Raw genomic sequence first — 46217 nt, forward strand, 5'->3', positions numbered from 1 at the left:
GCTGGGCGCGCGGGCCGACTGGCGCCGCAGCACCGCGCGGTAGGCGTCCAGCGTCACCGGGGCCGGGCCCACGTAGCGGCAGCGCTTAAGATAGCCGTCGGCGCGCTCGCGGCCCTTGGCGGTCAGCTGGTACTGCACGTCGAGGTCGGTCTCGCCGCGCCAGGTCAGCTCGGCCAGCTGTTCGGCCACCAGGAATTCGATCACTTCGCGCAGCACGCCGATCGACAGGCGCAAGCGGGTGTTGAGCACCGGCAGGTGAGCCTTGCCGGCCAGGTAGATGGCCTTGGCGACCAGCTCCAGCAGCAGCTGGCTGTCCAGCCCCGTCTCGCGCACCGACTTGGCCTGGCGCGGCAGCAGCTGGCCAGCCTCCTCGTCCACCCGGGCCGCGGCGCCAGGCAGGTCCAGCAAAAGATCTTCGCTTTCCAGCATCGTGCCTCCACTCAGCTATTTCCGTGCGTCACCAGAACTGATTCTAGAAATCGCTCAGGCCGATCCTTTGAGGAAGAGCAAGGTTTGGACAAAGATCAAACCAGCGCGGGACGGAAAACCAACACCAGCAGCGTGCCGGCCGCGATCACGGGACCGTAGACCATGGTGCCGGCGGTGCTGCCGCGCCATTTGGACAGCAGCAGCGCGACCGCGCCGCCCAGCAGGCAGGTGGCCAGGCAGGCGCACAGCGCCAGCCAGGGGCCGGTGAAGGCGCCCACCGTCGCCATCAGCTTGACGTCGCCGCCGGCCATGCCGCGCTTGAGGTAGAACGGCAGCAGCGACAGCAGGCCGACCAGGAAGCCGGCCCCGCCCTGCTGCAGCAGCGCCATGGGCCCGCCGGCCACCAGCTGCAGCAGGGCGGCACAGGCCAGCCCTGCGGCGAGATAATTGTTGGGAATGCGCTGCTCCAGCAGATCGCGGGCGGCGACCGCGAGCAGCAGCACAGCCAGGCACAGATCGAACAGGAGCGGCACTGCCATACACACCTCCGGACGAAAAAAAAGCCCGCCGCGCTGGCCGGCACGGCGGACTTGAGGGCCCACTGAATCAGGTGGTTGCAGTTGCGATCTGATCCTTGATGTACTGCCACGCATCGTTCAGCCCGCCGGTGACCATGGCCAAGCCGGTGACCAGCGCGGAAGCGATCAGTGCTGCGATCAGGCCATACTCGATTGCGGTGACGCCTTCCTCGTCTTGAATGAAGGCCTTGACTGCGGCGTTGATAGTTTTCATCACAACCTCCTATGAGTGATTAATTGACCTGGACGGTCGGTCGCCCCGCGGGGCCCGGTGCCGGAGCCAGTGAGATCACTATACGGACGGGGACCGCCGCGAAATTGACGCACGGCAAGTTTGCCCATGGGAAATCTCAAGAGGCCACCTTTGGAGGGGTTTTTCTGTTCTGGGGCGCGCGCAAGAGAGCGCCGGACGGTTAGAATCGACCGGAAGACGCGGCAGTTGAGCAACGATAATTGCCGAACAAGCAAAAAAACATTATCCTGATCAGCTGTTCTCAGGAAATGCCGAACGGCGGCGTCTGAGTGTCAATCGTGGAGCTAGCCCAGCCACCGCGCCGCGCGGGTCGTCAGTCATTCTTGAGCGAGATGGATTCACTTCTGAAACACATGGTGGACATGACCGGCCACCGCGATCACACGATGCTCGACATCTCGGTGATCTCGGCGGTGCAGGAGCTGGCAGGCGCGCTGCGCAGCCGGGTGCTGTCCATCCACACGGTGCGTGGCGAAAAGTATGTGCGCGCCCGCGCCACCATCGAGGAAGGCCAGCCGGCCCGCATGGAAGACGGCGACGGCCGCGGCGAACCGCTGGCGGACTGTCCGGCCCTGGCCGGCTGCCTGGCGCGGCGCGAAGCGAGCGCGGAAGAAGTCAACGCCGACAATTGCCTGGTGCTATGGCTGCCGATCTGGATCGGCGACAAGGCCGACACCTGCCTCGAGATCGTCCACAAGACCAAGTACGGCCCCGATACCGAACAGGTCATCGCCGGCATCGTCAGCGTCTACCGCAATTTCCAGAACCTGCTCGACTACAGCGAGCGCGACTCGCTGACCGGCCTCCTGAACCGCAAGACTTTCGATGACCAGCTCGGCAAGATGCTGCAGGCCTCGGCCGAGGGGCCGCTGCTGCCGGGCCAGGAAGAGCGCCGCCAGCTGTGCGGCGAGGAAAAGCAGTGGCTGGCCGTGGTCGACGTGGACCACTTCAAGCTCGTCAACGACAAGTTCGGCCACCTGTACGGCGACGAGGTGCTGATCCTGATCGCCAACCTGCTGAGCTCGTCGTTCCGCTCGCAGGACCGCGTGTTCCGCTTTGGCGGCGAAGAATTCGTCGTGCTGCTGCGCTCAACCACGCTGGAAAACGCGCGCAAGATCATCGAACGCTTCCGCCGCAACGTGGAGGCGCACGTGTTCCCGCAGGTCGGCAAGGTGACGGTGAGCGTGGGCTTCGTGGCGATCAACGCGTATGAGGCCCCGGTCGTGATCCTGGGCCATGCGGACCAGGCGCTCTACTTCGCCAAGAGCAATGGCCGCAACCAGGCCTGCTACTACGACGAGCTGGTCGAGCGGGGCCAGCTGCAGGCGGTCTCGTCGAACGACACCGCCGAATTCTTCTAGGCCGTGGGGCAAGGGCGGGCGGTCAGCCCGCCACCACCAGGAACTTCATCGGGTCGACCTGCCATTTGGCGGCCGACTCGTGGCGCACGATCTTGTCGCCGCCGCCGAAGCCCAGCGCCTTGGACAGGTCCACCGTTTCCGGCTTGATGTAGACGTTTTTCTTGGTGTTGAAGAACACGTTGACCTTGGGGGCCAGCAGGTTGGTCTCGTGCGGCTCGACCACCACGCCCAGGCGGCCCGATTCCAGCATCACCAGGGTGCCGACCGGGTAGATGCCGACGCAGCGCATGAATTCCTGGGCGAACTGCGGGTTGAAGTGGAACTTGCTCCACTCGTAGATCTTGCGCAGCGCCTCGGCGGCGGACACACCCTTGTGATAGCAGCGATCCGCCGTGATCGCGTCATACACGTCGACAATCGCGGCCATCTGCGCCAGTTCGCTGATGGTGCCCTCGCCCTGCTTGTCCGGATAGCCGGAGCCATCGCGCCGCTCGTGATGGTGCAGCGTGATATCGAGCGGAATGGGGCCGATCTCCGGCGTTTTGAGCAGGATGTCGTAGCCATCTTTCGGGTGCTTCTTGATGATGGCGAACTCTTCGTCCGTCAGGGGGCCCGGTTTGTTCAGGATCTTGTCCGGCACCAGCGCCTTGCCGGTGTCGTGCAGCAGGCCGCCGAGACCGGCCTGGTAGGTCGTGTCCGGATCCATGCCGCGCGAGCGGCAGAACGCCACCAGCAGCGTGCATACCGACACCGAGTGCAGGAAGGTGTAGTCGTCCGCGGTCTTGATCCGCAGCAGGCCGACCAGCGCGCCCGGATTGCGCAGGATGGAGGCGGTGATGTTCTCCACCACCGGGGTCACCTGCTCCAGCTGCACCGCCTTGCCCAGGCGGGCGTCCTGCATCACGGTTCGGACCAGGCCCGATGCCTGATGGCGGATCATGGCGGCGCGCTTGAGCTCCTCGCCCAGCGGCACGCGCAGCGGGACCACCGGTTTGGTGGCCAGGGCGATCAGCTCTTCCTCCGTCTGAGCGGCAGCCTCCGCCACGGTAGGCGCATCCTGCACGTCCAGGCCGCGGGAGACGTCGATCACCACGTCATGGATGCCGGCGCTCCGAATTTTCCCGATTTCCTCGTCTTTCGTGATCAGAAACCGATTGCGCACGAACGGATGGGTCATCCAATCGCAGCTCAGGTCGTGGATGTACATCCCGACCTTCAGTTGACCCGAGTCGACTTTTTTCAACATTTTTTTTCGCGGGGAAATTTATTACCGACAGTATAGCCATGAACATGATTGAAGCAGATCAATTTTTGTTGGCTTTATAATGGAATTTTCCGATTCCGCGGCGGGTGTTGTCTTTCTGCCGTATTCCCATGGAACTGCGCCAGCTCCGCTATTTCGTCGCCATCGTCGACCACGGTTCGCTGTCCCGCGCGGCCGGCATCCTGCACGTGGCCCAGCCGGCGCTGACCCAGCAGCTGCGCCAGCTGGAAGACGAGCTTGGTGCCCAACTGTTGCACCGCTCCGCCACCGGCGTCACGGCGACCGACGCGGGCAAGGTGTTCTACGAGCACGCCCAGGCGATTCTCAAGCAGGTGACCGACGCCAAGTCGGCCGTGGTGCAATCAACCACCCGCCCCTCCGGCTCGGTCACGCTCGGCTTCCCCCACAGCATTTCCGGCGCGCTGGCCCTGCCGCTGCTGATGGCGGTCCGCGAACAATATCCCGAGATCACCCTCCAGCTGACCGAGGAAATCTCCGGCAACCTGACCGAGCAGCTGAAATCCGGCCGCATCAACCTGGCGGTGCTGTTCGACGACGGCCAGCTCTCGCACTTCGACACCACCACCCTGATCGAAGAGGACATGATGTTCATCTGCCGCGCCGGCTCGCCGCGGCGGCCGCGGCACGCTGACCTCACCTTGGCGCAGGCCTTGGACAGCACGCTCATCCTGCCCGCCCAGCAGCAGGGCGTCCGCCCGCGCATAGAAAACGTGGCTCGCGCGCAAGGCCTGCTGCTGCGCCACGTCATCGAAATCAATTCGATCGCCATCCTCAAGTCCGCCCTGCTGGCCGACATCGGCGCCACCATTCTGCCGCTGGCGCCGGTGCAGGCCGAAGTCGAGGCCGGGCAACTGCAGGCCTACCCCATCCACAGCCCCGCGATCTCGCGCACGGTGGCGCTGTGCTCGTCCCGCAACATCCCGCTGACCAACGCCGCTCAGGCCGTCCGCCAACTCGTCCACGCCGTCACCCGCCAGCTCTGCACCGACGGCCACTGGCGCGGCGCCCGCCTCTTGTAACTGCCGGTACGCCGGGGTACGTCCCCAGCGTACCGGAGGTAGTGAACAGCCATCGTTTTTTCTTATACCCCCATCCGCATTCCGTATCACGAAGTGAAACGGCCCCACGTAGAATGGCCGCCACTCAATAGCGCGCCCCTGGACGCCTGTTTCTGACCCGGAGACACGGCGCGCCCGGCGGCGCCATCCGAACGATCCTTTGGAGACCCGCATGCAGCACGACAGCCCGTCGCGCCTGGCCCCCGTGAGCCTGGACGACAAGTACACCGCCACTTCCGGCAACATCTTCCTCTCCGGTATCCAGGCGCTGGTGCGCCTGCCGATGATGCAGCACGAGCGCGACCGGGCGGCGGGCCTGAATACGGCGGGCTTCGTCTCCGGCTACCGCGGCTCCCCGCTCGGCGGCCTGGACGAGACGCTGTGGAAGGCCAAGGGCTTCCTGGAACAGCACGGCGTCAAGTTCGTCCCCGGCGTGAACGAGGACCTGGCCGCCACCGCCGTCTGGGGCACCCAGACCGTGGACCTGATCGGCCCGGCGAAGTACGACGGTGTGTTTGCCATGTGGTACGGCAAGGGCCCGGGCGTGGATCGCTGCGGCGACGTCTTCAAACACATGAACCACGCGGGCACCGCCAAGCACGGCGGCGTGCTGCTGGTCGCGGGCGACGACCACGGCGCCTACTCGTCCACCCTGCCCCACCAGTCCGACCACATCTTCTCGGCCTGCATGATCCCGGTGCTCTACCCCTGCAACGTGCAGGAGTATCTGGACCTGGGCGTGCACGGCTGGGCGATGTCCCGCTTTTCCGGTCTCGCGGTCGCCTTCAAGGCGCTGGCCGACACGGTCGAATCCTCCGCTTCGGTGGATGCCAACCCGCACCGCGTCGAGGTCAAACTGCCGACCGACTTCGTGATGCCCGAAGGCGGCCTGAATACCCGCCTGTCCTCCGATCCGCTCGGCCTGCAGGCGCGCAAGCAGGAAGCGCTGATGCAGGACTACAAAATCTATGCCGCCCTGGCCTACGCCCGCGCCAACAAGCTGAATCGCACCACCATCGAGGCGCCGGACGCCAAGCTGGGCATCATCGCCAGCGGCAAATCCTACCTGGACGTGCTGGAAGCGCTGGAAGAACTGGGCATCGACGAAGCCATGGCCGCGAAAGTCGGCCTGCGCGTCTTCAAGGTCGCCATGCCCTGGCCGCTGGAGCCGGACAGCGTGCGCGAGTTCGCGCAGGGCCTGGACGAGATCCTGGTGGTCGAGGAAAAGCGCCAGCTGGTCGAATACCAGCTCAAGGAACAGCTCTACAACTGGCGCGACGACGTGCGTCCGCACATCGTCGGCAAGTTCGATGACAAGGGCGAATGGGTCGCCCCGCGCGGCGAATGGCTGCTGCCGCCCAAGGCCGACTTCAGCGTCTCGCAGGTCGCGCGCGTGATCGCGGGCCGCCTGAAAAACTTCGTCAGCGACAGCCACGTGCTGGCGCAGATCGCCCAGCGCATTTCCTTCCTCGACGCGAAGGACGCCGTGCTGCAGAAGGCGATCTCCACGCCCTTCCGTCCCGCCTTCTACTGCTCCGGGTGCCCGCACAACACCTCGACCAAGGTACCGGAAGGGTCGTTCGCGCTGGCCGGCATCGGCTGCCACGTGATGGCCACGTCGATCTACCCCGAGATGAACAAGCTGACCACCCACATGGGCGGCGAAGGCACGCCGTGGATTGGCCAGGCTGCGTTCTCGAAGGTGCCGCACGTCTTCCAGAACCTGGGCGACGGCACCTATTTCCACTCGGGCTACCTCGCGATCCGCGCGGCGGTGGCGGCCAACGTCAACATCACCTACAAGATCCTCTACAACGACGCAGTCGCGATGACCGGTGGCCAGCCGGTGGACGGCACCACCTCCGTGCCGATGATCGCGCAGCAGATGGCGGCCGAAGGCATCAAGCGCATCGCCCTGGTCACCGAGGACCTCTCGCGCTACGAAGACCCGAGCGCCCTGCCCTCGATCGTCACCCTGCACGACCGCAAGGAGATGGACGCCATCCAGCGCGAGCTGCGTGAGCTGCCCGGCGTCACCGTCATCATCTACGACCAGACCTGCGCCGCCGAAAAGCGCCGCCGCCGGAAGAAAGGCGAATTCGCCGACCCGCAGAAGCGCATGGTCATCAACGAAGCCGTCTGCGAAGGCTGCGGCGACTGCGGCATCCAGTCCAACTGCGTCTCGATCCTGCCGAAGGAAACCGACTGGGGCCGCAAGCGCACCATCGACCAGAGCTCCTGCAACAAGGACTACTCCTGCGTGAAGGGCTTCTGCCCGTCCTTCGTGACCGTGGAAGGCGGCTCGCTCAAGAAATCGAAGACCGGCGCGGGCAAGGCCAATAACGACGACGGCTGGGGCGAGCTGGCGGCACCTGTGCTGCCGTCGATCGCGCAGCCGTACAACATCCTGATCAACGGCATCGGCGGCACCGGCGTGATCACCGTTGGCGCCCTGATGGGCATGGCCGCGCACCTGGAAGGCAAAGGCGCCTCGGTGCTGGACATGACCGGCATGTCGCAAAAAAATGGCTCGGTCACCTCGCACGTGAAGATCGCGCAGTCGCCATCCCACCTGCGCGCCCAGCGCATCGCCACCGGTGAGGCGGACCTGGTCCTCGGCTGCGACATGCTAACCACCGGCGCCGCCGATGCCGTCTCCAAGATGGCACCGGGCCGCACCGCCGTCGTGGTCAACCTGCACGAGCAGCCAACCGGCACCTTCGCGCAGCAGCGCGACTGGGAGTTCCCGGCCGCCGATGTGAAGTCCCTGATCACCGAATCCGTGGGCGGCGCCGAGGCTGCGGACTTCATCGACGCCACCAAACTGGCCACCGCGCTGATGGGCGACTCGATCGCCGCGAATCTCTTCATGATGGGCTACGCGTGGCAGAAGGGCCGCATCCCGCTGTCGGAAGCCGCCCTGCTGCGCGCCATCGAACTCAATGGCGTGGCTGTGGAGGCCAACAAGCGCGCCTTCCAGTGGGGCCGCCGCGCCGCCGTGGATCTCAAGCGCGTCGAAAAAGTCGCGCTGCCCACGCAGGCCATCGTGGTGCAGATGCCGCAGTCGCTCGATGCGCTGATCAACAAGCGCACCGAGTTCCTGACCGCGTACCAGGACGCTGCCTACGCCGCCCGCTTCACGGCGCTGGTCGACCAGGTCCGTGCCGCCGAAGGCTCGCTGCATGCTGGGACCAGGCTGGCGATGGCCGTCGCCAAGTCCTACTCCAAGCTGCTGGCGTACAAGGACGAATACGAAGTCGCGCGCCTGTACACCGATGGCCGCTTTGTCGAGCAGCTGAAGACCCAGTTCGACGGCAGCTTCTCGCTCAAGTTCAATCTGGCGCCCCCGCTGTTCGCCAAGAAGGACGCCGCGGGCAAGCTGGTGAAGGTGGAATACGGCTCCTGGATGTTCGGCGCTTTCAAGCTGCTGGCCAAGCTGAAAGGCCTGCGCGGCGGGGCGCTGGACGTTTTCGGCTACACCGCTGAACGCAAGATGGAGCGCCAGCTGATCGAGGAGTATCGTGTGCTGATCGAGTCGATCCTGCCCAAGCTGACCGCGGACAACCTGCCATTGGCCGTGGAGCTGGCCGCGCTGCCGGATCAGATTCGCGGCTTCGGCCACGTGAAGGAGAAGGCAGTCGAGCAGTTCCGCGCCCGCAAGGCCGAGCTGCTGGCGCAGTTCGACGCGCCCGCCCGCAGCGCGGCCGCATAAATCGTCAATATCATCGCCGTTCGCGCGCGGGCCACAGCGGCCCAGCGCGGACCACGGAATCGAGTGACGTTAACGTAAACGTCATATAATCGGAGACTTCATCCGCACCCACCGGATACGCTCACCATGAACGACATCACGAATGCCGCCAAACTGGCGACCCCGGACCAGAAGGTCACCACCAACAAGGTCCGTTTCGTCACCGCCGCCTCGCTGTTCGACGGCCATGACGCTTCCATCAACATCATGCGCCGCATCCTGCAGTCGCAGGGCGTGGAGGTGATCCACCTCGGCCACAACCGCTCGGTCGACGACGTGGTCACCGCGGCCCTGGCCGAAGACGTGCAAGGCATTGCCATCTCCAGCTACCAGGGCGGCCACGTCGAATACTTCAAGTACATGATCGACCTGCTGCGCGAGCGCGGCGGCGCGCATATCAAGGTGTTCGGCGGCGGCGGCGGCGTGATCGTCCCGGCCGAAATCGAAGAGCTGCATGCCTATGGCGTGACCCGCATCTTCAGCCCGGAAGACGGCCAGAAGATGGGCCTCGTCGGCATGATCCAGTCGATGGTGCAGGCCTGCGACGTCGACCTGACGCCATACGCGCCCACCACCCTTGACCCGCTGCGCGACGGCGAGGTTGCGGCCCATCATCGCCCGCTGGCCCAGCTGATCACCGCCCTCGAAAACGGCAAAGCCGACGCGGACCTGGTTAAGCAGCTCCACACCATCGCCGACGGCCTGAATGTGCCGACGCTGGGCATTACCGGCACCGGCGGCGCGGGCAAGTCCTCGCTGACGGATGAACTGATCCGCCGCATCCGCCTGGACCAGGGCGATGCGCTGAACATCGCGGTCATCTCCATCGACCCGTCCCGCCGCAAGTCCGGCGGCGCCCTGCTGGGTGACCGCATCCGCATGAATGCCATCAACCCGTGGGCGGGCCAGGCGCGCGTGTACATGCGCTCCCTCGCCACCCGCGAAGCCGGTTCCGAGATCTCGCAGGCGCTGCCCGACGTGATCGCGGCCTGCAAGGTGGCAGGCTTCGACCTGGTGATCGTCGAGACCTCCGGCATCGGCCAGGGCGATGCGGCCATCGTCCCGCACGTGGACGTGTCGATGTACGTGATGACGCCGGAATTCGGCGCCGCCTCGCAGCTGGAGAAGATCGACATGATCGACTTCGCCGACTTCATCGCCATCAACAAATTCGACCGCAAGGGCGCGCAGGACGCGCTGCGCGACGTGGCCAAGCAGTACCAGCGCAACCGCGAACTGTGGACCAAGAAGTCCGAGGACATGCCAGTCTACGGCACCCAGGCTTCCCGCTTCAACGACGATGGCGTGACCGCGCTGTACCAGGGTATCCTGCCGCGCCTCGCGGAGTTCGGCCTGAAGACCACCAAGGGCAAGCTGCCCCGCGTCGACGCGCGCCACTCCAGCGGCAAGAACGTGATCGTGCCACCGGCCCGCGCGCGCTACCTCGCCGAGATCTCGGACACCGTCCGCGGCTACCACAAGAACACCTACAGGCAGGTCAAGCTGGCGCGTGAACGCCAGCAGCTGACGGAGGCCAAGCGCATGCTGGCTGCCGCCTCGAAACCGGCGGACTTCGATGACCTGATCACCGAGCGCGATCACGCCATGGAAGCGGGCGCCAAGAAGCTGCTGCAGATGTGGCCCGCCATGCAGGCCGCCTACTCGGGCGACGACTATGTCGTGAAAATCCGCGACAAGGAAATCCGCACGCGCCTCGTCCAGCAGACGCTGTCGGGCACCCGCATCCGCAAGGTCTCGCTGCCCAAGTTCGAGGACCACGGCGAAGTCCTGCGCTGGCTGATGCTGGAGAACGTCCCCGGCTCGTTCCCCTATACCGCTGGCGTGTTCGCGTTCAAGCGCGAAGGCGAAGACCCGACCCGCATGTTCGCGGGCGAAGGCGACGCGTTCCGCACCAACCGCCGTTTCAAGCTGGTCTCGGAGGGCATGGACGCCAAGCGCCTCTCCACCGCGTTTGACTCGGTCACGCTGTACGGTGCCGACCCCGCGCTGCGTCCCGACATCTACGGCAAGGTCGGCAACTCCGGGGTTTCGATTGCGACGCTGGACGACATGAAGGTCCTGTACGACGGCTTTGACCTCTGCAACCCGAGCACCTCGGTCTCGATGACCATCAACGGCCCGGCGCCGACCATCCTGGCGATGTTCATGAATACCGCCATCGACCAGCAAATGGCCAAGTTCGAGCAGGACAACGGCCGCCAGCCGACCGACGACGAAGCCGCGAAGATCCGCGCCTGGGTGCTGCAGAACGTGCGCGGCACCGTGCAGGCGGACATCCTCAAGGAAGACCAGGGCCAGAACACCTGCATCTTCTCGACCGAGTTCTCGCTCAAGGTGATGGGCGACATCCAGGAGTACTTCGTGCACCACCAGGTGCGCAACTTCTACTCGGTGTCGATCTCCGGCTACCACATCGCCGAAGCGGGTGCGAACCCGATCTCGCAGCTGGCGTTCACGCTGTCGAATGGCTTCACCTTCGTGGAAGCCTACCTGGCGCGCGGCATGCACATCGACGACTTCGCGCCCAACCTCTCGTTCTTCTTCTCGAACGGGATGGACCCGGAGTACACGGTGCTGGGCCGCGTGGCGCGCCGCATCTGGGCCGTGGCGATGCGCGACAAGTACGGCGCCAACGAGCGTTCGCAGAAGCTCAAGTACCACATCCAGACTTCCGGCCGCTCGCTGCACGCGCAGGAGATCGACTTCAACGACATCCGCACCACGCTGCAGGCGCTGATCGCGATCTACGACAACTGCAACTCGCTGCACACCAACGCGTACGATGAGGCGATCACCACGCCGACCGACGAATCGGTGCGCCGTGCGCTGGCCATCCAGCTGATCATCAATCGCGAGTGGGGCCTGGCCAAGAACGAGAACCCGAACCAGGGCTCGTTCATCATCGAAGAGCTGACCGACCTGGTGGAAGAAGCGGTGCTGCAGGAGTTCGAGCGTATCGCCGAACGTGGCGGCGTGCTCGGTGCGATGGAAACCGGCTACCAGCGCGGCAAGATCCAGGAGGAGTCGCTGCTGTATGAGCACAAGAAGCACGACGGCTCGCTGCCCATCATCGGCGTGAACACCTTCCGCAATCCGCACGGCGACGCGACCCCGCAGACCATCGAGCTGGCCCGGTCCACCGACGATGAAAAGCAGTCGCAGCTCAAGCGCCTGGAGGACTTCCACCAGCGGAATGCCGACCGCTCGGCGCAGATGCTGGCCGAGCTGCAGCGCGCCGCCATCGACAACGAGAACGTATTCGCCAAGCTGATGGACGCGGTGCGCGTCTGCTCGCTGGGACAGATCACCACCGCGCTGTTCGAGGTGGGCGGCCAATACCGCCGCAACATGTAACGTGTAATACTGCGCGCCAAGCGCTGTCGAATCAGGACGGCGTGGTTCGTCGTGGTCCCGCGGGGCCATGCGAGCCACGCCGTTTTTTCATTCCACCTTGGAGACCGCAATGCAATACATGCTGCTGATTTATTCGAGCGAAGCCGAATGGGATGCCTTGACTGAGGCCGAGCGCCAGGCCATCTACGCGCGCTACGCCGCCGTGGAGCAGGAGATGATCCAGGCAGGCGTTTGCCGGGGCGGCGCGGAGCTGGCGCCCTCCCGCACCGCGTCCTCGATCCGCGTCCGCCATGGCAAGCCGCAGCGCACGGATGGGCCGTTCACCGAGACCAAGGAGATGCTGGGCGGGTACTTCCTGATCGACGTGCCGGGCCTGGAGCAGGCCGAATACTGGGCCGCCCGGCTGCCGACGGCGGAAAACGGCACCATTGAAGTGCGCGCCCTGACCGCCAACCAGATTTGAATCAGCGTTTGAAAATCATTAGTCGAATCGGCGCCGCGCGGCCCGTCGTGGCAGCAGGCAGGCCGCTTTGGCCGCGCCGGACAACCCATCGAAAGGACTGACCATGCAATACATGCTGCTGATTTACGCCGACGAGAACATGTGGGACGCCATGCCTGCGGACGAACGTGCACGCGTCTCGGATGGCTTTACGGAGGTGACGAAAAAGATGGCCGCTGCCGGTATCCTGAAGGGCGGCGCCCAGCTGCAGAGAGCTCGCACTGCTGCGACGGTGCGCGTGCGCCAGGGCCGCCACAAGATCGTCGACGGCCCCTTCGCCGAGACCAAGGAGCACCTGGGCGGCTACTACCTCATCGACGTGCCTTCGCTGGAAGAGGCCACGCAATGGGCCGCCCAGCTCCCCGCCGCCGCCATGGGCAGCGTGGAGGTGCGCGGCCTGACAGAGCGGCAGTCCGAGACGATCGTCAACGAATGAGGGGACGCCGGCCCGCGGTGACGCGCGGCCGGCAGCACGGTCAGCGCGGCGCGGGGCCGGTGGTGGTGCCGGGGCGGAGGATGGGCTGCCAGAGGACTTGCAGCTCGGCGGCCGCGGTGCCGTCGCGCAGGGCGGCGAGCATCTCGACCATCTTGCGGCCCGCCTCCGCGAGGCCGGGCTGGTCGATCACGGTCACGTGGGGCACCAGGGTGTCCTCCATCGGGCCCCACACGATGACCGACATCTCTTCGCCGATCTTGATGCCGGCATCGAGCAGCGCGCGCACGGCGCCGATGCCGGACAGGTGGTTGTCCACCACAATGGCGGTCGGGCGCGGCGAACAGGCCAGCAGGCGCTGGACGGCCTGGTAGCCCGAGCGCCGGTCATGCGCGCGGTCGACCAGGTAGCGCGGGTCGACCGGGAAGCCTGCCGCGTGCATCGCGTTGAGGAAGGCTTCGCGCCGCTGCTGCGCAAAGTTCAGCTCCAGCTGCGCGGAGATCATCGCGATACGCTCGTGCCCCAGCCCGACCAGGTACTCGATCGCCTGCGCGACCCCGGCATCGTGATCGTAATCGAACCATGCATAGGGCTGCCCGAGCACCGTGCGCCCATGCGCCACGAAAGGGAAATTCTGCTTGGCGAGGTACTCGATGCGCTGGTCATACACCAGTGTGCGCGCCACCACCAGGCCATCCACGCGGCGCCCGCGCAGCATCTGGTCATAGGCGCGCATCTCGTTTTCCGGCGACACGGGCGCGACGATCATGTTCATCCCGCGTTCCTCGGTGGCCGCGGCCATCGCGCCCACCACATTCAGGAACATGGGATCGCCGAGGTCCGTTTGCGCGAGCGGATAGATGATGCCGAAGATGTTGGTCCGACCCAGTGCCAGGCTGCGCGCCACCGGGTTGGCCTGGTAGCCCAGCGCCTGCGCCGCCGCCAGCACCTTCTCACGCGTGTTGGCGTTGACCTCCGGGTAGCCGTTCAGGGCGCGGCTCACCGTGGTTTTGGACATGCCCAGGGCCAGGGCGAGGCTTTTGAGATTCGTTGTCATGATTGCCGCAATGTCTAGACATCAGCCGGCGATTATAACCATGTCACCCTGCATTCCGGTCCACATGCCGCTTGAAGAAGAACAAACTCGCCAGCATCAGCCCAATCGGCACCAGCGTGAGGTAGAAGGCAAAGTGACCGTTGAAGCGCCCGAACACATAGCCTGTGATCAGCGAGCCAGTGGTCCCGCCCAACGCCGAGAAGATCACCAGCAGCCCGGTCATCGGTGCGTGCTGGTGCTTGGGCAGGGAGCTGAGCATGACCGAGTTGATGCCGGGGTAGATCGGCGCCATGAACAGGCCGATGAACGGGAACAGGAAGGCCGCCACCGGCGCCGTGGACCAGCTCACGTTCGGGTCCAGCGCCACGTTCTGCGTGAGCGGAAGCGCCAGCAGGACCATCGCGCCCATCGCCAGCACGCAGATGTTCATCACCGGGTACCAGTTCATGCGGCGCATGACATAGCCGGCGGACAGGCGGCCGACGGCCAGACAGAAGGCGTAGATGCTGGTCACTTGCACGCTCATGGCTGCGGGGAGCTTGAGGATCTCGTTGTTAAAGGTCGGCAGCCAGCTGCCCAGCGCCTGCTCCACCAGCACGTACAGGAAGGCGGTGAGCACGAACACGCACACCAGAGGACGCGCCATCAGGCCAAGCATCTCGAAGAAGTCGCGCACCGGGCCACTGCTGTCCGGCGGCGCCGCCTCGTGCTCGTCGAAGCTCGTGAACAGCACCAGCACGAACGTGAAAATGCACAGGGCGGACAAGAGCCAGTAGACATTCAGCCAGCTGTGCGACTGCGGATGGTCCGAATCGATGAAGTAGCCGAAGACCCAGTAGGCACTCAGCACGCCGATCATGAAGAAGCCTTCCAGCGTGTTGGTGATACCGGCGTGCTGCTTGCGGTCCGCCGCCACCAGGCCGATGGTGGAGTACACCGAGACCTTCACCAGCGCGAACGAAATGCCCACGCACAGGAATAGCAGCTTGGCCGTGCCGAACGCCGGGTACAGCGGCATGGCCAGCGTGGCGCATGCCACGATGGCGAGTGCGATCAGCATCGCCTTCTTGTACCCGAGCCGCGGCAGCCAGGAGGCGACCAGGAAGGACACGATGGCGATCGGCAGGTCCTTGAAACCTTCCAGCACGCTGGCCGAGGACTTGCTGATGCCGTAGTTGTTGATGACCTGGAGGATCACCGTGCCCACGGAGTTGAGCAGGATGGCAAAGACGAAGTAGATCAGAAATAGTGCGAGCAGAATCCGCTTTTTGTTCACGCTGTCTCCCTTATTGGTTTTTATGCGCGTTTGTTTCGGTACTCAGTAGTCTTGCAGACTGAATTTCTGCAGGGACGGTATCACACGGTCGGCCCGCGTCAGCACCTCCGGGCTGCCCACGCCAACGGCGTACATGCCCGCATCCTTGATCGATGCGACACCTGCGACGGCATCTTCGACGCCGAGGCAGTCCCCGGGTGCCACGCCGAGGTTCTGCGCCGCCGTCAGGAAGATCTCCGGGTGCGGCTTGCTGTTGGCGATGCGTGCCGCGTCCACCACATAGTCGAAGCGGTCGCGGATGCCCAGGCGGTCCAGCACCGTGAAGGCGTTCTTGCTGACGGAGGCGAGACCGGTCTTCAGGCCTGCCGCACGCACCTCTTCCAGCGCGCGCAGGGCGCCGGGCAGCAGGTCATCCGGCGTCATGGTCGCGATCAGCTGCTGGTAGTGGCGGTTCTTGGTATCCGCCAGCGCCAGCTTCTCGTCCTGCGTGTACGAGCGGGACCCGCGCGCGAGAATCAGGTCCAGGGAGCCCATGCGGTCCACGCCCTTCAGGTGTTCGTTGAAGGCTTCGTCGAACGGCACGCCTTCCGATTCGGCGAGGCGCTTCCACGCGAGATAGTGATAGTGGGCGGTGTCGGTGATGACGCCATCCAGGTCAAAGATCACGGCTTTGAAACGGCTCATGCTGCGTCTCCCATGCGTTGCGCGGGCTGGGTTTTCGAAAGCTTGACCTCGCGGCCATGGTGGGTGAATGCCAGCTCGTCCCCCTCCGCCAGCGTGTACATGGCGCCATGCGCGTCCACCACCACATCGAGCAGTGCGCCGCGCACGTGGACCTTGAAGCGGTAGCGCTGCCACTGCGCGGGCAGCGTCGGCGCAAAGCGCAGGGTGCCGTTCGAGAGGCGCATGCCTGCGAACCCATAGGCGACGCCCAGCCAGGTGCCCGCCATCGCCGCCGTATGCACGCCGTATTCAGTGTTGGCGTGGGTGTTATCCAGGTCCAGCCGCGCGGTCTCCATGAAGTATTCGTAGGCCTTGTCGCGATAGCCCACTTCCGCCGCGATGATGCTGAAGATGCAGGACGACAGCGACGAGTCGTGCGTCGTCACCCGTTCGTAGAAGTCGAAGTCGCGCTTCTTGTCGTCCAGCGTGAATTCATCGGAGAGCAGCAGCAGCGCCAGCACCACGTCGGCCTGCTTGCAAACCTGGTGGCGGTAGATCACCAGCGGGTGGAAATGCAGCAGCAACGGGTACTTGTCCTTCGGCGTATTCGCGAAGTCCCACGGCTTCTTGGACAGGAAGCTGTCGTCCTGCGCGTGGATGCCCAGCGTGTCGTCGTACGGCAGACGCATGCTGTCGCAGGCTGCGGTTAAGGCGGCCAGTTCGTCACCCCGCAGGTCGATCGCGGCGGCCACGCGGGCGTAATCGGCCGGGCGCTCGGCGCGCAGCCGCTCCGCCACCTGCACCGCAAAGCGCATATGCATGCGCGCCATGGCATTGGTGTAGTAGTTGTTGTTGACGATGGCCGTGTACTCGTCCGGCCCCGTCACGGCATTGAGGCAGAAGCGGCCCTGCATGTCGTAGCTGCCGATGCCGAGCCAGATACGCGCCGTCTCGAGCACGATCTCCGCGCCATATTGCGCGATGAAGTCGAAGTCCCCGGTCGCTTCCAGGTACAGGCGCACCGAGTAGGCCACGTCCGCATTGATGTGGTACTGCGCCGTCCCGGCCGGGAAGTAGGCCGAACATTCCTCGCCCGCGATGGTGCGCCACGGGTACAGCGCGCCCTGCTCGTGCGACATCGCGCGGGCGCGCTCGCGGGCCTTGGGCAGGCCGTGGTAGCGGTACTGCAGCAGCGCGCGGGCGATCTCGGGCTTGGTGAAGAGCAGGAACGGGAAGATGTAGATCTCGGTGTCCCAGAAGTAGTGGCCTTCGTAGCCTTCTCCGGTCACACCCTTGGCCGCGATATTGGTCTTGCCGTCCCGGCCCGCCGATTGCAGCAGGTGGTACTGGTTGAAGCGCACGCCCTGCTGCAAGGCGTCGTCGCCCACGATTTCCACGTCGGCCTGGCGCCAGAAGTCGGCCAGGTACGCGGACTGCTCGGCGGCCAGCGCGGCAAACATGGCGCTCGATGCATGCTTTAGCTCGTTCAATGCATGGGACGCCACATCATCTTCAGCCACGTCGCGCGAAGACACGTAAGCGATGACCTTACACAGCGTGACCGTGGCACCTTGTGCCAGCTGCGCCTCGAACGCCTGCCCCTCCCCTCGCCGCTCGACAAAAGCGCCCCCAACAACCGTCGTGTGCGTCGCCGTGGCCAGCAAAAAGCCACTGTTGCGCGTACGCTGCAGGACCAGGACCTGCGCATCATCGACGTCCCGCTGCACCACTTCCAGCGACGGCCCGGTCACCGCGGAGCCGACACGCGGATCGTCGCCCGCCAGCAGATTGGTCACGGCGCTGTCGACAAAGGACTCGATCCGCACCTGACCGCTGAAGTTCAGCGCCGTCACCGCATACTCCACCGCCGCCACATGCTTGCGCGCGAACGACACCAGCCTGCGCGACACGATGCGTACCTGCTTGCCACTGGCGGACTCCCAGTCGATGCGCCGCTCCAGCACCCCGGTGCGCACATCCAGCACCCGCTCATACGCCAGCATGCGCCCTGCCGCAGGATCGAAGGCCTCGCCCTCGACGAACAAGGCCACCCGCTTCGCATTCGGCACATTGAGCATGAACTCATTGGTGCGCGCCAGCCCGTAGGCGTTCTCGGGATAGTGAATCGGCTCGTTCTCGTAGAACCCGTTCAGGTAAGTGCCTTCCAGCGTCCCATCGGCCACCGTGCCGAAGTCCTCGTGCGTGCCGCGCATGCCGATGTAGCCATTCCCGAGCGCGAACAGCGTCTCGTGCAAAAACGCGCGGGCCGGGTCGAGCGCCTGCTCGCGGATGCACCAGGGTTCCGCCGGGAGGGCGCCTATGTTATCGATAACATTGTTCACTTCAGTGGTCCTGTTCGGGCTAATCGTTATGAGTGAAAGGGGGTCAGGTCTGCCGGACGATGAGGGTCGTCGGCAGGGTCTCGGAATGGACGGACTGGCCGTCGATCAGCGCCAGCATCTTCTTCGCCAGCAGCACCCCGCCATCGCGCAGGTACTGGTGCACGCTGGTCAGCGGCGGGACAAAGCTGGCCGCGCTGGGGGTGTCGTCGTAGCCGATCACGGAAATCGCATCGGGCACGCGCAGCCCCGCCTCGGTGAGTGCACGGATGGCGCCCATGGCCAGGTGGTCGCTGGCGGCAAGCAGGCCGTCGAAGGCCGCGCCCTTCTTCTTGAGCAGTGACGAGACGCTGTCGAAGCCCGCCTCGAAGGTGAAGGCCTTGGGGCGGATGATGTGCACCGTCGCACGCCCGGCCATGTGATCGATCAGGCCCGCGCAGCGCTCCTGCACCTCGGCGTGGTCCACGTCGCCCAGGAATACCAGCTTGCGCCGGCCCAGCTCCAGGAAGCGCTCCGCCGCCGACTGGCCGCCCTTGCGGTTGTCCGAACCCACCGTGACGTGCGTGGTATCGCCGTCCGGCGCACCCCACACCACCAGCGGCAGGCGGATGCCATCGAGTGCCTTGACCGCCTCGCCGTGCGAACCCTGGCCCAGCAGGATCACGCCATCGGCGCCCTGCACCGGCGCCGTGTCCAGCAGGTGCTTGGAGGTCAGCACCACGCTGTACCCGGCGGTGGTCAGCTCCTGCGTGATCCCGCCCAGCAGTTCGAGCGGATACGGATCCGACATCGGCCGCGCCTTCACCGGCGCCATCTCCACCACCACCGCCACCGAATACGAGCGTCGCATGCGCAGGTTGCGGGCGCTGATGTTCAAGCGGTAGCCCTGCTCGGCGGCGAGCTTCTGGATCTTCTCACGCGTCTTTTCGGTGACCAGGTCGCTCCCCCGCAGCGCGCGCGATACGGTGATCGTGGAGACGCCCGCCAGCTTGGCGAGATCTTCCATCGTCAGTCCGTTGTCGCTTTTTTGCGACGCATTCTTGGGGGCGGGCATAGGGATGTATTGCTGGGAAGTTACCGGTTTGAACGCATTATGACAGAAATTGTTTGCCCGTCGAGAAAAATGTTATCGATAACATTTTCGTTGACATCGATAACATTTCTTGTTTCAATGGCCCCACTTTGTGTTGACGGAAGACCATGACCAGCACGAAGACCGGCCGGAGACGCCGCCGCAGGCATACCAACAAGAGAGCACACACATGAAAACGCAAGCCTTTCCCCAGCTGTCGGCCATCGCCCTGGCCGTGCTGGCCCTGACCCAGCAAGCCCACGCCCAAACCACCGACGCCCAGGCCACCGCCCCTGCCGCCGGCGAGCAGAAAGCGGTCGCCCAGGAGATGCAGCAGGTCGTGGTAACCGGTTCCGCCACCAACGGCGTGCGCAAGCTGGACGCCACCTACTCCATCACCACCGCCAGCGAAGCCCAGATCAAGGAAGCCGCCGCCTCCAGCACGGCCGACCTGCTGAAGATCGTCCCCGGCGTGTTCGCCGAGTCCACGGGCGGCAACGCGGGCGCCAACATCGAGGTGCGCGGCTTCCCCTCGGGCGGCGACGCGCCGTTCGTGACGGTCCAGCTGAACGGCAATCCGCTGTACCCGGCGCCGACCCTGTCCTTCCTCGAGAACTCCTCCCTCTTCCGCATCGACGACACGGTCGATCACGTCGAGGTGCTGCGCGGCGGTCCGTCCACCGTGTTCTCCAACGGCCAGCCCGGCGCCACCATGAACTTCATCCTGAAGAAAGGCGGCGACGATCCCGAAGGGTCGGTGCGCTTCACCACCGGCACCGGCAACCAGCGCCGGGTCGATGCGGTCTACAGCGGCAAGCTGGCTGACAACTGGTACGGCATGATCGGCGGCTTCCACCGCACCTCGCAGGGCGTGCGCGACGCGCAGTTCCCGGCCGACGACGGCGGCCAGGTGAGCGCCAGCCTGACGCGCCGCCTGCAGGACGGCGAAGTGACCTTCTGGACCCGCGTCACCAACGACAAGAACGCCTTCTACACCGGCGTGCCGCTGGTCGCTGCCGCCAATTCCGGCGACCAGCCCAGCGCCTTCCCCGGCTTCGACCCGCTGACCGGCACCCTGGGCTCGAATGAACTGCGCAACGTGCGCCTCGAAGTGGGCCCCAACGGCCAGACCCTCAACAAGGACCTGGCCGATGGCCGCGGCCTGCACACCACCGTCGCGGGCATGGACTTCCAGCAGCGCATCAACGGCTGGAACGTGACCAACAAGGCGAGCTACCTGTCCGGCACCGCGCCGACCCTGGCCATCTTCACCGGCGACGCGCCGATGACCGCATCGGCCTACATTGCCAAGGCCGTGGCCTCGGCCAACGCGAATGCGGCCGTGGTGGCCGCAGCGGGCGGCCGCCTCGCGACCGGCGGCACCGCCACCTACAGCAACGGCGGCGGCGCGGTCGCGGGCAGCCAGCAGATCCTCTCGGCCGGCATCTGGTCGGTGGACAAGGACCTGAAATCCTTCACCGACGAACTGCGCGTGAACAAGGAGATCGCCCCAGGCCACACCCTGACCGCGGGCCTGTACTTCGCCGACTTCTCCACCCAGGACGAGTGGTACCTCGGGAACGGCACCCTGATGACCGCGCAGAACAACGCGCGCCCGGTCGACGTCAAGCTCGATAACGGCGTGGTGGTCTCCGGTGCCGGCCACGATGGCGCCTCCTTCTTCACCCTGGACGAGCGCTGGAACGGCCATAACACCGCCGGCTACCTGGCCGACGAGTGGAAGGTCAACGACCGCCTGAGCGTGGACGCGGGCGTGCGCTACGAGCAGCAGCGCGTGGACGGCACCATGTCCGTGCCCAAGTCGGTGGACCTGGATAACAACCCGCTCACCGTGTACAACAACAACGCCTCGGTGCTCTCGGGCGGGAACACCTCGATCCACCGCACCGACAAGGAGTGGTCGTATACCATCGGCGGCGGCTACAAGCTGGCCAAGGACATGAACCTGTTCGCCCGCATCAACTCCGGCGTGGCCTTCCCGCAGTTCGACACCCTGCGCGATTCCGCCGGCACCGCACCGGTGGTGAAGATCAAGCAGTACGAGGTCGGCTTCAAGACCGTCGGCACCCTGTACAGCGCCTACGTGACCGCGTTCCATACCGACTTCAAGGGCCTGCCGTTCAGCCAGATCCTGTCGGACGGCCGCCAGGTCAATGACATCGCCGGCTCCAGCGGCAACGGCGTCGAGTTCGAACTGGCCGTGCGCCCGATCCAGAACCTGCAGGTGTCCTTCACCGGCGACTGGCAGGACTCGACCTACAAGGACTTCCCGGCCGGTTCCGCCGCGGGCACCAACGGCAACCGCGTCCAGCGCCAGCCGAAGTTCCAGGCGCGCCTGACTCCGAGCTACCGCATCCCGATGGACTGGGGCTCGGTCAAGCTGCACGCCACCTGGACCACCATCGGCGACCGCTGGTCCGACACCCAGAACCTGCAGCTGCTGCCGGGGTATAAGACGCTCGACGCGGGCGTGCTGGTTTCGGTAGGCGATCGCGTGGACGTGCGCCTCACCGGTACCAACCTGACCAATGAGTTTGGCCTCACCGAAGGCAATGCCCGCATCATCGGCAGCGGCACTGGCGGCGTGGTGTTCGGGCGCCCGATCTTCGGGCGTGCGTGGGAAGCCTCGCTGACCTACCGCTTCTGATTTGTAGATCTTTCTGACCGTTCCCTCCTGGTCTTACCGGACAGGCTATGCTCATGGCCTGTCCGGTTTTTTATTTGAGTGACCGATGAAATTCCTTGCGCTCCTGCTGCTGCCCCTCGGCGTCCATGCCGCCGACGATCCGTGGTCGGTGGCCGCCACCCGGATCGATCCCGCCAAATATCACGGCGTCACCGTCGCCAACGGTGTCCTCGGCCTGGTCTCCTCCCCCGAACCGATGAAGGTGGCCGACGTGGTGCTGGCTGGTGCCTATGACACCTACGGCCGCGGGCGCGTGGACAACATCCTCAAGGGCTTCAATTTCATGAACATGACGCTGGACGTGAACGGCCAGCCCGTGAACGGCAGCACGGTGAACAACTTCACCCAGCGCCTGGACATGAAGAGCGCCCAGCTCGTGACGGACTTCGAGGTGCCGGGCAAGCTGCACGTGAAGCACACCCTGGCCGCCTTGCGCCAGCTGCCCTACTCCGCGCTGGCCGTGGTGGAGCTGACCGCACAGGCGGACGTGGACGTGACTCCCGCCAGCGTAATCGAGTCGCCCGACGTGCTGCGCGAGGTGAAGAACCTGTACGCGCTGATCGACCGGCCGCACGCCAGCATCGGCCTCACCACCTCCGTCGGCAAGAGCCCGTCCGGCCGCCACACCGTGGCTGCATCGACGGCCTTCATCTTCGAGAACGGCGAACGCGCCGCGTTGATTCACGAAGACTGGGACTACAACCGCCACTGGACCAAATTCACGCGCCACCTGACGAAGGGCGAGCGCTATACCTTCGCGGTCGCCGGTTCCATGCTCGCCTCCAGCCAGGTGGCCGACCCGCACAACGAAGCCGAACGCCTGACCATCTACGCCGCGCTGGAAGGCCGCGCGCGTTTGCTGGCCGCGCACCAGCGCGCGTGGGACCAGCTGTGGCGCAGCGATATCGTCATCGACGGCGACCCGGCCATCCAGCGCGACGTGCGCTTCATGCTCTACCACCTGTACTCGTTTGCGCGCGAGGGCACCAGCGACAGCCTCTCGCCGATGGGACTCTCGGGGCTCGGTTACAACGGCCACGTGTTCTGGGACGCCGAGCTGTGGATGTATCCACCCCTGCTGGTACTGCACCCGGAGCTGGCCAGGTCCATGCTCGAATACCGCTACCAGCGCCTGGACGCGGCGCGGCGCAACGCCTTCGCGCATGGCTACAAGGGCGCGATGTTCCCGTGGGAGTCCGCCAGCGAAGGCCAGGAGGCCACGCCCGTATGGGCGCTCACGGGGCCCTTCCAGCAGCACATCACCGGCTGCGTGGGCTGGGCCTTCTGGAAGTACTACCAGGCCACGCATGACAAAACGTGGCTGCGCGAGCGCGGCTACCCGGTGCTGAAGGAAGTGGCGGACTTCTGGGCCAGCCGCGTGGAGCGGCATGGGCCGGGCCACTACGACATCAATAACGTCATCGGCGCCAACGAGTGGCAGGAGAACATCGACAACAACGCTTTCACCAACGGCATGGCGATCACCGTGCTGCGCTACGCCGCGCAGGCAGCGCGTGAACTCGGTCTGGCGCCCAACCCGGACTGGGAACATGTAGCGGACAACATCCCGGTGCTCACCTTCCCCGACGGGACGACACGCGAGAACCGTACCTACGACGGAGTGCCGATCAAGCAGGCGGACGCGAATTTGCTGGCCTACCCTTTGAACATCGTCGTTGGCCGCGAGCGCATCGCGCGCGACCTGGCGTACTACGAAAAGCGCATGTCGCCCGAGGGCCCGGCCATGGGCTGGTCCACGCTGGCGACGCTGTACGCGCGCCAGGGCGATCCGGCCAAGGCGTACGCCATGTTCCAGCGCAGCTACCAGCCGAACAAGGTCGGCCCGTTCGGCGTGCTGGCCGAAACGGCGGGCGGCAGCAACCCGTATTTCGCCACCGGCGCGGGCGGGACGCTGCAGACCATGATCTTCGGCTTCGGCGGGGTCGACCTCACCGATGCAGGCGTGGTGCAGCGCCCGGCCGTGCTGCCGACGGGCTGGAAAGGTGTGCGCGTCGTGCGGGATGGCGCCGCGCCGTGACAAAAAAGTTGAATTATTGCCACTTTTGTCCTACGCTGAGGGCTGTCGCAACGATAACAACCGGTCGTGGCCACAACCCTCACCCTTTCCAGCCTCACCAGTCTCCAGGCGCAGCTCGTGCAGGCGCAGCGCGTCGTCGCGCGTGACCAGGCGCAGGTGGACGCTGACCAGTCCGCGCTGGAACAAAGCCAGCGCCAGCTGGCGCGCGACGCCCGCTCGCTGGACTCCCTGTACGACCGCCGCCGCGAAGCCGTCGGCCCGCCCTCGGCACCTGCCATCGACACCGTCCTCCGTTCGCAGTCCAGCGCCGCCACCGGCACCCTGCGCAGCTCCGTCAACAGCGAAGGCCAGCCCCTCGGCCGCCTGATCAACATCGCGGCCTGACCCGCTGTACTGGCGCGCGGCCTTGCGTGCCGCGTCTCGACCTGTTTGCCTTTGCGGTGAAGGCTCGGGAGCTATCCGACCCTGTATAGTCCTTTTTTCCCCGCTCCTCCTTAGCCCCACTCTTTTGCACTCTTTTCTCCTCTAACGAGTGCAGGCAGCACTCTTTTGAACGCTTTTGCGACTCATCGGTCTAAAAAAGAGTGTGAACAAGATCTCTTTGAGTGCGAAAGCGTCTGTTCAACAACTAAAAAGAGTGCAGATGAGGAGAAAAAGATGACGAACAAGATCTACACGTCTCCCGTGGCCGCGTACGTCGAATTCGACACTTACCGGGCCCTGGAGACCTACCTTCTCGATGTCCGCCACCCGAGCAATATTCACGTCGTGATCACGCTGGCCGTGCGCGAATGGCTGGCCAACGCCCGCCGTCGCGCCGCCGACGCACCGAGCACGAACGTGCGGGGCTATCTTTGGAAGAACCTGTTCCTGCCCGACGGCACCCGCCTGCGCACCGAGGTGGCCGGTACGGTCTGGTACGCCACCGTGCAGGGAGACCGCCTCATTTGCGACAACGAACCCACCTCGCCACACCGCTTCGCCAATCGTTTCGGCCAGGCCGGGCGCAATGCATGGAAGACGATCAGCTTGCTCTTCCCCTACGAAACACAGTGGCGTCCGGCCGCATCTTGCCGGGCTCAACAACCGAACGGCCTCTACGGATAGGCGCATCTTGAACGCACTCGGTTGCGCCGCGTTCAAACTCTTTTGTCGGGATAAACGCACTCAAAGGCACTCCTGCGCATCTCAAACGCACTCAGAACTTTTCAGAAGCGTCTCGTTTGCGCGCGAAAGAGTGCGGCTTGATCTCGAAAGAGTGCGAAAGAGTGCAAAAGAGTGCGGCCGAGGAGGAAACCGTTGTTTTCAAGGTGTCCCCCCCGCCCGGTCCCCCGAGCGGCCCGGCCGCATCACGATCGCGTGGCAGCGCGGGCCGAAATCTGGCTATGATGGCCTCACCGCCACTTCCGGAGCCGCCATGCCGATCCAGCCCCAGCAACTCGCCAAGCTGATGCACGAGGTGGAACTCGAAGACCCGATCGATTTCGCCGACCTCCCCTTCCCCGAGCAGGAGCTGCGCGAGCTGGTGGCCACGCACCTGTGCGAGATGGCCGCGTCGATGGAGAGCTTCAGCACCGAAGACAAGCTCATGACCCTGCTGGCCGTCTCCGCCAAGCTGGTGCTGGAAAACATGGTGCTAAACGTGCAGCTGCTGCGCCGCCACGGCCAGCCCGTCAGCGACAGCGTCGAGGCCCTGCTCAGCCGCCTGCGCCGCCCCGGCGAACCGCCGCCCTCAGCCTGAGCTGCCCCCTGCCGGGGGGCGTTACCCCGGTTTGTATGCATGCTAGACTCGCGCCCAGTCTCAACTTGCATACAGGAAATATCATGATTGCGTGGACCCGGCTGCTCGCCGCGCTGACCTTCGCGCTCACTGCCACCCTCGCCCACGCGGGCGACCCGAACGACGTGCCGGGCACCGCCGATCACCCGCAGGTGACGCGCTTCCCCAACTTCCATCTCGACACCAGCGCCCAGAGCGACTACAACGAATTCGCTTTTCCGGTGAAGGGCAACCAAACCACCACCAAAGGCGGCAAGCACTGGGTGATCGACTACGTGCTGAACGAAGGCGCGCGCGCGCCGAGCCAGGCGGAGCTGGTCAAGAACTACGAGAACGCCTTCAAGAAAGTCGGCGGCGCGCTGGTGTTTCGCGGCCCCTATGGCAACGAGGCGACCTACCGCCAGCCCATGGACGGCGGCGGCGAGCGCTGGATGCTGCTGCACGTGACCAGTGACTTCCGCTATACGGTGACCATCGTCGACGTCGCGCCGATGGAGCAGAAGCTGGAGTTCGACGCGGGCCAGATGGCCGAGGCAATCAAGAAGAATGGCTTCGTCGCGCTGAACGGCATCCTGTTCGACACCGGCAAGGCGACCATCCAAGGCGAATCGCAGCCGCTGATCGCCGAGATGGTGACGCTGCTGAAGAACGACCCGTCGCTCAAGCTCACCGTGGTCGGCCACACCGACAACGTGGGCGACAAGAAGGCCAACCTGGACCTGTCGAAGAAGCGCGCGGACAGCGTGATGAGGGCGCTGGTGGCCGGCGGCATCGACGCCAAGCGCCTCAAGGCCGACGGTAAGGGCGACACCCAGCCCTCGTCCGACAACCGCACCGAGGAAGGCCGCGCGAAGAACCGCCGCGTGGAACTGGTCAAAGCCTGATCGTTATTTTTCCGAGAACCCACATGATTATCTGGACCAAATGGCTGGCCGCGCTCCTGCTGGCTTTCGTTTCCGCTTTCGCGCTGGCCGGCGACCCGGCCGACAACGAAGGCACCGTGGAGCACCCGGACATCGCGCGCTTCCCGAACTTCTTCATCGATAACAGCCAGCACAATGACTTCAACGAAGTCGCGTTCCCCGTCAAGACGGGCACCGTGACCAAGGGCGGCAAGTTCTGGTTCGTCGACTACATCCTCAAGGAAGGTGCGCGCCAGCCGAGCACCGTGGAACTGGCCCGCAACTACGAGAATGCCTTCAAGAAGGCCGGTGGCAGCCTTCTGTTTCGCAACGCGGACGGCGACATGACCTTCCGCCAGCCGCTGCCCGGTGGCGGCGAGCGCTGGATGCTGATGCAGGTGCAAAACGACGGCTTCCGCTACCAGCTCACCATCGTCGACGTGGCGGCCATGGAGCAGAAGCTGGAGTTCACTTCGACGCAGATGGCCGATGCGATCAGGAAGGATGGCTTCGTGGCGCTGAACGGCATCCTGTTCGACACCGGCAAGGCGACCATCCAGGCGGAATCGCAGGCGTTGATCGCTGAGGTGGTGGCCCTGCTGAAGAACGACTCGTCCCTCAAGCTGACGGTGGTCGGCCACACGGATAACGTGGGCGACAAGAAGGCCAACCTGGACCTGTCGAAGAAGCGTGCGGACGCGGTGCTGAAGGCACTTGCGGCCGGCGGCATCGATGCCAGGCGCCTGAAGGCCGACGGCAAGGGCGACACGCAGCCGGTGGCGGACAACCGCACCGAAGATGGCCGCGCGAAGAACCGCCGCGTGGAGCTGGTCAAGTCCTGACGTGACAAGGGCCGCGCGCAGGCGGCCCTTTGCTGTACGAGGATCAGGCCGCGCGCCGCGGCCTCCTGATCAAACCCGTTCGGCCTCGAACGACAGGTTGCGCGCCAGCCGCGCCATGAAGCGCAGGCGGTCGCGGTCCCAGGGCGTGAAGCGCGGCAGCTGGAACAGGTCCGTGTTGTCGCTGCGGCCCCAGGCTGTGGACACGGCAGCCTCGAACCCGAGTTCGCGCGCGAGCGCCACGTGTTCGGGCAGGTAGTCTTGCCGTGGCTTGCCGTTCGGGTAGGCGAACAGGCGCAGGGGCTGGCCGATCATCGTTTCCAGTTCCGCCTTGCCGGTCGCGATTTCGCGCCGCGCCGCATCGAGCGGCAAGCGGGCCAGGATCGGGTGGTTGACCGTGTGGCCGCCGATCTCCATGCCGCCCTCGTGCAGCTCGCGCACCTGGGCGGTGGTCATCATCAGATCATCCGGCAGGGCCAGGCCGGTGGATTGCACCAGCCGATTGACCTGCTCCAGCCGCTCTTCCATCGGCACATACTTCAGTTGCATGATCAGCGCTGGAACGGCCGCACGCTTCTCTTCGATGGTGCGGGTGGCATGCACGGGGTAGCCGAGCGCACTCGCATCGATCTGGTCCGGCGCCGCGCGCACCATTTCGATGATGGTGTCGTTCCACATGCGGCCCCCGTTGAGGAAGCCGGTGGCGACAAAAAAGGTCGCATGCAGGCCGAGGCGGCGCAGGATGGGCAACGCGTTGGTGGCGTTGTCCGCATAGCCATCATCGAAGGTGATGCACGCCGCGCGCGGCGGCAGCGTGCCGGCCCGTGCGCGTGCCACGGCCTCCGGCAGCGGCAGCACATTGCAGCAGGCTTTCACCAGCTGCATCTGGCGCTCGAACTCCACGCAGTCCACCTCACCGGGGAACAGCGGGTCCGGCTGCGGCAGCACGCGGTGGTAGATCAGGATCGACAGCCCGCGCCGCCCGCCGGGGGACATCAGGCGCATGGCCGCGCGGCCGAGCAGGTTGAAATCGAACTGGGTCATGAGTGGGCTCTCTTCGGTACGCGGGCCGGTTCCAGCTCCGCCTGCACCGCATCGGGCGGCAGGGGGAGGTCCGCGCCGAGGGCTGCCGCCTTTGCTGCTGCGGACTTGGCCGCCTTCTCGGCTGCCGCTTTTGCCGCCAGCTCCTTCTTGACCACCTGCTGGGTCGCCACCAGCGCGCACATGATGTAATACGGGACATCGAAGTACACGAGGCTCAGGAACGCACCCCCGACCGCAAAGCCGAGCAGCCCGACCTGGCTCATGGTCGACAAATGCACCGCCCATTTGAGGTCCGGATAGGGCTTGGCGTGCTTGATGTTCCAGCTACCCGTGCGCCAGGTGAAGAACCCGAGCAGCAGGTAGAGACCCAGGCCGACGAAGCCATGCTCGCCCAGTGCCTGGAAATAAATCGAATGCGCCGCGTGGATGTCCTTGGGCTCCGGCGCGTACATCGCAAACACGTCCGGCGTGTAGACCTCGAAGCCACCGCCCAGCGGCCGGTCCAGCGCCAGGTTGGTCGCCATCTTCCACGCGTTGATGCGGCCCATGGCGGAAGCATCTTCCTCGTAGGTCTTGACGGTGTCGACCCGCTCGAACCATTTACTCGGCATGAACATCAGCATGGCCGGCGCCAGCACCAGGATGGCCAAGCCGGTCTTGCCCTTGTTGGAGCTCTTCAGCCACAGGAACAAACACATGGCCGCCAGCGCGATGGCCGCACCGCGCGAATATGAGCCGAGGGCGGACAGCGCGCACAGCGCGGTTGACAGCGCGATGCCGCGCTTGGCCCACTTGTTCTGCACCAGCGAGATACAGTAGATCATCAGCGGGATGATCATGATGAGCGCCAGCGCGATCTCGTTGTTCCCTTCGATGAAGGTGCCCGCCGGGCCCCAGACCCGATCCCCGCCGCCGCTGCGGATGGTGAAGATGCCGCCCTTGACGCCGTAGTAGGCCAGCGAGAACACCGTGCAGCCGATCACCGCGTTGATGTGCTCTTTTTCCTTCATGAGCATCAGCACCACCAGCGTCATGCCGAAAATCTTCATGACCTTGACCCACTGGTCGTAGCCCGCCTCCGGGTGGATCGCCGCGATGGCGGTGATGCACATCCACAGCATGAAGGCGAGGAAGGTGCCGGTGACGGGCGTGAGCGGCAGCTTCTTGGGCCCCTTGTGGGTGACCAGGGCCAGCACCGCGACCCCGCTGATGATGGCCGCGAAGGGGAACGAGCGCGCCCAGCCCCAGCCCTGCGAGTGCAGGTTCATCACGCTAATCCACACCCACATCACCGCACCGAAGTACGGCTTCTTGAAGATATACGGCAGCGACCCGAAGACCAGCAGCGCGACGAGTATGTCCCTCATGCCCGGCTATCCACCTTGCTGATCACGTAGCGGAACTTGCCTGACTTCTCGGGCAGGATCTCCGGCACCTGCTCGACCTCGATCTCCACTTCGGCACCAAGGCGGGCGCGGAAGCCCTTGACGATCTGCGCGCGGATGGCGTCGTCCAGTGGCTGTTCCAGCACCACCTGCACCCGCGTCAGGTCCAGCGACTCCTGCACGATCTTGAAGGACTTCACGACCGGCATGTCGCGCAGGATGTACACCAGCGCCAGGCCATGCATCACCGTGCCGTCGCGCGCGACCAGGAAGTCGGTGCTGCGGCCCTGGATCTCCTTCAGCAGCGGCAGCCCGCGGCCACAGGCGCACTGCTCGGAACCCAACACCCCGATGTCGCCGGTGCGGTAGCGGATGAAGGGGAAGTCGCCGGTGGCCAGGTGGGTCACCACGATCTCGCCCGCCTCGCCGGGCGCCACGGGCTGGCCCTGCTGGTCGAGCGTCTCGACGATGATGTCTTCCGCCGTGATGTGCATGCTCCCGGCCGGGCATTGGTGGGCGATGAAGCCCGCATCGCGCCCGCCGTAGCCGTTGGCCACCGGGCAGCCGAAGGTGCGTTCGATCTGGGCGCGCTGCTCGTCGTACAGCTTTTCGGAGGTGACGAAGGCCACGCGGATACCCAGGTCGTCCATGCGCTGGCCGCGCGCCTCGGCATGCCGCGCGATGTGGGACAGCGCGGACGGATAGCCGAACAGCATGCGGGGCTTGCGCTCGCGGATGCGGGCCACGAAAGAATCCAGCTTCGCTTCCGACATCTCGAAGGCAGGGAGCAGCTCGGTGCGCAGCAGCGTGTCGCGCACGGCGCGCATGCGGTCCTGCGCACCCAGTTCGATGGGCGAGCCCCAGACCACGATCTCGCGGTCGCCGATGTCCACATCCCACCAGCGGGTGGCGCGCCACTTGGCCGCCACGTCATGGCTGACGCGCTCCTTGCCGATGTAGAAGATCAGCGGCTCGCCGCTGGAGCCGCCGGTGTTGAAGCGCGCCAGCGTGCCTGCGTCTTCGGCGCGGATGCCGTCGCTGTGGGCGCGGATCGTGGGCTTGTCCAGCAGCGGCAGGCGCTCCAGGTCCTTGAGCGAGGTGATGGCCGCCGGGTCGAAGCCGATGCGCTGGAAGGTATCGCGGTAGTACGGCGACTTGGACCCGGCCCGCACCAGCAGCGCGCGCAGGCGTTCCAGCTGCAGGGCGCGCAGGCGTTCGGGGGACCAGTACTGGGTCTCCTCCATGCGCTTGCGCACCGCCACCGTGCGGTGCTTCTTGAGCAGTTCGTGGACCGGGAACAGCAGCCCGGAAATCAGGGCGGTGTAGGGTCCAGGGGTCAGGTTCTTCGTCATGGGGTGGTGGCTGCTTTGGCCGCGCGCGGCCGGATCACGCTATGGTACACGCCGAGCAGGCGCGGTTTCACATTCGTCCAGGTGAATTGTTGTACGTGCCGCAGTCCGTTCTCGCGCAGGCGCGCGGCCAAAGCCCGGTCCTGGGCCACGCGGACAATGGCGTCGGCCATGGCGCGCGGGTCCTGCGGCGGCACCAGGAGGGCCGTTTCGCCGTCCTGCACGATGTACGGGACGCCGCCCACGCGGGTGCTCACCACCGGCACGCCGCAGGCCAGCGACTCCAGCACCGAGTTGGGCGTGTTGTCGATCAGGGTCGGGTTGACCATCACGTCGGCGGCCTGGTACAGGGCGGCCATGCCGGCGTTGTCCACGCGGCCGGTGAAAGTCACCACGTCCTTGAGCCCCAGCTCCGCCGCCAGCTGCTCCAGCTCCGCGCGCAGCGGGCCGCTGCCCGCCACCGTCATGCGCGCCTGCGGGCAGCGTTCGCGCACCAGCGGCAGCGCGCGAATCGCGGTGGCGTTGTCGTAGATCGGCTCCAGGTTGCGGGCGATGAGGATGTGGGGCTCGATTGCGCCTGCGCGCAGCGGAACAGGATTGAAGCGTTCCAGGTTGACGATGTTGGGGACGATCTCGCACACAAAGCCGAAGCGGCCGAACACATCCTGCAGGAAGCCGGAGGGCACGATGGTGCGGTCCACGCGCTTGAGCGAGAAGCCCACTACCTTCTGCGCCTTGCGGAAGAAGCTCTCCGCCTCGCCGCCCCGGTAGTTGACCACCACCGGCGTGCCGCGCAGGTGGCCGATCCAGATCGCCGGTGCCGCGAACAAATGCCAGGACCAGCCGGAATTGGCCATCACGTGGAACACGTCCACGCGGCCCGCGGCGGACCACAGGTGCGCGAGGTAGGGCACGAGGCGGAACAGCGCGCGCACGCCCTTGATGCGGCCCGCCCATTCCGGCTTGTAGGGCGCGTTCATGCGCACCATCTCGACCTCCACCCCTTCATTGCGGAGCAGGACTTGCAGCTGGAGGGTCTGGTTGGGCATCCCGCCCGAGGGCGGCGGCAGCGGGCCAACGAGGCCCAGGCGCAGCGCGCCCGGGCCGGAGCTCTGGCCGCTGCCATCCATCTCAGGCTTCCTTCCGAACGAGCGCGCCGTAGACACGCTTGTAGCGCGCCACGCTGGCAGCCCAGTTGCGTTCATTTTCGACGAAGGCCCGGCCCTGCACGCGCAGCGCGGGCCAGCTGCCCGGGTCGGCCAGCAGCGCGGAGACCTTGTCCGCCAGCGCGGCCGGGTCGGAGGCGCGGAACAGCACCCCGGTCTTGCCGTCTTCAATCAGTTCATGGTGGCCGCCCACGTCGGACGCGGCCAGGATGCGGCCCTGTGCCATCGCTTCCAGAGGCTTGAGGGGCGTGACCAGGTCGGTCAGGCGCATCTTCAGGCGCGGGTAGACCAGCACGTCCACCAGGTCGTAGTAGCGCTGCACTTCGCTGTGCGGCACGCGGCCAGTGAAGATCACCTTGTCGGCGATGCCGAGGTCCTTGGCCTGCTGCTTCAGGTTCGCGTCCTGCACCCCGCCGCCGACCAGCAGCAGGCGCACGTCCGGCTGTTTCTTCAGGATCGCGGGCAGCGCGTCCAGCAGCACGTTCAGGCCCTCGTAGGCGTAAAAGGAGCCGATGAAACCCAGCACTTGCTTGCCCTCAAGGCCCAGCTGGCGCGCCAGCGCTTCATCGCGCACGCCGCCGACCGTGAAGTCCTCGACGTCCACCGCATTCGGAATCACCGTGACCTTGTCCGCCGGGATGCCGCGGGTGGCGACGATCTCGCCGCGCAGCCCTTCGCAGATCGTGGTGACCGCATTCGCGCGGCGCACCGCATGCGTCTCCAGCGCTCGCGTGATGCGGTAGCGCAGGCCCCACTCCTTGCTGGTGCCGTGGTCCACGGCCGCGTCTTCCCAGAAGGCGCGGATCTCGTACACCACCGGGATGCCCAGCTTGCGGCCGACGCGCAGCGCGGCGATCGCGTTCAGGGCGGGCGAGTGGGCGTGGATGATGTCCGGCTTGACCTCCTGCGCCACTTCCAGCAGGCGCGCGGCCAGCGCATCGATCACCGCCAGCTGGTTCAGCACCGGCAGCTTGCTCTTCCAGCTGGTGGAGGCGGGCGTGCGGTAGAAGCACAGGCCGTCCACCGTTTCGTGCGCGTCCTTGGACGCTCCCTGCTTGGTGCTGGTGATGTGGAAGGTTTCCCAGCCCAGCGCGCGCTGCTGGCGCAGGATCGCGCGCGTGCGGAAGGTGTAGCCGCTGTGCAGCGGGATCGAGTGGTCCAGCACGTGCAGCACGCGCAGCGGGGCGGGATTGTTGGAGTTGGAGTTGGAGTCGCGCATATTCATCACTCGCCTGGCCTTAACCGTTCATTTCCTTGCGCAGGAAGGCTTCGAACATCAGGGTGGTCCAGATCGGGGCCGAGTAGTCGCGGCGGCCCGACTGGTGCATCTCCACCATCTCATGCAGGAACTTCTTGTTGAAGATGCCGGTGTCGGCCAGCAGGGGGCCGAGCAGCGCTTCGCGCACGCGCTCCTTGAGCGGGCCGCGGAACCAGCTCTCCAGCGGCACTGCGAAGCCCTGCTTGCGGCGGTACAGGATGTCGTGCGGCAGATGCTTTTCCAGTGCCTTCTTGAAGATGTACTTGCCCTCGCCGCCGCGCAGCTTCATGTCCGGAGGCAGGCTGGAGATCCACTCGACCAGCTTGTGGTCCAGCAGCGGCACGCGCACTTCCAGCGCATGCGCCATCGAGGCGCGGTCCACCTTGGTCAGGATGTCGCCCGGCAGGTAGGTCTTCATGTCCAGGTACTGGATCAGCGAGAGCGGGTCGTCAGTGGGCGCCTGCTGCTCATGGCGGCGCATCACGTCGATGGCCTTGTAGCCCTGGAGCTGGGTGCGGAAGCCGTCCGAGAACAGCTGCTGGCGCATGGCGTCCGTCATGATCGAGACGCCGTGGAAGTAGCCCTCCACCAGGTCGCGCGACAGGGCTTCGAAGGTGCTCTTGGCACGGAACACGCGCGGCGCCCAATCGGCCTTGGGGTACAGGCGGCCCAGGGTGCCGAAGACGGGCTTGCGCAGCGCGCTCGGGATGCGGCCGCGCACACTGTGCTCGGCCATCGCGAAGCGGTAGCGGCGGTAGCCGGCCAGGTTCTCGTCGCCGCCGTCGCCGGACAGGGCCACCGTCACGCGCTTGCGCGCCAGCTGGCACACGCGGTAGGTCGGGATGGCGGAGCTGTCGGCATACGGCTCGTCATACAGGTGCGAGAGCGTGTCCAGCAGCGCGTAGTCGTCGGTGTCGACGGTCTCGGTGTAGTGGTCGGTCTGGTACTGGCGCGCGACCTGCTGGGCGTATTCCGATTCGTCGTACTTCTTGTCGTTGAAGGCGATCGAGCAGGTGTTCACCGGGCCGTCGGCCAGGCCGGCCATCATCGCCACCACGGCGCTGGAATCCACGCCGCCGGACAGGAAGGCGCCCAGCGGCACCTCGGCCACCAGGCGGATCTTGACCGCTTCGCGCAGGCGGGTGATCAGCTCTTCCTCCGCATCCTGCATGGTGATGGCGGTATCGAGCTTGAAGGGCACGTCCCAGAACTGCTCCGGCTGCGCCAGCGGCTGGCCCACGTTCTGCAGCAGGCGGAAGCCCGGCGACAGCTTGTAGGCGCTCTTGTAGATGGTGCGCGGCTCAGGGATGTAGCCGTAGGCGAAGTACTCTTCCACGGCACAGGGGTCGATCGCGCGCGGGAGATTCGGCAGCGCGCGCAGCGACTTAAGCTCCGAGCCGAAGGCCAGGAAGCCATCCGGCAGCAGCGTGTAGAACATCGGCTTCACGCCCAGGCGGTCGCGCGCGAGGAACAGCTGGCGGCGGTTGCGGTCGAACAGGCCGAAGGCGAACATGCCGCGGAAGTGGTGCACGCAGTCGACGCCCCACTCTTCCCAGGCGTGCACGATCACTTCGGTGTCCGACTTGGTCTTGAAGGTATGGCCCAGTTCCTTGAGCTGCGCGGTGAGCTCGCGGTAGTTGTAGATCTCGCCGTTGTAGCAGACCGTGATGCTGCCGTCCTCGTTGGACAGCGGCTGCTGGCCGGCCGCGATGTCGATCACGGACAGGCGGGTGTGGCCGAACGCCATGCCCGGCTCGGTGTAGACATCGTCTTCGTCCGGGCCGCGGTGGCGCTGGGTCGCGTTCATGCGGCGCACCAGCGCCGGGTCGATGTCGCGCTGGCCGCGCGTATCAAAAATACCGACTATTCCACACATGATTTGGCGGGCTTTCTCAATGGGGTTTTGCGTTCGCAGAGCGTGTCGTAGAGCGACTGGTAAGCCGCCACCATCGCGCCCATGCTGTACTTGCGCAGGACGCGTTCGCGCCCTGCGGTGCCGACCCGCGCTGCATGCGCGGCGTCCAGCACAAAGGGTTCCAGGGCCGCGGCCAGCGCCGCGGGATCGGACGGCGGCACCAGCGTGCCGGTCACGCCGTCCTCGATGACTTCCGGGATGCCGCCCACGCGGGTGCCGACCACCGGCAGCGCGGTGGCCATCGCTTCCAGCGCTGCTCCGGGCGTGCCCTCGGCGATGGAGGACATGGCAAACACACGGAAGGTGCGCAGGATGTCGGCGACATCGGTGCGGGTGCCGGGCAGCCAGACGGCGTCCGCCACGCCCGCATCGGCGGCGCGGGCGCGCAGCTGGTTCAGCACCGGGCCGTCGCCGATGATGGCCAGGCGCAGGCGCTCGCGCAGCTGCGGCTGGCGTTCACGCAGCAGCAGGAAGGCGTCCAGCAGCGCGGCGTGGTTCTTGACCTGCTCCACCCGGCCCACGGTGCCGATCACGATGGGTGCGCCCTCCTCGTCCGGACCGTCCTTGGCGCGGAAGCGGTCGGCGTCGATGCCGTTGGAGAGCAGGCAGCTCTTCTCGTCCGAGACCTTGATGGTGGCGCGCAGCCAGTCCAGCATGGCGCCGGAATTGGCGTAGCAGCAGTCGTAGAACGGCACCATCGCGCGGCGCAGCGCGTTGTGTTTGGGGTTCAGGCCATGCGGATCGGCGGCGTCGCGGCCGTGCGAGCCGTGCACGCGCACCGGCACGCCCGCCAGCAGGGCCACCGGGCCGTACTCGACGGCGGCCAGGTTATAGGCATGCAGCACCGTGGGGCGCAAGCGGCGCAGCGCGCGGTACAGGGCCGCGTGCGTCGACAGCGCCAGCCCGGCGGGCTTGTGCAGCTCGACGATCTGCACGCCTTCGCGCCGGATCTTGCGCGCGAAGTCGGGGTTCGACCGGGTCAGGCAGATGACGGCGTGGCGGTAGGCGCCGGCCGGCATGCGGTTGATGCGTTCGACCAGCAGCGACTCCAGCCCACCGAACGACAATGCGTGGGTGAGGTGGACGACGAGCGGCGGCTGGTCCATGGCGTCGCTCACGGCCGGCCCTGCGCCAGCTGGGCGTCGAGCGTGGCCTCGATCGCCGGCAGGCTGGCGGCGGCGAAGGCGTGCAGCGTGGCGCGCGCGGGCTCCGGCTTGTCGTCGAAGGGCGCGTACAGCAGCACCGCGGCGCCGTCGTCGCGGCCATGCAGCAGTTTCTCGCGCACCTGCAGCAGCTTGCCCTTGGCGTCGCTGGTGGTGGTGGCGCCGCCGACCCAGTACCAGGACCACACCAGCAGGCGGCGCGTGCCGTCCGAGAGCACGGTCTCGCGCACCTGCAGCGCGCGGCCGCCGATGTTTTCGGTGCGGACGGCCTGGCGCACCTGGGTGTAGCTGCCCTTGTCGCGCGCCAGCACGTTGACCGAGGAGACCAGCTTGGACCCGGTCTGCTGCTGGTTGCGGTAGTAGTAGACCAGCACGCCCGCCTGCTCGGTGCCGGCGCGGTAGCTGCGCGCCACCTCGGCGCTCGGCGCCACGAATTGCGGGGTCCAGTCAGTGAAGGTGGGGACAGTCTGCCAGCTGGACAGCGCCAGCGCTGAGAGGTCCGGCTTGGCGGGATTGAACTGGCTGGTCTCGGCATGCTTCGCCCACGCGGGCCACAGGCCGATGACGACGGCCACGCTGGCCAGCATGGCCAGCACGGGCTTGGTCAGCACCGTGCGGTCCGCGCGTTCCGGCACCGCGGGCGGCGTGGGCTTGCCCGGCGTGCGGTCCTCGCGCCAGTAGCTGCCGATCCAGAACAGCAGGAACATCACGAGGCCAAAGAACACCCAGCCATAGATGATGTGGTCCACGCCCACCGCCAGCGTCATGCCGGACAGGTGGCCGATGATGACGATCATGTAGGCGCGCAGGCCGTTGGCGAGAATCGGCACCACCACGGACAGGCCGATGAACACCGCCTGGCGCAGGCGCGAACGGAAGCTCAGGTAGGCGTACAGGCAGCCCAGCGTGACCGAGGAAATCAGGTAGCGCACCCCGGAACAGGCTTCCACCACCGACCAGTTCCCGGTCGGGATGGTGAAGGAATTCCCTTCGCGCAGGACGGGGATGCCGGTGGCGACCAGCGCATCGACCGTGAAGTTGGCGGTGATCTGGATCAGCGGCGGCACGAACACTTCGCCGAACGGCACGCCGAACAGAATGAAGACCAGTGGGAACAGCAGGGCGCGCGCAATCTGGCGGCCCAGCACCGCCAGCACCGTCAGCGGCAGCATGGCCGCGAACATGTACTGGCGCGCGACGGCGACTTCGCCGAGGTCCGCGATCAGCCAGCCCGCCCCGCACAGGGCCAGCGCGGCCAGCGCGGGCCAGAACGGCTTGACCGGCAGCTGGCGCAGCGTGTCGCGGCGCTGCCAGATGAGCCAGAGGCTGATCGGCATGATCACCCAGCCGTGCGCGAAGGTCTCGGAGCGGTCCCACACCGACACGATGGACGCGGCGGTGCTGAAGTAGACCAGCACCGGCACCAGCAGCGCGCCGATGAGCAGGAGGAAGGCCGGCACGCCGCTGTCGGCACCGGCCGCGCGCGCAGGCGCAGGCGGCGGCGTTTCAAGGAGGGTCTGGTCAGCCTGCAGCATGGGATTCGGACTCCAGCAGGGTTTGCACGCGCGCGAGGTGGCTGCTCCAGCCATAGCGCGTTTCGACGGTGTCGCGGGCCGCGTGGCCGATGGCGGCATCCGGCGCGTCCAGCGCGGCAATGACCTGGGCGGCAAAGCTGCCCGCGTCCTCGGCCAGCAGCACTTCGCGGCCGGGTGCGGCCTCGATGCCTTCCAGCGCCTGCGGCGATACCACCACGGTCTTGGCCATGGCCATCGCTTCCAGCACCTTGTTCTGGATGCCGCGCGCGATGCGCAGCGGGGCCACCGACAGCGCGGCGTGGGCGACGTAGGGGCGCACGTCCGGCACGGTGCCGGTCACCTTCACGCCCGGCAGGGAGGCCAGGGCCTGCACGTCCGCCGCTGGACGGGCGCCGACGATATAGAAGCTCGCCTGCGGATGGCGCGCGCGCACGGCGGGCAGGATCTCGTTGGCGAACCATTGCACCGCGTCGACGTTGGGCCAGTAGTCCATCGCGCCGCAGAACACCAGCGCCTGTTCGCCCTCGGCGTACGGGTTGGCGTAGGTGCGCGCGGGCGAGAAGAACTCGGTGTCGACGCCGTTACTGAAGTGGCCCGTCTTGGCGGCGCTTTCCGGCGCCAGGCTGCGGAACAGCTCCGCCTCCGGTGCGGACACGAACAGCGAGGCGTCGCACGTCTGCGCGATGTGGCGCTCATAGGCCAGCAGGTGCTTCGCCTCGTGGCGGTACAACCAGCTCATGGGCCAGGACTTCTTGTCCGCGTACTGGCGCCACTTGTCCGAGTCCACATCGCAGAAGTCGACCACGCGGCGCGTGTTCACCAGCGGTTCGGCGTACTGCGCCATCGGCGAGGAGAACACCACCACCCGGCTGATCGGCTGGCGCGCCATTACCTCGCGCACCCAGTTGTGCATCTGGGTGTCGTTGTAATAGTCGAGGGAGAGCGAGCGCTTGCCGAACAGCGCTTTCAAACTGCGGATGCGGGCCTTGGTCGGATTGAGGGCGCCGAAGTACGACAGCGTGCACATGGCCTGCACATGCGGCACGTACTGCCAGTCATCCGGGTCGTCGACGAAGGTCGCCAGGAAGATGTTGTAGTGCTGCGCCAGGTGCCGGAGCAGATGGTACGAGCGGATCTTGTCGCCCTTGTTCGGCGGGTAGGGGATCCGGTGGATCAGGAGCAGCAGGTTGTCCACGGCGTCAGCCCAGGTCCTTGACGATGAAAGGTCCGAGGAAGTTCGCCACCGGCAGCGGAAGCTTCTTCCACATCTTGATGAACAGCTGGTACTTGGGGTTGAGCGGATTGTTATCCGGAAGCTCGGTCCCCTTGATCAACTTGTACTCGTAGGGCAGCGGCGCGGCGGTAAAGCCCCAGTTCTTCTTGAAGTCGAAAGCGCCGGTGCCGGCCTTGCTGCGGCCGAAGTCGAACATGCGGCAGCCCTTGTTGGCGGCGTACTCCATCAGGTTCCAGTACATGAAGTCATTGCCCGCCACCTGGCGCGCGAGGTCCATGCCGCCGCCGTAGTACGGAATCACTTCGTCGCGGAAGTAGAACGACAGGACGGCCGCCACCAGCTGGCCGTCGGCCGTGGTGATCACGCGCACTTCGCACTGCTCGCCAAAGACCTCCTTCAGCAGCGCGAAGTACTTCTTCGGGAACACCGGGGTTCCGAGGCGGTGCACGCTGGTCGCGTATGCGGTGAACAGGCGGTCGACGTGGTCGTCGATGTGGCCCTGGAGACCCAGCTTGATGCCCTTGCGGACCATCGCGCGCTGCTTGCGCGGGATGGCGTTCATGTTGGCCTCGTGGTCCGCCGTGATCTCCTTGCGGAAGGTGTAGTACAGGTCCTTCACATGGAACGAGGGATCGTTCGGGTGCGCGGGCGTCATCACGCGGTATTCGAGGTGGCCGGCGCCCAGGTCGTGGGCGAGCTTCTCGGCGGCCGCTTCCAGCGTGGCGCGCGCGGCGTCGGTACTGGCGGCGACGCCGCCGTACACGCAGAACGGCAGGGCGCCCAGGAAGTGGCCGAACAAACGGCTCTTGATTTCGCCGAGCGGCAGCACGCCGGTGATGGCGCCGTTCTGCTCGACGTAGTAGAACCAGGTCTTGTGGCCAAAGGATTCCTCGACCACGCGCTGCCAGCCGGCCTTGTGGAAGAAGTTGGCCTGCGGGCAGGCGTCCACGAACGCGTCCCAGCGGGCGTGGTCGCCCGGCTGCAGCAGCTTGAGGACGGGCTTGGCCGCTTCGGCCGCCGCGGCGAGATCGACGGCGCGCTTTTCCGCCGCCGCTTCGATGATGGAGCTCATTTGCCAGCTCCGTTCAGGAAAATATTGTCCATGCGGTCCCACGCGAAGTCGCGCGTCAGGGCGCGAATGCGGTCTTCCATGCGGCCGATGTTGACGTAATGGCGGAAGCGCGTCTTCAGGCCCAGGCCTGCGGGGCGCGGCTGCTCCGTGTCGATCTCCCACGGGTGGAAGTAGAACACGGCGGCCTGGCCATCCTGCTGGTTCACGCGGTTCATCATCCAGCGCGAGAGCGGGTAAGGCAGCAGGCGGAAATAGCCGCCGCCCGCCGCGGGCAGGTTCTTCTGGCCGACGCGGATGGTAGTCACCGGCACCTCCAGCAGGCCATCCGGCCCATTCGGGCGGAAAGCGAAGCGCGGGGCTTCCGGCATGCCGTAGTGATCATGCGCGATCGGGTAGATCGAGGAGCTGTACTTGTAGCCGGCTTCCTGCAGCGCATCGAGGGCCCACAGGTTCTGCGCGCCGATCGAGAACGACGGGGCGCGGTAGCCCAGCACCTGCTGGCCGCTCAAATCTTCCAGCAGCGCCTTGCTGCTCTTGATGTCCTGGTCGAATTCCGCGCGGTCCTGGTCGGAGGCGCGCAGGTGGCCGTAGCCGTGGCTGGCCAGTTCGTGCCCGCCCGCGGCGATGCGGCGCACCACCTGCGGGTAGCGCTCCGCGATCCAGCCGAGCGTGAAGAACGTGGCCTTCACATTCGCGGCATCCAGGATGCCGAGAATGCGGTCCATGTTGCGCTCGACGCGGCACTCGCGCTCGGGCCAGCTGTCGCGCGAAATGTGCGGCGCGAAGGCCGAGACCTGGAAGTAGTCTTCCACGTCGCAGGTCATCGCATTCCGGATGCGCACCTTCATGTCCATGACGGGGACTCCGTTCAGGCAGCGGCGATGGTGCAGCCGCGCTGCATCCACGCCAGCACTTCGGCGGCGATGCGCTCGGAGGCGCGGCCATCCCAGAACTGCGGCACGCGGCCGGCCTTGCCGCCGTTGGCCATGACATCCTCGTACGCGGCCATGATCTTTTGCGGATCCTGGCCGGCGATGGTGTTGGTGCCTTCGTCCACCGTGATCGGGCGCTCGGTGTTGTTGCGCAGGGTGATGCAGGGCGTGCCCAGCGCGGTGGTCTCTTCCTGGATGCCGCCGGAGTCGGTCAGCACGACGCGCGCGTCCTTCATCAGGCCGAGCATCTCCAGGTAGCCCATCGGCGGCAGCAGCAGTACATCGGAACGGTCGACCAGGTGCGACAGGCCGAACTTGTCGATCATGCCGCGGGTACGCGGGTGCACCGGGAAGATGATCGGCGTGCGCTCGGCGATTTTCGCGGCCGTTTCCAGCAGCGCCTTGAGCACGGCCGGGTCGTCGACGTTGGACGGGCGGTGCAGCGTGAGCACGGCGTAGCCAGCCTTCCCCTTCAGGAAATCGGGGCGTCCATGGTCCGCACAGATCTGCGTCGTCGGCACCGCGCGCTCCAGGTTGCGGCGCAGGGTGTCGATCATTACGTTGCCGACGAAGTGGATACGGCCATCCGCGATCCCTTCGCGCAGCAGGTTGGCCTTACCCGATTCCTCGGTGGTGAACAGCAGGTCCGAGATCTGGTCGGTCAGCACGCGGTTGATCTCTTCCGGCATGGCGCGGTCGCCGCTGCGCAGGCCTGCTTCCACGTGGATGACGGGCACGCCCTTCTTGGTCGCGACCAGCGCGCAGGCGATGGTGGAATTCACGTCGCCGACCACCAGCACGGCGGTCGGCTGGACCTCGTCCAGCGCCGGTTCGAACTTCTTCATCACGTCCGCGGTCTGCACGGCGTGCGAGCCGGAGCCCACTTCCAGGTTGATGTCCGGGTCGGGAATGCCGAGGGCCTGGAAGTACTGGTGGTTCATGGCCACGTCGTAGTGCTGGCCAGTGTGGACCAGCTTCACGTCCACCTTCGGCTGCAGGGCGGAGAAGGCGGCCATGATCGGCGCCATCTTCATGAAGTTCGGGCGTGCGCCGACGACGCACAGGAGGCTGAAATTGTTCTCGTTATTCATGATGGTCGTGCGGGATGTTCGAGTTCGGGTTGGTGCCGACGATTTTTTTCAGGATGGCGAGCACGGAGACAATCGACTTCTCCAGGCGCACCATGCGCTCGTCCATGACGGTGGGTTCGGGCGCTGCCTGCAGGGCCGCCAGTTCGTGCGGTTCCAGCGCAGCCACCTGCAGGGTCGGCGCGGCCTCGGCGGCATCCTTGCCGGGCACCACGTACTCCTGCTCGATGTCGCGGATCACGTCGGCGACCTGCTCCTCGCTGAAAGCGTGCAGCTCTTCCAGGTAGCCATTGAGCAGCAAGCGGTCGCACAGCGTATTGACCTTGCGCGGGATGCCGCCCGTGTATTCGTGTATGGCGTCGTAGGCGCCCTGGGTGAAGGACGGGTCGCCCTTCCAGCCCACGGTGCTCAAACGGTGCTCGATGTAGGCGCGGGTTTCGCCCGCATCCATCGGGCCCAGATGGTAGGTCGCGATCACGCGCTGGCGCAGCTGCGCCATGCTGGCACTGTGCAGGGTGCCGCGGAACTCGGGCTGGCCCAGCAGGAAGGTCTGGAGCAGCGACTTGTCGTCGGTCTGGAAGTTGGACAGCATGCGCAGTTCCTCGACCGCGCGCGGGGTCAGATTCTGCGCTTCGTCCACCACCAGCAGGGCGCGCTTGCCCTGCTGGTCGCAGGAGCGCAGGAACTGCTCCAGACGGGTCAGCAGCGCGGTCTTGCTGGCGTCTTCGTACGGCAGGCCGAAGGCGGCGACCACGGTGCGCAGCGTGTCCTCGGAGTTGAGGTGGGTGTTGACCACGTGCGCGGCCACGATCTGCTCGGACTCCAGCTGCTTGAACAGGTTGCGCACCAGGGTGGTCTTGCCCGCGCCGACTTCACCGGTGATGACGATGAAGCCCTCGCCCTGCGACAGGCCGTACTCCAGGTAGGCCATGGCGCGCTTGTGGCCCTTGGACCCGAAGAAGAAGTTGGGATCGGGCCTCAGCCGGAAAGGCTTGGCGCTGAGACCATAATAGGTTTCGTACATCGTCGTATTCCTGAAGCGTCCTGGAGGTCGTCAGAGCTGCAGCGAGAGCGCTGCCGCTACGGCGTTTTCGGTGTAGTCGCGGGCGCCGCCGCCGAGGGTGCCGATCACGTGGCGCACCTCGACCGATCCGCGCAGCTTGGGTTTGAACTGGCTGGACATCCCGAGGCGCACGGCGCGGTTCTTGTCGTCGCGTTCCACGGTGAGGGACTTGGTGCGGCTGGCGGTCAGGCCCAGGTTGACGGCGCTACGGGCGTTGAGCTGCCAGTTCCACATGCCGGTCAAGCCCTGCATGCGGGTGTCGTCATTGGTGTTGTCGCGCACGGAACCGAGCAGCGCGCTGTCCGATTCGATCGCGGACAGCGCGTGGCGGCGGGTATCGACCGCGGTCACCACCACGCTGGAACGGGCCGCACGCCAGGCCGCCGAGGCCTGAAATTCCTTCTGCAGGATGTAGCGGTTGGACAGGTAGCTGATGCTGTCGGTGAGCGAGGGAGGCAGGCCGGTGGCCTTGATGTAGGCCTGCACGGCGGCGGCGCGCTGCGCGGCATCCGGAATCTGGGAGCGGAACAGGTTGTCCAGCAGCGCGGCGGTGTCGAAGGCAGCGGGCAGCGTCATCTGCGAGCGCATGGTCGTCACTTCTTCCGAGTAGCCGATGTTCCACGAGGTCTGGCGGCTGCGGTGCAGGGCCGAGAGCTCGTAGGTCTTGCCGAAGAAGCGGTGGCCGAAGCTGGCCTTGACCGCGGTGCGGGTGCTCGGCACCCAGCTGAAGCCGGTGCTCCAGAAGGCGCCGGTGGTGTCGCCGCCAGGCCCCGCGAAGCTGTACTTGTCGTAGCCGCCGGAGCCGGTCAGGCTGAAGGTGCGGCTGGCGGACCAGCTGAGGTTCACGCTCTCGGTGGTGCTGCTGCTCTTGCCGGCCTTGTCGTCGTCGATGACCTGGCGCGAGCCCTGCGCGCTCCAGCCGAAGCGGGTGAAACTGGGGCCGCTGGCCAGCGAGAAGGAGGCGGTGTCGCCGCCGCTCTGGCCGAAGCCGACCTGGCGCCCGCCGCCCACGTGGTCGTGCACGTAGCGCAGCTGGCCGGTGGCGAAGGCGCCGAAGCGGTGCACCACGTAGGGCGACAGGCGCCAGGTGCGGATCTCGGTGCGGTTGGCGGAGGCGTAGGGATTGTCGTTGATCTGCTGGCCGAACGGCGACACAGCCTGCTGGCCGATGGTGCCGCCGGCGTCGAAGAACAGCAGGTCGTCCACCAGGATGCTGTGCAGGTCCGCGTTGAGCTGGTTGGAGTGGTTCTGCACCCCGTCATGCTCGTCGCTGGACTTGAAGTAGCGGTAGGCATATTCGGCGCGCATCTTCAGGCGCCGGCTGTTGCTGTACAGGCCGATGCTGGGCGCGATCTCGGTGACCCAGGCGGAGCGCCGGGCGTCATCGTTTTGCAAGGAGACGTTGTCGGTCCAGGTCTCGCGCACTTCGACCGAGGGCAGCACCTTGACTTCCGCGCGGGCGGCCGGCGCGAGCGCGCACAGCGCCAGCACCGCCAGGGCGATGGGCGCGCGCTGCAGCCTCGCGGACGCCGGTCCGCGCGAATCAGCCATAGTGGTAGTCATAGGTTTCGGTACCGGGGAACTCGCGCGTCTTGTTGTAGATGAGGTTGACGTTGGCGAGGCCCTCGAGCTGGCGCAGCGAGTCCTTGACGGCGTGCTGGGTGGTGCGTTCGGCTTCCACCACCACGCAGATCTGGCCCATGTGGGCGGCCAGCACGTGCGCTTCGGAGGTCAGCAGCAGCGGCGGCGAATCGAAGATCACGATCCGGTCCGGGTAACGGTTGGCGATCTCGTACACCAGGTGGCTCATGGCCTGGGAGGCCAGCAGTTCGGTGGCGCGCGGGTTGCTGGTGCCGGCGGGCAGCAGGGTCAAGGTGTTGACGTTGGTGCGCAGCATGACATCCGCCATGTCCAGCTTGTCGTCGAGCAGGATATCCATCAGGCCGCGCTGGGCCGGCAGGCCGAGGGTGCGCAGCACGGACGGGCGGGCCACGTCGGCGTCGACCAGCAGCACGCGGGTGTCCAGTTCCATGGCGATGCTCATGGCCAGGTTGATCGCGCAGAAGGTCTTGCCTTCCCCTGGCAGCGAGCTGGTCACCATGATCAGGTTGGCCGGCGGATTCTTCGGGTCACGCGCGGCCTGGGCGCGCTTGAGCAGCGGGCGCTTGATGATGCGGAAGTCCTCGACCAGCGGGGTCCGGCCGCCGGCGGCGGTGACCAGGCCCATCTCCTGCATGCGGACCAGGTCGAGCTCGACCGAGCGGGTGGTAATGCGGGCGGCCGGGACCGGCGCGGTGGCCGGCGCAGCCACAGCC

General features: G+C 66.0%; 36 protein-coding genes and 1 pseudogene. 13 read left to right on the top strand and 24 right to left on the bottom strand.

Annotated elements, in window-relative coordinates; translation table 11 throughout:
- The 3 genes and pseudogenes from E4L96_RS01170 to E4L96_RS01180 all read right to left on the bottom strand — a co-directional run.
- Positions 1 to 429, bottom strand: a pseudogene (locus tag E4L96_RS01170) (ATP-binding protein); the annotation flags it as partial.
- A 95-nt stretch (positions 430 to 524) separates the two neighbouring features.
- Entirely contained in the window at positions 525 to 968 is a 444-nt protein-coding gene (locus E4L96_RS01175; RefSeq protein ID WP_135205412.1) for a prepilin peptidase, read from the bottom strand.
- Between the two features lie 67 nt (positions 969 to 1035).
- A complete protein-coding gene (locus tag E4L96_RS01180; RefSeq protein WP_135205413.1) occupies positions 1036 to 1221 on the bottom strand; it encodes a Flp family type IVb pilin in 186 nt (61 codons plus the stop codon).
- 371 nt (positions 1222 to 1592) lie between these two features.
- Here E4L96_RS01180 and E4L96_RS01185 point away from each other — a divergent pair, with 371 nt between their 5' ends.
- The gene (locus tag E4L96_RS01185; protein WP_135205414.1) at positions 1593 to 2621 is read left to right on the top strand and encodes a GGDEF domain-containing protein; all 1029 of its coding nucleotides are present in this window, start codon (positions 1593 to 1595) and stop codon (positions 2619 to 2621) included.
- A gap of 22 nt (positions 2622 to 2643) precedes the next feature.
- Here E4L96_RS01185 and E4L96_RS01190 read toward each other — a convergent pair whose 3' ends face one another.
- Positions 2644 to 3867 carry an HD-GYP domain-containing protein gene (locus E4L96_RS01190; RefSeq protein ID WP_135205415.1) on the bottom strand — a complete coding sequence of 408 codons (1224 nt, stop codon included), beginning with the start codon at positions 3865 to 3867 and terminating at the stop codon, positions 2644 to 2646.
- Positions 3868 to 3995: 128 nt separating this feature from the next.
- On the opposite strand from E4L96_RS01190, the gene E4L96_RS01195 reads away from it, so the two are divergent.
- From E4L96_RS01195 to E4L96_RS01215, 5 genes are all read left to right on the top strand, one after another.
- Positions 3996 to 4925: a LysR substrate-binding domain-containing protein gene (locus E4L96_RS01195; RefSeq protein ID WP_135205416.1), complete on the top strand. Its 930-nt coding sequence runs from the start codon at positions 3996 to 3998 to the stop codon at positions 4923 to 4925.
- A 211-nt stretch (positions 4926 to 5136) separates the two neighbouring features.
- A complete protein-coding gene (locus tag E4L96_RS01200) occupies positions 5137 to 8676 on the top strand; it encodes an indolepyruvate ferredoxin oxidoreductase family protein (protein WP_135205417.1) in 3540 nt (1179 codons plus the stop codon).
- A 126-nt stretch (positions 8677 to 8802) separates the two neighbouring features.
- Entirely contained in the window at positions 8803 to 12090 is a 3288-nt protein-coding gene (gene icmF / locus E4L96_RS01205; protein ID WP_135205418.1) for a fused isobutyryl-CoA mutase/GTPase IcmF, read from the top strand.
- A gap of 109 nt (positions 12091 to 12199) precedes the next feature.
- Entirely contained in the window at positions 12200 to 12553 is a 354-nt protein-coding gene (locus E4L96_RS01210) for a YciI family protein (protein ID WP_167758561.1), read from the top strand.
- 103 nt (positions 12554 to 12656) lie between these two features.
- Complete coding sequence (locus tag E4L96_RS01215; RefSeq protein ID WP_135205420.1) at positions 12657 to 13028, top strand: YciI family protein; 372 nt, start codon at positions 12657 to 12659, stop codon at positions 13026 to 13028.
- Positions 13029 to 13068: 40 nt separating this feature from the next.
- Here the strand turns inward: E4L96_RS01215 and E4L96_RS01220 are convergent, their stop codons facing one another.
- Genes E4L96_RS01220 through E4L96_RS01240 form a run of 5 tightly spaced genes read right to left on the bottom strand, consistent with a single transcriptional unit; the run spans position 13069 to position 19366 of the window.
- Positions 13069 to 14082, bottom strand: a complete 1014-nt coding sequence (locus tag E4L96_RS01220; RefSeq protein ID WP_135205421.1) for a substrate-binding domain-containing protein — start codon at positions 14080 to 14082, stop codon at positions 13069 to 13071.
- A 43-nt stretch (positions 14083 to 14125) separates the two neighbouring features.
- Positions 14126 to 15358, bottom strand: a complete 1233-nt coding sequence (locus tag E4L96_RS01225) for an MFS transporter (protein ID WP_135205422.1) — start codon at positions 15356 to 15358, stop codon at positions 14126 to 14128.
- A 42-nt stretch (positions 15359 to 15400) separates the two neighbouring features.
- Positions 15401 to 16042, bottom strand: a complete 642-nt coding sequence (gene pgmB, locus E4L96_RS01230) for a beta-phosphoglucomutase (RefSeq protein WP_135205423.1) — start codon at positions 16040 to 16042, stop codon at positions 15401 to 15403.
- Entirely contained in the window at positions 16039 to 18363 is a 2325-nt protein-coding gene (locus E4L96_RS01235; protein ID WP_229414171.1) for a glycoside hydrolase family 65 protein, read from the bottom strand. Before E4L96_RS01235 ends, pgmB begins: the two co-directional genes overlap by 4 nt.
- A 43-nt stretch (positions 18364 to 18406) precedes the next feature.
- Positions 18407 to 19366: a LacI family DNA-binding transcriptional regulator gene (locus tag E4L96_RS01240; protein ID WP_229414172.1), complete on the bottom strand. Its 960-nt coding sequence runs from the start codon at positions 19364 to 19366 to the stop codon at positions 18407 to 18409.
- A gap of 256 nt (positions 19367 to 19622) precedes the next feature.
- On the opposite strand from E4L96_RS01240, the gene E4L96_RS01245 reads away from it, so the two are divergent.
- The 7 genes from E4L96_RS01245 (at position 19623) to E4L96_RS01275 (ending at position 27701) form a co-directional block, all read left to right on the top strand.
- The gene (locus tag E4L96_RS01245; protein ID WP_135205425.1) at positions 19623 to 22100 is read left to right on the top strand and encodes a TonB-dependent receptor; all 2478 of its coding nucleotides are present in this window, start codon (positions 19623 to 19625) and stop codon (positions 22098 to 22100) included.
- Positions 22101 to 22185: 85 nt separating this feature from the next.
- The gene (locus E4L96_RS01250) at positions 22186 to 24177 is read left to right on the top strand and encodes a kojibiose hydrolase (protein ID WP_135205426.1); all 1992 of its coding nucleotides are present in this window, start codon (positions 22186 to 22188) and stop codon (positions 24175 to 24177) included.
- Between the two features lie 66 nt (positions 24178 to 24243).
- Positions 24244 to 24561 (top strand): hypothetical protein, encoded by a 318-nt coding sequence (locus E4L96_RS01255; RefSeq protein WP_135205427.1) that lies wholly within the window; start codon positions 24244 to 24246, stop codon positions 24559 to 24561.
- Positions 24562 to 24834: 273 nt separating this feature from the next.
- Positions 24835 to 25284, top strand: coding sequence for a hypothetical protein (locus E4L96_RS01260; protein WP_135205428.1), 450 nt, complete (start codon positions 24835 to 24837; stop codon positions 25282 to 25284).
- A 310-nt stretch (positions 25285 to 25594) separates the two neighbouring features.
- The gene (locus E4L96_RS01265) at positions 25595 to 25918 is read left to right on the top strand and encodes a hypothetical protein (protein ID WP_135205429.1); all 324 of its coding nucleotides are present in this window, start codon (positions 25595 to 25597) and stop codon (positions 25916 to 25918) included.
- An 83-nt stretch (positions 25919 to 26001) separates the two neighbouring features.
- On the top strand, positions 26002 to 26841 hold the full coding sequence (locus E4L96_RS01270) for an OmpA family protein (protein WP_167758562.1): 840 nt from the start codon (positions 26002 to 26004) through the stop codon (positions 26839 to 26841).
- A gap of 23 nt (positions 26842 to 26864) precedes the next feature.
- Positions 26865 to 27701, top strand: a complete 837-nt coding sequence (locus tag E4L96_RS01275) for an OmpA family protein (RefSeq protein WP_135205431.1) — start codon at positions 26865 to 26867, stop codon at positions 27699 to 27701.
- Between the two features lie 69 nt (positions 27702 to 27770).
- Here E4L96_RS01275 and E4L96_RS01280 read toward each other — a convergent pair whose 3' ends face one another.
- From E4L96_RS01280 to E4L96_RS01350, 15 genes are read right to left on the bottom strand one after another with little or no spacing between them, the layout of a single operon-like run.
- Positions 27771 to 28742, bottom strand: a complete 972-nt coding sequence (locus E4L96_RS01280; RefSeq protein ID WP_229414173.1) for a polysaccharide deacetylase family protein — start codon at positions 28740 to 28742, stop codon at positions 27771 to 27773.
- The gene (locus E4L96_RS01285) at positions 28739 to 30109 is read right to left on the bottom strand and encodes a putative O-glycosylation ligase, exosortase A system-associated (RefSeq protein WP_135205432.1); all 1371 of its coding nucleotides are present in this window, start codon (positions 30107 to 30109) and stop codon (positions 28739 to 28741) included. Before E4L96_RS01285 ends, E4L96_RS01280 begins: the two co-directional genes overlap by 4 nt.
- Positions 30106 to 31479 carry a phenylacetate--CoA ligase family protein gene (locus tag E4L96_RS01290; protein WP_135205433.1) on the bottom strand — a complete coding sequence of 458 codons (1374 nt, stop codon included), beginning with the start codon at positions 31477 to 31479 and terminating at the stop codon, positions 30106 to 30108. The genes E4L96_RS01285 and E4L96_RS01290 overlap by 4 nt, the downstream gene beginning before the upstream one ends.
- Positions 31476 to 32606 carry a glycosyltransferase family 4 protein gene (locus E4L96_RS01295; protein ID WP_135205434.1) on the bottom strand — a complete coding sequence of 377 codons (1131 nt, stop codon included), beginning with the start codon at positions 32604 to 32606 and terminating at the stop codon, positions 31476 to 31478. Before E4L96_RS01295 ends, E4L96_RS01290 begins: the two co-directional genes overlap by 4 nt.
- Position 32607: 1 nt before the next feature.
- Positions 32608 to 33822, bottom strand: a complete 1215-nt coding sequence (locus tag E4L96_RS01300; RefSeq protein ID WP_135205444.1) for a TIGR04063 family PEP-CTERM/XrtA system glycosyltransferase — start codon at positions 33820 to 33822, stop codon at positions 32608 to 32610.
- A 58-nt stretch (positions 33823 to 33880) separates the two neighbouring features.
- The gene (locus tag E4L96_RS01305) at positions 33881 to 35776 is read right to left on the bottom strand and encodes an XrtA/PEP-CTERM system amidotransferase (RefSeq protein ID WP_135205435.1); all 1896 of its coding nucleotides are present in this window, start codon (positions 35774 to 35776) and stop codon (positions 33881 to 33883) included.
- Positions 35764 to 36933, bottom strand: a complete 1170-nt coding sequence (locus tag E4L96_RS01310; protein ID WP_229414174.1) for a glycosyltransferase — start codon at positions 36931 to 36933, stop codon at positions 35764 to 35766. Before E4L96_RS01310 ends, E4L96_RS01305 begins: the two co-directional genes overlap by 13 nt.
- Positions 36930 to 38513: an exosortase A gene (xrtA, locus tag E4L96_RS01315; protein ID WP_135205436.1), complete on the bottom strand. Its 1584-nt coding sequence runs from the start codon at positions 38511 to 38513 to the stop codon at positions 36930 to 36932. The genes E4L96_RS01310 and xrtA overlap by 4 nt, the downstream gene beginning before the upstream one ends.
- Entirely contained in the window at positions 38500 to 39708 is a 1209-nt protein-coding gene (locus E4L96_RS01320; protein WP_135205437.1) for a TIGR03087 family PEP-CTERM/XrtA system glycosyltransferase, read from the bottom strand. The genes xrtA and E4L96_RS01320 overlap by 14 nt, the downstream gene beginning before the upstream one ends.
- 4 nt (positions 39709 to 39712) lie before the next feature.
- The gene (locus E4L96_RS01325) at positions 39713 to 40819 is read right to left on the bottom strand and encodes a FemAB family XrtA/PEP-CTERM system-associated protein (RefSeq protein WP_135205438.1); all 1107 of its coding nucleotides are present in this window, start codon (positions 40817 to 40819) and stop codon (positions 39713 to 39715) included.
- Positions 40816 to 41667, bottom strand: coding sequence for an XrtA system polysaccharide deacetylase (locus E4L96_RS01330; RefSeq protein ID WP_135205446.1), 852 nt, complete (start codon positions 41665 to 41667; stop codon positions 40816 to 40818). The genes E4L96_RS01325 and E4L96_RS01330 overlap by 4 nt, the downstream gene beginning before the upstream one ends.
- 20 nt (positions 41668 to 41687) lie before the next feature.
- Complete coding sequence (wecB, locus tag E4L96_RS01335) at positions 41688 to 42842, bottom strand: non-hydrolyzing UDP-N-acetylglucosamine 2-epimerase (RefSeq protein ID WP_135205439.1); 1155 nt, start codon at positions 42840 to 42842, stop codon at positions 41688 to 41690.
- Complete coding sequence (locus E4L96_RS01340; RefSeq protein WP_135205440.1) at positions 42835 to 43863, bottom strand: XrtA/PEP-CTERM system-associated ATPase; 1029 nt, start codon at positions 43861 to 43863, stop codon at positions 42835 to 42837. Before E4L96_RS01340 ends, wecB begins: the two co-directional genes overlap by 8 nt.
- Before the next feature lie 30 nt (positions 43864 to 43893).
- Positions 43894 to 45453, bottom strand: a complete 1560-nt coding sequence (locus E4L96_RS01345) for a TIGR03016 family PEP-CTERM system-associated outer membrane protein (protein WP_167758563.1) — start codon at positions 45451 to 45453, stop codon at positions 43894 to 43896.
- Positions 45446 to 46213, bottom strand: coding sequence for an XrtA-associated tyrosine autokinase (locus tag E4L96_RS01350; RefSeq protein ID WP_229414175.1), 768 nt, complete (start codon positions 46211 to 46213; stop codon positions 45446 to 45448). The genes E4L96_RS01345 and E4L96_RS01350 overlap by 8 nt, the downstream gene beginning before the upstream one ends.
- Positions 46214 to 46217 lie beyond the last annotated feature (4 nt).

The sequence above is a fragment of the Zemynaea arenosa genome (genome assembly GCF_004614185.1).
GTDB classification, from domain to species: Bacteria; Pseudomonadota; Gammaproteobacteria; order Burkholderiales; family Burkholderiaceae_D; genus Telluria; species Telluria arenosa.

Coding starts and splice junctions, on each gene's coding strand:
- E4L96_RS01175 (WP_135205412.1), bottom strand. CDS start 968: ATGGCAGTGCCGCTCCTGTTCGATCTGTGCCTGGCTGTGCTGCTGCTC.
- E4L96_RS01220 (WP_135205421.1), bottom strand. CDS start 14,082: ATGACAACGAATCTCAAAAGCCTCGCCCTGGCCCTGGGCATGTCCAAA.
- E4L96_RS01250 (WP_135205426.1), top strand. CDS start 22,186: ATGAAATTCCTTGCGCTCCTGCTGCTGCCCCTCGGCGTCCATGCCGCC.
- E4L96_RS01245 (WP_135205425.1), top strand. CDS start 19,623: ATGAAAACGCAAGCCTTTCCCCAGCTGTCGGCCATCGCCCTGGCCGTG.
- E4L96_RS01200 (WP_135205417.1), top strand. CDS start 5,137: ATGCAGCACGACAGCCCGTCGCGCCTGGCCCCCGTGAGCCTGGACGAC.
- wecB (WP_135205439.1), bottom strand. CDS start 42,842: ATGAATAACGAGAACAATTTCAGCCTCCTGTGCGTCGTCGGCGCACGC.
- E4L96_RS01215 (WP_135205420.1), top strand. CDS start 12,657: ATGCAATACATGCTGCTGATTTACGCCGACGAGAACATGTGGGACGCC.
- E4L96_RS01265 (WP_135205429.1), top strand. CDS start 25,595: ATGCCGATCCAGCCCCAGCAACTCGCCAAGCTGATGCACGAGGTGGAA.
- E4L96_RS01185 (WP_135205414.1), top strand. CDS start 1,593: ATGGATTCACTTCTGAAACACATGGTGGACATGACCGGCCACCGCGAT.
- E4L96_RS01260 (WP_135205428.1), top strand. CDS start 24,835: ATGACGAACAAGATCTACACGTCTCCCGTGGCCGCGTACGTCGAATTC.
- pgmB (WP_135205423.1), bottom strand. CDS start 16,042: ATGAGCCGTTTCAAAGCCGTGATCTTTGACCTGGATGGCGTCATCACC.
- E4L96_RS01330 (WP_135205446.1), bottom strand. CDS start 41,667: ATGAAGGTGCGCATCCGGAATGCGATGACCTGCGACGTGGAAGACTAC.
- E4L96_RS01345 (WP_167758563.1), bottom strand. CDS start 45,453: ATGGCTGATTCGCGCGGACCGGCGTCCGCGAGGCTGCAGCGCGCGCCC.
- E4L96_RS01325 (WP_135205438.1), bottom strand. CDS start 40,819: ATGAGCTCCATCATCGAAGCGGCGGCGGAAAAGCGCGCCGTCGATCTC.
- E4L96_RS01180 (WP_135205413.1), bottom strand. CDS start 1,221: ATGAAAACTATCAACGCCGCAGTCAAGGCCTTCATTCAAGACGAGGAA.
- E4L96_RS01195 (WP_135205416.1), top strand. CDS start 3,996: ATGGAACTGCGCCAGCTCCGCTATTTCGTCGCCATCGTCGACCACGGT.
- E4L96_RS01340 (WP_135205440.1), bottom strand. CDS start 43,863: ATGTACGAAACCTATTATGGTCTCAGCGCCAAGCCTTTCCGGCTGAGG.
- E4L96_RS01275 (WP_135205431.1), top strand. CDS start 26,865: ATGATTATCTGGACCAAATGGCTGGCCGCGCTCCTGCTGGCTTTCGTT.
- icmF (WP_135205418.1), top strand. CDS start 8,803: ATGAACGACATCACGAATGCCGCCAAACTGGCGACCCCGGACCAGAAG.
- E4L96_RS01280 (WP_229414173.1), bottom strand. CDS start 28,742: ATGACCCAGTTCGATTTCAACCTGCTCGGCCGCGCGGCCATGCGCCTG.
- E4L96_RS01290 (WP_135205433.1), bottom strand. CDS start 31,479: ATGACGAAGAACCTGACCCCTGGACCCTACACCGCCCTGATTTCCGGG.
- E4L96_RS01285 (WP_135205432.1), bottom strand. CDS start 30,109: ATGAGGGACATACTCGTCGCGCTGCTGGTCTTCGGGTCGCTGCCGTAT.
- E4L96_RS01190 (WP_135205415.1), bottom strand. CDS start 3,867: ATGTTGAAAAAAGTCGACTCGGGTCAACTGAAGGTCGGGATGTACATC.
- E4L96_RS01295 (WP_135205434.1), bottom strand. CDS start 32,606: ATGGATGGCAGCGGCCAGAGCTCCGGCCCGGGCGCGCTGCGCCTGGGC.
- E4L96_RS01210 (WP_167758561.1), top strand. CDS start 12,200: ATGCAATACATGCTGCTGATTTATTCGAGCGAAGCCGAATGGGATGCC.
- E4L96_RS01270 (WP_167758562.1), top strand. CDS start 26,002: ATGATTGCGTGGACCCGGCTGCTCGCCGCGCTGACCTTCGCGCTCACT.
- E4L96_RS01305 (WP_135205435.1), bottom strand. CDS start 35,776: ATGTGTGGAATAGTCGGTATTTTTGATACGCGCGGCCAGCGCGACATC.
- xrtA (WP_135205436.1), bottom strand. CDS start 38,513: ATGCTGCAGGCTGACCAGACCCTCCTTGAAACGCCGCCGCCTGCGCCT.
- E4L96_RS01240 (WP_229414172.1), bottom strand. CDS start 19,366: ATGGAAGATCTCGCCAAGCTGGCGGGCGTCTCCACGATCACCGTATCG.